The 57671-nt window shown below is 45.1% G+C and carries 46 protein-coding genes, 1 tRNA gene, 1 other RNA gene and 2 pseudogenes (2 of these 50 only partly in view); 14 read left to right on the top strand and 36 right to left on the bottom strand.

Translation table 11 applies throughout. The features are described 5' to 3' along the window. Both cas9 and HXT35_RS01945 read right to left on the bottom strand, forming a co-directional pair. Positions 1-72: the beginning of a type II CRISPR RNA-guided endonuclease Cas9 gene (cas9, locus tag HXT35_RS01940; protein ID WP_004127419.1), read on the bottom strand. 3489 nt of this gene lie to the left of the window's left edge; only the first 72 of its 3561 coding nucleotides appear in the window; it begins with the start codon at positions 70-72; its stop codon lies beyond the left edge, outside the window. 106 nt (positions 73-178) lie between these two features. Beyond that, complete coding sequence (locus HXT35_RS01945) at positions 179-1297, bottom strand: CAP domain-containing protein (RefSeq protein ID WP_004127422.1); 1119 nt, start codon at positions 1295-1297, stop codon at positions 179-181. Positions 1298-1611: 314 nt separating this feature from the next. On the opposite strand from HXT35_RS01945, the gene HXT35_RS01950 reads away from it, so the two are divergent. Then, positions 1612-2097, top strand: a complete 486-nt coding sequence (locus HXT35_RS01950) for a single-stranded DNA-binding protein (RefSeq protein ID WP_004127425.1) — start codon at positions 1612-1614, stop codon at positions 2095-2097. A gap of 116 nt (positions 2098-2213) precedes the next feature. On the opposite strand, the gene HXT35_RS01955 is transcribed toward HXT35_RS01950, so the two are convergent. The 12 genes from HXT35_RS01955 to HXT35_RS02010 form a co-directional block, all read right to left on the bottom strand. Further along, the gene (locus tag HXT35_RS01955) at positions 2214-4046 is read right to left on the bottom strand and encodes a proline--tRNA ligase (RefSeq protein ID WP_004127428.1); all 1833 of its coding nucleotides are present in this window, start codon (positions 4044-4046) and stop codon (positions 2214-2216) included. Positions 4047-4271: 225 nt separating this feature from the next. Then, a complete protein-coding gene (locus HXT35_RS01960) occupies positions 4272-5729 on the bottom strand; it encodes a PIF1 family DEAD/DEAH box helicase (RefSeq protein ID WP_004127431.1) in 1458 nt (485 codons plus the stop codon). Between the two features lie 57 nt (positions 5730-5786). Then, entirely contained in the window at positions 5787-6494 is a 708-nt protein-coding gene (orn, locus tag HXT35_RS01965; protein WP_004107431.1) for an oligoribonuclease, read from the bottom strand. Between the two features lie 71 nt (positions 6495-6565). Continuing rightward, the gene (locus HXT35_RS01970; RefSeq protein WP_230455180.1) at positions 6566-6817 is read right to left on the bottom strand and encodes a hypothetical protein; all 252 of its coding nucleotides are present in this window, start codon (positions 6815-6817) and stop codon (positions 6566-6568) included. A gap of 136 nt (positions 6818-6953) precedes the next feature. After that, the gene (locus HXT35_RS01975) at positions 6954-7193 is read right to left on the bottom strand and encodes a hypothetical protein (protein ID WP_004127439.1); all 240 of its coding nucleotides are present in this window, start codon (positions 7191-7193) and stop codon (positions 6954-6956) included. A 217-nt stretch (positions 7194-7410) separates the two neighbouring features. Continuing rightward, positions 7411-8955, bottom strand: a complete 1545-nt coding sequence (guaB, locus tag HXT35_RS01980) for an IMP dehydrogenase (RefSeq protein WP_004127441.1) — start codon at positions 8953-8955, stop codon at positions 7411-7413. Between the two features lie 51 nt (positions 8956-9006). Further along, positions 9007-10110 carry an MraY family glycosyltransferase gene (locus tag HXT35_RS01985; protein ID WP_004127445.1) on the bottom strand — a complete coding sequence of 368 codons (1104 nt, stop codon included), beginning with the start codon at positions 10108-10110 and terminating at the stop codon, positions 9007-9009. A gap of 132 nt (positions 10111-10242) precedes the next feature. Further along, positions 10243-10956, bottom strand: a complete 714-nt coding sequence (locus HXT35_RS01990) for an L-threonylcarbamoyladenylate synthase (protein ID WP_421788282.1) — start codon at positions 10954-10956, stop codon at positions 10243-10245. Next, positions 10949-11869, bottom strand: coding sequence for a peptide chain release factor N(5)-glutamine methyltransferase (gene prmC, locus HXT35_RS01995; protein ID WP_421788284.1), 921 nt, complete (start codon positions 11867-11869; stop codon positions 10949-10951). Before prmC ends, HXT35_RS01990 begins: the two co-directional genes overlap by 8 nt. A 78-nt stretch (positions 11870-11947) precedes the next feature. After that, positions 11948-13045 (bottom strand): peptide chain release factor 1, encoded by a 1098-nt coding sequence (gene prfA, locus HXT35_RS02000; protein WP_421777475.1) that lies wholly within the window; start codon positions 13043-13045, stop codon positions 11948-11950. A gap of 93 nt (positions 13046-13138) precedes the next feature. Next, positions 13139-13351 (bottom strand): 50S ribosomal protein L31, encoded by a 213-nt coding sequence (gene rpmE / locus HXT35_RS02005; RefSeq protein ID WP_421777476.1) that lies wholly within the window; start codon positions 13349-13351, stop codon positions 13139-13141. 103 nt (positions 13352-13454) lie between these two features. Further along, entirely contained in the window at positions 13455-22859 is a 9405-nt protein-coding gene (locus HXT35_RS02010; protein ID WP_421788286.1) for an InlB B-repeat-containing protein, read from the bottom strand. Between the two features lie 408 nt (positions 22860-23267). Here HXT35_RS02010 and ssrA point away from each other — a divergent pair. Then, positions 23268-23664, top strand: a transfer-messenger RNA (tmRNA) gene (gene ssrA, locus HXT35_RS02015). A 219-nt stretch (positions 23665-23883) separates the two neighbouring features. On the opposite strand, the gene HXT35_RS02020 is transcribed toward ssrA, so the two are convergent. From HXT35_RS02020 to HXT35_RS02075, 12 genes and pseudogenes are all read right to left on the bottom strand, one after another. Continuing rightward, on the bottom strand, positions 23884-24606 hold the full coding sequence (locus HXT35_RS02020; RefSeq protein ID WP_421788288.1) for an HNH endonuclease family protein: 723 nt from the start codon (positions 24604-24606) through the stop codon (positions 23884-23886). 1 nt (position 24607) lies between these two features. Beyond that, positions 24608-27163: an ABC transporter gene (locus HXT35_RS02025; protein WP_421788372.1), complete on the bottom strand. Its 2556-nt coding sequence runs from the start codon at positions 27161-27163 to the stop codon at positions 24608-24610. A 225-nt stretch (positions 27164-27388) separates the two neighbouring features. After that, the gene (locus HXT35_RS02030) at positions 27389-28093 is read right to left on the bottom strand and encodes a ribonuclease HII (protein WP_004127468.1); all 705 of its coding nucleotides are present in this window, start codon (positions 28091-28093) and stop codon (positions 27389-27391) included. A 107-nt stretch (positions 28094-28200) separates the two neighbouring features. Next, positions 28201-29019 (bottom strand): signal peptidase I, encoded by an 819-nt coding sequence (gene lepB, locus HXT35_RS02035; RefSeq protein ID WP_421788290.1) that lies wholly within the window; start codon positions 29017-29019, stop codon positions 28201-28203. A gap of 27 nt (positions 29020-29046) precedes the next feature. Continuing rightward, a complete protein-coding gene (gene rplS, locus HXT35_RS02040; RefSeq protein ID WP_004127473.1) occupies positions 29047-29415 on the bottom strand; it encodes a 50S ribosomal protein L19 in 369 nt (122 codons plus the stop codon). 247 nt (positions 29416-29662) lie between these two features. Next, positions 29663-30289, bottom strand: a pseudogene (locus HXT35_RS02045) (AAA-associated domain-containing protein); the annotation flags it as partial. Positions 30290-30351: 62 nt separating this feature from the next. After that, positions 30352-31177: pseudogene (locus tag HXT35_RS02050) on the bottom strand (ABC transporter ATP-binding protein); the annotation flags it as partial. A 78-nt stretch (positions 31178-31255) separates the two neighbouring features. After that, positions 31256-33004, bottom strand: coding sequence for an ABC transporter permease (locus HXT35_RS02055; protein ID WP_004135507.1), 1749 nt, complete (start codon positions 33002-33004; stop codon positions 31256-31258). Between the two features lie 188 nt (positions 33005-33192). Beyond that, positions 33193-33339 (bottom strand): hypothetical protein, encoded by a 147-nt coding sequence (locus HXT35_RS02060; protein ID WP_176605909.1) that lies wholly within the window; start codon positions 33337-33339, stop codon positions 33193-33195. Positions 33340-33432: 93 nt separating this feature from the next. Further along, positions 33433-34119: a non-canonical purine NTP pyrophosphatase gene (locus HXT35_RS02065; protein ID WP_421788292.1), complete on the bottom strand. Its 687-nt coding sequence runs from the start codon at positions 34117-34119 to the stop codon at positions 33433-33435. A 24-nt stretch (positions 34120-34143) separates the two neighbouring features. After that, positions 34144-34905 (bottom strand): ribonuclease PH, encoded by a 762-nt coding sequence (gene rph / locus HXT35_RS02070; RefSeq protein ID WP_004127484.1) that lies wholly within the window; start codon positions 34903-34905, stop codon positions 34144-34146. Positions 34906-34941: 36 nt separating this feature from the next. Continuing rightward, a complete protein-coding gene (locus HXT35_RS02075; RefSeq protein ID WP_004127486.1) occupies positions 34942-37002 on the bottom strand; it encodes an ABC-F family ATP-binding cassette domain-containing protein in 2061 nt (686 codons plus the stop codon). 86 nt (positions 37003-37088) lie between these two features. Between HXT35_RS02075 and rnc the strand changes: the two genes are divergently transcribed. After that, on the top strand, positions 37089-37883 hold the full coding sequence (rnc, locus tag HXT35_RS02080; protein WP_421788295.1) for a ribonuclease III: 795 nt from the start codon (positions 37089-37091) through the stop codon (positions 37881-37883). A gap of 405 nt (positions 37884-38288) precedes the next feature. On the opposite strand, the gene rpmF is transcribed toward rnc, so the two are convergent. From rpmF to coaD, 4 genes are all read right to left on the bottom strand, one after another. After that, entirely contained in the window at positions 38289-38483 is a 195-nt protein-coding gene (rpmF, locus tag HXT35_RS02085) for a 50S ribosomal protein L32 (RefSeq protein WP_004127492.1), read from the bottom strand. A 122-nt stretch (positions 38484-38605) separates the two neighbouring features. Then, positions 38606-39235, bottom strand: a complete 630-nt coding sequence (locus tag HXT35_RS02090; protein WP_308581841.1) for a YceD family protein — start codon at positions 39233-39235, stop codon at positions 38606-38608. Beyond that, a complete protein-coding gene (locus tag HXT35_RS02095) occupies positions 39236-40270 on the bottom strand; it encodes a hypothetical protein (RefSeq protein ID WP_421788297.1) in 1035 nt (344 codons plus the stop codon). It lies immediately after the preceding gene. 15 nt (positions 40271-40285) lie between these two features. Then, positions 40286-40864, bottom strand: coding sequence for a pantetheine-phosphate adenylyltransferase (coaD, locus tag HXT35_RS02100; protein WP_032843440.1), 579 nt, complete (start codon positions 40862-40864; stop codon positions 40286-40288). 193 nt (positions 40865-41057) lie between these two features. Between coaD and HXT35_RS02105 the strand changes: the two genes are divergently transcribed. After that, positions 41058-41387, top strand: coding sequence for a DUF3039 domain-containing protein (locus tag HXT35_RS02105; RefSeq protein WP_004127503.1), 330 nt, complete (start codon positions 41058-41060; stop codon positions 41385-41387). Positions 41388-41466: 79 nt separating this feature from the next. Here HXT35_RS02105 and HXT35_RS02110 read toward each other — a convergent pair whose 3' ends face one another. After that, the gene (locus tag HXT35_RS02110) at positions 41467-42804 is read right to left on the bottom strand and encodes a nicotinate phosphoribosyltransferase (protein ID WP_004127506.1); all 1338 of its coding nucleotides are present in this window, start codon (positions 42802-42804) and stop codon (positions 41467-41469) included. 172 nt (positions 42805-42976) lie between these two features. On the opposite strand from HXT35_RS02110, the gene cysS reads away from it, so the two are divergent. From cysS to trmD, 7 genes are all read left to right on the top strand, one after another. Beyond that, positions 42977-44602 carry a cysteine--tRNA ligase gene (gene cysS / locus HXT35_RS02115; protein WP_421788300.1) on the top strand — a complete coding sequence of 542 codons (1626 nt, stop codon included), beginning with the start codon at positions 42977-42979 and terminating at the stop codon, positions 44600-44602. Positions 44603-44705: 103 nt separating this feature from the next. Further along, positions 44706-46385 carry a signal recognition particle protein gene (ffh, locus tag HXT35_RS02120; RefSeq protein WP_004127512.1) on the top strand — a complete coding sequence of 560 codons (1680 nt, stop codon included), beginning with the start codon at positions 44706-44708 and terminating at the stop codon, positions 46383-46385. After that, the gene (locus HXT35_RS02125; protein WP_421788303.1) at positions 46382-47542 is read left to right on the top strand and encodes an endonuclease/exonuclease/phosphatase family protein; all 1161 of its coding nucleotides are present in this window, start codon (positions 46382-46384) and stop codon (positions 47540-47542) included. The genes ffh and HXT35_RS02125 overlap by 4 nt, the downstream gene beginning before the upstream one ends. A gap of 147 nt (positions 47543-47689) precedes the next feature. Next, positions 47690-48172 carry a 30S ribosomal protein S16 gene (rpsP, locus tag HXT35_RS02130; protein WP_004127517.1) on the top strand — a complete coding sequence of 161 codons (483 nt, stop codon included), beginning with the start codon at positions 47690-47692 and terminating at the stop codon, positions 48170-48172. A 2-nt stretch (positions 48173-48174) separates the two neighbouring features. Then, positions 48175-48408 (top strand): RNA-binding protein, encoded by a 234-nt coding sequence (locus HXT35_RS02135; RefSeq protein WP_004105376.1) that lies wholly within the window; start codon positions 48175-48177, stop codon positions 48406-48408. A 1-nt stretch (position 48409) separates the two neighbouring features. After that, positions 48410-49009: a ribosome maturation factor RimM gene (gene rimM, locus HXT35_RS02140; RefSeq protein ID WP_032843442.1), complete on the top strand. Its 600-nt coding sequence runs from the start codon at positions 48410-48412 to the stop codon at positions 49007-49009. Between the two features lie 119 nt (positions 49010-49128). Beyond that, positions 49129-50034, top strand: a complete 906-nt coding sequence (gene trmD / locus HXT35_RS02145) for a tRNA (guanosine(37)-N1)-methyltransferase TrmD (protein ID WP_421788374.1) — start codon at positions 49129-49131, stop codon at positions 50032-50034. A gap of 2 nt (positions 50035-50036) precedes the next feature. Here the strand turns inward: trmD and rsmD are convergent, their stop codons facing one another. The 5 genes from rsmD to serS form a co-directional block, all read right to left on the bottom strand. Continuing rightward, positions 50037-50621 carry a 16S rRNA (guanine(966)-N(2))-methyltransferase RsmD gene (rsmD, locus tag HXT35_RS02150; protein ID WP_032843445.1) on the bottom strand — a complete coding sequence of 195 codons (585 nt, stop codon included), beginning with the start codon at positions 50619-50621 and terminating at the stop codon, positions 50037-50039. Positions 50622-50808: 187 nt separating this feature from the next. Beyond that, positions 50809-52233, bottom strand: coding sequence for an MFS transporter (locus HXT35_RS02155; protein ID WP_004127531.1), 1425 nt, complete (start codon positions 52231-52233; stop codon positions 50809-50811). A gap of 64 nt (positions 52234-52297) precedes the next feature. Continuing rightward, the gene (locus HXT35_RS02160) at positions 52298-53236 is read right to left on the bottom strand and encodes a nucleoside hydrolase (protein WP_421788306.1); all 939 of its coding nucleotides are present in this window, start codon (positions 53234-53236) and stop codon (positions 52298-52300) included. Positions 53237-53592: 356 nt separating this feature from the next. Then, a tRNA-Ser gene (locus HXT35_RS02165) sits at positions 53593-53677 on the bottom strand. Positions 53678-53759: 82 nt separating this feature from the next. Further along, on the bottom strand, positions 53760-55046 hold the full coding sequence (serS, locus tag HXT35_RS02170; RefSeq protein ID WP_004127549.1) for a serine--tRNA ligase: 1287 nt from the start codon (positions 55044-55046) through the stop codon (positions 53760-53762). Positions 55047-55173: 127 nt separating this feature from the next. On the opposite strand from serS, the gene trxA reads away from it, so the two are divergent. From trxA to HXT35_RS02185, 3 genes are all read left to right on the top strand, one after another. Further along, positions 55174-55518, top strand: a complete 345-nt coding sequence (gene trxA, locus HXT35_RS02175) for a thioredoxin (protein WP_004127552.1) — start codon at positions 55174-55176, stop codon at positions 55516-55518. Between the two features lie 146 nt (positions 55519-55664). Then, the gene (locus HXT35_RS02180) at positions 55665-56654 is read left to right on the top strand and encodes a G5 domain-containing protein (protein WP_004127555.1); all 990 of its coding nucleotides are present in this window, start codon (positions 55665-55667) and stop codon (positions 56652-56654) included. A gap of 182 nt (positions 56655-56836) precedes the next feature. Then, positions 56837-57671, top strand: the 5' portion of a protein-coding gene (locus HXT35_RS02185; protein WP_004127557.1) for an MDR family MFS transporter. It continues 770 nt past the right edge of the window; 835 of the gene's 1605 nt are visible here — the first part of the coding sequence; it begins with the start codon at positions 56837-56839; the stop codon falls past the right edge of the window.

Genomic DNA, 57671 nt, shown 5'->3' on the forward strand with positions numbered 1-57671 from the left:
ACGAATCGCAGCAAGACCTACTGAATTTAAACCGACGTCAATGCCGATAGCATAAGAAATATTACCTTCCATATACAGAATCATAAGCAATTATTTGTATAAATAAAATAACTATCTATAAATTTTCATGTAATAAATATCTATAACATAGAATGAGCTTAATCACGAGAATGCCAAACTAACGGCGTTGCTCTAAATGTAGACTTGTTTTGCTACGCGCAATATGCGTCACGTGCAAACTATTTTTAGAAATCAGCCTTCGTTTTAAGAAAATCCAAGCCACCACTGCAATTGCGCACAAAACCAGCACGCTTAAAATCACAGAAATAATCACAATAAATTTATTCGTTGAAACATTTTTCTTCATAGCTTCCGCTAACTTTTTATGATGCTTATGCTTCACATGCTTCTTTTTAGCTAAAGCTTTTTTCTTCTTAGCTTCCTCATCTTTACGCTTCTGCTCTTCCTTCTTCTTTCTCTCCTCTTCAGCACGCTTCTTTTGCTCTTCGGGAGATTCTGAACCAATCTTACCATCCGGATAATCAATATCACCGTTATATTCCGACAGTGTCAATGCTCCAACAACACCATAAGGGCCACCCGAAGCCTCTCCGTAGCCGAAAGAAATATTGCTAGGATTCAAAATCTGATACAAATGACCATTATCTTCGTTAAAACTTCCACCAGTTGCGCGCAAAGCCGACTCTTCATCTTGAATCCACAATTGCATAGAGCCAGCAAGATCCACACCCCAACTTAAATTTTCACCCCACGCTTTTCGACCAGTGTAATCAGGCTCACTCACACCATCTGGGCCAAAATGGCCAAACTGCCCATGCTGAGCAGTTTCTTGCGCGCGACGGAACGCATCCTCTTCATTTGCAGAATCGTACTGAATATTATTAACATACGCTTCTTTGGTAAGACCGTAACGGCTAACGTAATCTTGCAAAGGAACGCCATTAAAATACGTGCTTCGGTCATCATAAAGCCTAGATCTTGCATTTCGAATAGAAGAAAGAACGTAATGCGCTACATTACTTGACTGAATAAAAGATGCAGCAGAAGCAGAATTAGTTGTTTGAATTATTGGATTCTGATGATATTCGTGATGATATTCGTGATTATATTCGTTACGATATGCCTGATGATACGCATTAGAATTTTCTAAAGTAAAGTCAGCAAAATTTTGCGATATTGCGCACACAGTTAGGCATACAGCCGAAACAACAAGGATACTAACCCAACTGCGCATATTAGATTTATGCTTCGCATATTGCTGATTACTTTCCACCATAAATATCTCTTCACTGCATTCAATACTTTCAATACGTTTGCTCAATACTACCCTGAAATAAGGAATTATTACGCATGTGCAGATAATTGCGGAGCATTTACTACGTATTTTGCTGCAGTCAAGAGATTAATTACATTGTGGATAAAAGCTAGGTTTTAACCACAATAGAAGAATTTGCTGGCAAAGTTGTTGCGCAAAGTTCATAGTGTTATTACTGCGGCATTTCCTCGTGGCTGCGAAGCTCAGAGGCAATGATGGCTCTGTATTTCGGGGCTGAAATGGCTGCAGTCCAATTTGTGAAAGGACTATGAAATATGGCACAACAACAGTCGACCGTGACTATTAGTGGATACGTAGGAGCTGAGCCTGTAAGCTTTGGGCGCAGCGAAAATTCTCCTGCTTGTTCACTACGAATTGCGAGCACGCAATCATATTACCGTAACGACGAGCAACAATGGCATGAGCGTCCAACTACTTGGATGACTGTGAAAGCGTATAGAACCTTGGCTTCAAACGTACTAAAAAGCGTGCATAAAGGTGATGCAATCGTTGTATACGGCAACTTGAGTACAGAAAGCTGGACGAAAGATGGAAACGATTATAATCGCGTAATTTTGGAAGCTTCTACTATTGGGCACGATTTGAATCGCGGAACTACTCAATTTACAAAAAGAAACGCTGAAACTGCTAAAAATGGGCAGACGAAAGACAGCAATCAGTCACAAAACGAAAAAATAGAACGTACTGACTCTCACTCAGACAGCACGGACGACGAATATGGAGGTGATGCTGATATCTAAAGAAAGTAAATAATACCTCGCGCACCACGATAAACAATAATGCCGCCAAGAATAGTAGTAGTAGTAGTAGTAGTAGTAGTAGTAGTATTCCTGGCGGCAAATTGTAAAACAGGCCGTTACTTAAGCAAAGCGTTTACGCGCTCTACAATGCGGCTTGCAGCCTCGTCAACTGGGACCGCTTCAACATTCGATCCGTTGCGATCGCGGATTTCAATCGTGCCGTTGTTCACGGTATCGCGACCGGCAACAGCAATCAGCGGTACGCCAACAAGCTCCGCATCCTTAAACTTTACGCCTGGAGAAACCTTTGGACGGTCGTCGAAGATTACTTCAATTCCCTGCTTACTAAGCTCTTCAACAACCTTCTCAGCAGCATCGAAAGCAACCTGATCTTTGCCTGTTGCAACAACGTGAACTTGAGCTGGAGCAATTGCCATAGGCCATGCTAAACCAGCGTCATCGTGATGCGTTTCTGCCAAGCATGCAATCACGCGGCTAACGCCAATACCGTAGCAGCCCATCCAAACTGGTACAGCTTTACCGTTTTCGTTAAGAACGCTTAAGCCCAAAGCCTTAGAATACTTTAAGCCAAGCTGGAACACCTGGCCGATTTCCACACCGCGTTCGAAGCTCAATGGACCGGAACCATCTGGGCTCATATCGCCGTCGCGAACTTGTGCCGCTTCAACAACGCCGTCCGCTTCAAAATCGCGGCCGTAAACAGCGTTATAAACGTGCTTTCCTTCTTCGTCAGCTCCAGTAATCCAAGCGCTTCCCTTTGCAACGTGAGCATCCATCAAGTAGCGAACAGGATTTGCAATTCCACTACCCTCTTTTAGAGCTTGAGGACCTAATACGCTAAAGCCAATGTAGCCCTTAACAAACTCAGGATGAGACTTTAAATCATCCTCGGTTGCTTCTTCAATTTCTGCAGGAGCAAACTGGGCTTCGAGACGCTTCATATCTACCTGGCGGTCCCCTGGAATACCAATAGCCACGATTTCACGCCATGGCTCATCATGCTCGCCACCCTCAGCATCAGCCGGATGCTTAACGGCAATAATCAAGTTCTTCAAAGTGTCACTTGCCTGCCATTCGCGGCCGTCTTTACGCGGATGCAAATCGTTAGAAACTTTAACCAAAGCTTCAATCGTCTTAGCATCTGGAGTATCAAGAGTCTCCATAGCAGGAGTTGCAGAGTAGTCAACATCTGGCATTTCTGGAGTGGTAAGAGCCTCAACATTCCAAGCTTTTCCGGAAGGCGCGAGCGCAAAAGTATCTTCGCCAATTGGCATTGGAGCCAAGAATTCTTCGGAATCAGAACCACCCATTGGACCGGAAACAGCGTGAACAATCACATATTTAATGCCCAAACGGTCGAAAATGCGAGCGTAAGCAGCGCGCTCTTCAACGTAAGCAGACTTCAAACCATCTTCGTCAATCGAGAACGAGTAAGCGTCTTGCATAATAAACTCGCGGCCGCGAATAAGGCCAGCGCGCGGACGGAACTCGTCACGATACTTAGTTTGAATCTGATACAAAGTAACAGGCAAATCCTTGTAAGAAGAATACATATCCTTAACAAGAAGCGTAAAGACTTCTTCGTGCGTTGGAGCAAGAAGATAGTCAGCCTCATGGCGATCCTTAAGGCGGAAGATGTTGTCGCCGTACTCTTCCCAACGGTTTGTAGCCTCGTAAGGCTCACGTGGAAGAAGCGCTGGGAAATGAACTTCCTGCGCACCAATACCGTTGATTTCGTCGCGAATAATTGCCTGAACTTTGTTCAAAACCTTAAGCCCGAGCGGCAGCCAAGTCCACACGCCTGGAGCGGATTTACGAATATAGCCTGCGCGCTGCATAAGTTTTGCGGAAGTCACGTCCGCGTCTGCAGGATCCTCGCGCAGCGTACGAAGGAACAGCTGAGACATACGAAGTACATTGGAATTCATGCGTTCCAATCTATTTGCGCATGAGGACATAAACACTTGTTTACATGCATCAACAAACAAGCCAAAGCAGCGACAAAAACCCAGTTAAAACTCCGGCAAATGTTTCCCAAATACGCAAATTCAGCTACAAAAGCCAGGTAAATTTCCGGCAAATGTTCCAAAAAACAGCCACTGCAGCAACAAACGCCGGAGAATTCCCCGGCAAATGTTCCACAAAAAATCGCACTAAAACTCGTCGCCGAAAGAAAACTCGTCCGTAACATCATTGCCGGAATTTTCAAAAAGACTAAACTCCTGCTGATCCGCGAAATCACCGTATGCGTTTTTAGCAACAAACACAGAAGCACCATCGCTAGCAAGCAGCTCACTCGCACGCTTTGAAGCATCGCGCAAAGATCCGTCCAACAGCACAGCATCCGACGAAACACTAAACGCGCGATCATTAATGCCCTCTAAGTAAAGACCTTGCAGATTTTCCACGCGAGAAAGCGCAACATAACCCATTCCGGGAGCGAAAGTTCTACGCAAATCCATAACGGCACTATCAAGCGTCATACCTTGCGACTTATGAATCGTAATTCCCCACGCGCAACGAAGAGGCACTTGATTTACGCTAGCAAGTACAGTTTCGCCGTCCGTCATCTCCCACGCAGCAGGCTTAAGAGTTACAATATTGCCGTTTTCAAACTCAACAATCGGCCATCCACCCTTAGATTCAGGCGCAAAACGCAACACGCGCCCAACCGAGCCGTTTACGTACTGCTTATCTTGGTCGTTACGCAACGCCATCACAGCAGCTCCAGCCTTCAAAACTAAACGCTCCGGAGCAAGCATGTTCTTCTTTAAGCGCTCTACAAGATTTTTAGGTCCAGCTTGCGTTGCTACGAATTCGTGAGGCTCAGCATTAATTTCCGCAAGCTGCATATTATTTAAACCATCTGCTTGCGCGTTCGTTGGGAAAAGATGTACTGCAACTTCGTCATCTTGAGGATATTCGCCAAGACGGCTGGCCAACACTTGCTTATCGTCGTCACTTACTAGACCGCTACGAATATCTGTTAAAACATCAAGTAACTTACCGTCGTCTTGACGATGTTGCTCAGTTAAATAGCACACAACAGGTTTCAAAGCATCCCAGGCGAAAGATTCCGTAATATAGCCTTCCGGATTTTTTCCAGCTGCAGCATACTTTTCGCGCGACGAAATAAACTCCGGGCTCGGCTCGAACACGTCACGATTTCGCATAGAAGTGCTAACAGGAGGCAGCTGGAAGAAGTCGCCCGAAATAACTACTTGAAGCCCGCCGAAAGGAGCGGGATTTTTGCGCACTTTACGGCATACTTCGTCAACCATATCGAAAAGCCACGCGTGTATCATTGAAACTTCGTCCAGCACGAGCACATCCGTGGCTTTTATGCGCTTTCCTCGCCTAGCTCTAATGGTTTTAAGAAGCGTATCCGTAAGTGCGTTTGCAACTCCAACTCCACTCCAAGAGTGAATGGTTTGACCGTTTAAATGAGTTGCTGCGATTCCGGTAGAAGCCGTTACAGCCACGCTTAAACCGTTCTTTCGCATTTCGCGAATAGCTTCGTTTAATACGTAGGTTTTACCTGCACCCGGAGCGCCGGTAATGAACGCGCTTGCACCAGCGTTGATTATGGTTAGAGCTTCGGATTGCTTCATTGGCAGTACCTTTTATTGCGTTTAGTAGTCGCGCTTTATTTAATAGTAGCGTTGTATTTAGTAGTCGCGCTTTTCTGCAGAATTTACGTCTTCTAATGCTTCTCCGCGACGCTCGTAGTCACGAAGCAAGCTCGTGCTTTCAATATGCTGCGCGCCAGCTTTTGCTTGAGACTCACTTGGGCCTGGAGCTGGCACAAACATCATGTCACGGTAGTAACGAAGCTCATCAATCGACTCAATAATATCCGCGAGCGCACGGTGACCGCCATGTTTTGCCGGCTTATTGCGGTAAACGTCCGGATAAAGTCTGCGCGAAATTTCCTTCAACGTGCTTACATCTATTACGCGGTAATGCAAATTTGCCATTAAATCTGGCATGTAACGGTCGAGGAACTTTTTGTCAGAACCAACTGAGTTTCCAGCAAGATGAGCTTTTCCGCGAGCCGGCAGGAAGCGCTTTACGTACTCAACTACCTGCTTTTGCGCTTCTTCCAAAGGCAAACCGTTCTTATTCCACTCGTCAACAAGTCCAGAAGAAGTGTGCATATTGCGCACGAAATCGTTCATATGAGCCACAGCAGCATCGCTCGGCTTAATCACTAAATCAATTCCGTCGTCTAAAACTTTCAAATTAAAATCAGTTGGAACTACAGATACTTCGCATAATTCGTCGTGGAAAATATCAAGACCCGTCATCTCGCAATCAATCCAAATTAAACGCGATTCTTCCGGCGTAAACGTAAGATCTTCCTTAGCTTCAGCCATTTTCGTTCCTTTCCTAATATTTTTTAGAACTCATCAGCCTACATCTTCCCACCGACTATTAACCGCTAAAATCACATCTCTGGCATATCAGAAAGCGAAATTCTAGAATATGCCCCATTTTTCTTATCTTCAGGGTGAGGTTCCAAACCGATAATAGTTATTGACATATGATCTGGACCATAAACCCAATACATTCGCATTGCACTACTTGTTTTATTCTCCAAGTATGATTGCCAGACTCTAACGCCATATCTATTTGTCAATTCTTCAATATCATGAGTATGCAATCCTGGATGCCTTGGATTTTCAGATAAGAGTTTCATAGATTTTCCCCATTTCTTATAAAGAGAAAGATCTTTTTTACTTATACTGCCTTCTAGAAACTCTTTCCGCAATCTCTCCCACATATTAGACATCTCTGGAATACCCATTCTAATATTGAAGTTCATTTACTTACTCCTAGAAGTCAGAAAGATCAACTGGTTCAGAAACTTTGCCAATATTAAAATTGCGAATTGCTTCATCCATACTTTTAAGAGTTCTAGAAGATATACTCTTTGGAATAGTAAGCTCGCGAGGCTCTAATAAAATACAACCATTATCGCATTCTTTAACATTGTAATAAGGGTATTTAGCACCACGCAAAGTTACACGCTTTTTACTATCAAGACGCACGTCATAATCTTTCACTACTTCCACAAAATCACCTCATTTTTGGTGGGATATCCCACTAACTATATAATAATTTTATCCGTCTTGTCAAAACAAAAACGACGAAAAGTTAGAAAGTAGCAAATAAGACTTAGCTAACTTTTCGCCGTTTAATGCAAAATTATATGCGACTTATACACGACTTATACACGATTTATACGCGACTTAGTCGCATACATAGCGCGCAACTCGCACAACTTGCGATTTAGTTGTGGAAACCGCTGTAGTTTGGAGCTTCTGCAGTCATCACAATATCGTGAGGATGCGATTCGCGAAGACCTGCATCCGTAATGCGAATAAAGCGGCCGCGTTCTTGCATTTCCTTAATATTGTGCGCACCAACGTAGAACATGGACTGGTGCAAGCCACCAAGCAACTGGTAAAGCACAGCGTTGAGCGGACCGCGATATGGAACTTCGCCCTCAACGCCTTCTGGAACCACCTTGTCGGAGCTTGTAACGTCTGCCTGGAAGTAACGATCCTTCGAATAAGACTTCTTACCACGAGGAGCCATTGCACCAAGCGAGCCCATGCCGCGATAAAGCTTGTACTGCTTGCCGTGAAGAAGAACCTTTTCACCAGGAGCTTCCTCGCAACCAGCCAAAGTGCCACCGAGCATAACAGTGTCAGCGCCAGCAACCAAAGCCTTAGCAATATCGCCAGAATAGTGAATACCACCATCTGCAATGCATGGAACGCCAGCAGCCTTGCAAGCCTGAGCCGCGTCGTAAACTGCGGTAAGCTGAGGCACTCCAACGCCTGCAACAACGCGTGTAGTGCAAATAGAGCCTGGACCAACGCCAACCTTTACAGCGTCAACGCCGGCATCAATCATAGCTTGCGCACCCTGGCGAGTTGCAATATTTCCGCCAATAATCTGCACGCCGTCGAAAGCTTTATCTGCCTTAATTCTGCGAATCATGTCGAGAGCCAAGCGAGCCTCGCCGTTTGCGGTATCAACCACAAGCACGTCAACTCCAGCTTCCATAAGAGCGCACGCACGCTGCCAAGCATCCCCAAGGAAGCCAATTCCAGCAGCCACGCGCAAGCGACCCTGGTCATCCTTAGTAGCATCCGGATACTGCTCAGTCTTCACAAAGTCCTTAACAGTAATCAAGCCTGTAAGCTTACCTTCGGCATCAACCAAAGGCAGCTTTTCAACTTTGTTTTCCGCAAGCAAGCAGTGAGCATCATCCTTAGAAATATCAGAAGGACCAGTGACGAGATTTTCACGCGTCATCACGTCCTTAACTTTCAAGCGATCGTAGTCTTCGGAAGCAATGAAGCGCATATCGCGGTTGGTAATAATACCAACTAAATGATTTTCGCTATCTACTACCGGCAAGCCCGAAATATGGAAACGCCCGCACAATTTATCTAAATCTGCGAGCGTTGCATCTGGGTGAACTGTAAGAGGGTCGGTAATCATACCCGACTCGCTGCGCTTAACAATATCAACTTGCGCAGCCTGATCATCAATAGAAAGATTGCGGTGAAGTACGCCAATGCCACCATTACGCGCCATAGCAATAGCCATATCGGACTCGGTAACAGTATCCATAGCTGCCGAAATAGTCGGTACTTTCATGGTAATTTCGCGAGTCAGATGAGTGGAAGTGTCCACTTCGGACGGAATAACATCAGTTTCGTTTGGAAGCAAAAGGACATCGTCATAAGCGAGACCAAGCTTCGCAAAAACTGGAGGAACAGGGGCATACACGGATTCCGCGTTAATATCAGTTGTAGCCATAGAGTTACTATACGTTTTTGCTATGACGTTTGCGAAACTCCGCACAAAACTCTACGAATTGCGAAGTTCAGGCAGGCGACGACGCAAGTACGGAAGCATTGTTAGCAACGAAAGCAGCGCAGCAGCAATAATCATGCCAATCAAAACGTACACAGCTTTAAAGAACAGAATCATAATAGAGCCGAACGCAATCAGCGCCGCCCATCCCCACAAAATCAGCACAGCACCCTGCACAGAATGTCCAATGCGCAACATGCGGTGATGCAAGTGCATGCGATCCGGATGCATTGGCGACTGGCCTTTAGCAACACGCCGAGTAATTGCAAGGCACATGTCTAGAACCGGCATGAACAGCACAAGAATCGGCAGCAAAATCGGCATAAATACAGGCAAATAAATACTCGTGTGCACGGCGGAAGGATCCAAATGGCCGGTCATAATAATTGACGCGCACGTAATTAAGTAGCCGATTAGCATAGAGCCCGAGTCACCCATAAAAAGTTTCGCAGGATGCCAGTTGTGCAAAATGAAGCCGACACACATTCCCACCATTGCAACGTCAATAAGAGTTGCCATTGATGCGTAGGATGGCGACGTGCGCGCAAGCATGTAAGAGTAGGTTGCGAAGGCGATTCCGCCGATTGCGACGATTCCGGAAGCCAAGCCGTCTAGTCCGTCTACGAAATTTACTGCGTTAATTGAGGCTACGATAAGTATGGCAGTTATTGCGATTGATACGCTTGGCGATGCTGTTACGAGAGAGCCGAGCGGCAAAGTTACGATTTGCAACCCTCCCCACGCAACGAACACGGCTATAAGCAGCTGGCCGGCGAGCTTTAGCATCCAGTCTAAATCCCAAATGTCGTCGCATACCCCAAGCAGGCATATCATAACAGCGCCGGCGAGCACCACCCACGGCTGATGCGTGCCAGCAAAAAGACCGGAAATAAACGGCATTGAGCTTGCGAAAGCCATGGCGACTGCGAATCCAAAAAGCATACCCACCCCGCCCATTCGAGGAGTCGGAATAGTGTGAACGTCGCGCGCGCGAACTTTGCCGACGGCTCCCACTTGAATCGCAAGATGTCGCACAAGCGGCGTAATCAGCCACGTTGCTCCACCTGCAATTGCTGCAATAAATAGGTATACCCTCATCGGCTATGTCTTTCTGCTATTTTGATATTCGCGCGCATCTTTTTCGCGCATGCTTTCGCGCTTTCTTATTTGATTGTATCGATTTGATGGTACCGCAAAATTAGTAAATACTTTCGCTACTTCGCTACTTCGCTACTTTCGCAAAGCCTCGCGAATTTCGCGCTCCGAAATCACGCCTTCGCGCAAAATCACAATGCCGTCTTCGTCTTTTGAATCCGCACCAACTACTGTGCTTGCTACGTGCGAGCGAGTCGGACCTGCGTTCAAATACAGCGGAATTTCGTTACCGAAAGCCGCAAACGCTTCTTCCACGCTGTCTGCACTTTCGTTACCACTGCGATTCGCGCTAGAAGCGGCCAAAGGACCTGTAACTCGCAAAATTTGCATTAATTCCGGGCAATCCGGCACGCGCACGCCTTGAGTTGCTTGAGTTGCTTGAGTTGCTTGAGTTTGCGCATAATTTTGCGCATCGTTTTGTGCATTGTTTTGCGCATCAGTTTCATTAGTTTTGCACAGCGTTGCAAGATTTGAAGCAACCGAGCCTTTCTTTGCGCGCGCAATTGGAGAATATCCGCCTGGAAGGAACTTTTTACCTAAAATATCCAGCGGTGACGGCAAATAAAGCCCAAGTTTTTCTAAATCTTCCACTCCGCTCATTAAAATTTGCAGTGCCTTCGTGCGCGGCCTGCGCTTAAGCTCATAAATTTTTGCAACCGCGGCTTCATTGAACGGATCGCAAGCAACTCCATACACGGTATCCGTTGGCACTACGATTACGCCGCCTTCGTTAATGATTTGCGCTGCCATTTGCAGTGATTCTTCGCTTATATTGCAAATTTTACTCATTTTTAGCCTCTTTTTTGCATACAACAAATCTTGCTCTGTTCGTTAAATCGTTTTTGACTTCTGTGCTGCCAAATCCTATGTTTTTTGCATAATCTGCAAGCGCCTCACCTTGCGAAATATCGTGCTCCATCACCATCACTCCCCCGAAGCGAAGTAGCTCAAAAGCCGCGCGCATAATCTGTTCCGGAATAGCTAAGCCGTCTGCAGAACCGCCATATAGCGCAAGCGGCGGATCATACTCGCGCACTTCAACCTGCTTCGGCACTTGATTTTCCGGCACATAGGGCGGATTTGTGATTACTAAATCTACTTTGCCGCAAATTTGTGCAAGTTCCGGCGTTAAATTCGAAATATGCGCTTTGGTTGCGTCTGCAAGAACAGCATGATAGCGACTGGAAATCTGCAGATTTTCATAAATTTTTGCAGTTTCTTCAAAATTTTTTCGCAAATATTGGAAAGCTTCAGGAGATTTTTCTACAGCCCATACTTGCGCGTCTGCAACTTCCGTCACAGCAGACAATCCGATTGCTCCCGAACCTGCACACAAGTCTAAAACAATAGGATTTTTTAGATTATTTGCGCGAATCCAATCTATTCCTTCTTGAACCACAACTTCTGTTTCGGGCCGCGGCACAAAAACGCCTTTGCCAACTTGCAAATCCAAGTAGCGGAAAGGCGCGCGGCCAACAATATGCTGCAACGGCTCGTGAGAGGCACGCCTAGATATAAAACCGCTATATTTACTAGCATAATCTGGCGAAAAATCGGTTAAATCGCCGAGTATTAGAGCCTTGTTTAGCTCAGCTAAGCTTACGCCGCAAGCTTTAGACAGCAGCAAACGCGCGTCGTATTCAGCAGACTCCACGCCTGCTTTGTGAAGACGCGCAATAGCATCTTGCAAAAGTTCGCGCATTTTAAGAACCGTTTGGAAATTTTACTTAACTTAGTTATTTACTTAACTTACTTAGCTTACTTAAGTTACTCAGCTTACTTACTTAGCTTGCGCTAAACGGTCAGCTTCATCCGCCTGAATATCACTGTCAATAACAGGCTGCAAGTCGCCGTCAAGAACCTGGTCAAGATTGTACGCCTTGTAGTTTGTGCGATGATCCACAATACGATTTTCTGGGAAATTGTACGTGCGAATTCGCTCAGAGCGGTCCAACGAACGCACCTGCGAATGACGCATATCTGCAGCCTCAGCCGCCTCCTGCTCGTGCTTCATAGCGAGCAAACGTGACTTTAACACGCGAAGTGCTGCCGCACGGTTTTGAATCTGCGACTTTTCATCCTGCATGCTCACCACAATGCCGGTTGGAATATGCGTCATACGAACAGCGGAATAAGTAGTGTTCACGGACTGTCCGCCAGGACCAGAGCTCATGAAAATGTCGATTTTAAGGTCTTTTGGATCGATTTCAATTTCGTCGTCATCTTCGTCTGCTTCTGGGAACACGATTACGCCGGCTGCAGAAGTTTGAATACGCCCCTGCGATTCTGTAACTGGGATTCGCTGCACGCGGTGCACGCCACCCTCATACTTCATGCTTGCCCACACGCCGTCTTCTGGAGCAGGCGTACCTTTTGCGCGAATCGCAAGCTGAACGTCTTTTACGCCGCCAAGTTCCGTTGAATTTTCGCTTTGGATTACGGTAGTCCAGCCGCGCTTTTCTGCGTAACGCATGTACATGCGCAATAAATCGCCAGCAAATAGTGCAGCTTCTTCGCCGCCAGTGCCAGCTTTAATTTCCATAATCATATCGCGCGCATCATCCGGATCCCTAGGAATTAGCGCTGTGCGAAGCTTTTCTTTTGCTGCTGGAAGTTGCGCCTCTAAACGCTTAGCTTCTTCTGCAAAATCTGGATCGTCGCCTGCCATTTCGTTTGCGGCTTCGAAATCGTCACAAAGCTGCTTGTAATTTAGGTAAGCGTTTACGATTGAGCCGAGTTCTGCGTGCCTGCGACCGAGTTTTCGAATAGCGTCCGGATTTGACGCAACTTCCGGACTACCCATACGACTTTCAATATCGCGATACTCTTCTAACGCGGTAACTGCTGCCGGAAATTGTTCATCTACTGACTCAGCCATCATATTCCTTAAGTTAAAAATATTTGATTTAGCACATAAAACGCCAGCCCCGATTCCGCGAGTTACACGAAAGCAGGGCTGGCGTCACAAAAGCTACTTAGTCTTCTTACCGTAGCGCTTCTCGAAGCGAGCCACGCGGCCGCCGGTATCGAGAATCTTCTGCTTGCCGGTATAGAATGGGTGGCACTTTGAGCACACGTCAACCGTCATATGATCGCCATTAGCGGTGGAACGAGTTACGAAAGTGCTTCCGCAGGAGCAGGTAACCTGCACTGCGTGATAGTCGGGATGAATACCCTGCTTCATAATGTCTCCTATGGAATTCGGGCGACCCGGGTCGCAAAGCCCCAATAGCTAAGCGTGAACCGGAACCTTCGTTATTTTAGTCACCACCCTCGACGCGCAAAAGTTAGCTTTCTTTATCTTCGCGCTTGCGACGATGCCTGCCAGCGAATCCAGCCAAACCAACAGACGCTAACACGCCGGCAAGTATTGCAGATTGCACAACACTACTACCAGTTTTAGCGAGTGTAGGCTTTGATTCTGGAGCCTCTGGCTGCGGATGGTACTCAACCTCAGGCTCTGTAACTTGAACAGAAGGCGCAATATCCGGCACAAATGGTGTCTCAGGTGCTTGTGGTACAGGCTGAGGCTGTGGCTGCGGCACAGGCGACGGAGTTGGCTTTGGCGAATCCACCACGTCAATATACACAGTAACATTAACTTTTTGACCGTATTGATCAATAGTAGTAAACCTTACTTCTACTTTCGGCTTTCCATCAACAATCTTAGGCGTGCCGGAAATAGTACAAGTATTTCCATTGCAAGAAGGAATAAGGCCGTTAGAACCGCCTGTAACATGATTAAGTTTGTTAATAACAAAATCAGTGCCATCTACCTTAACATTCGTCTTGCCACTAGAATTCTCAGTTAAATTCAGCAAAGTAAATGTTGCAGGAACACCCGAAGCCGCAGAACTTGTAAATGTCAAATTCACAGGCTTCATCTTCTCGAAGTTTGCAGTAATCGTAGTTTCATACGTTGGCTGCGGCTTCGGCATTGAAATCTCTGGATTTACGCCAGCATCGCGCAAAAGCTTCTTCAAATCTTCCAAACTAGACTTCTTGTCGCTGCGAATTTTGTTCGCAACAAATGGTTTACCTGCTTCATCAGCAAGTTCAGCTAGCAATTCTCGCTGTTCGTCAAGAACATCACTACCAATTGCGTTCTCAAGATTAGCGAATGTCAAGTCTATTCCAGCTTTTCGCATCAAATCCTTCAGCGCTTCTATTGAATAACTCTTAGACTTTAAAATTTGATCAGCAATCCATAGTTTTCCAGCTTTTTTAGCAAGTTTTACAAGCAAAGCCTTTTCACGAGCTTGCTCAATCATTTTGTCAACGGCAATACCATTTTTGGCAAGCTTATCCTTAATACTTTGTAATGAATCATTAGACTTGCGGATTTCTTCAGCTAGAACAGTCTTACCTTTACTTTCTGCAATCTTAGCTAATTCTTCACGCTTAGCATTGTAGACATTCACAGCGCGTTGATTTTGCACTTCGTTCAACAGATGTTGCAATGAAGCAAGCGTAGAGTTATGCGAGTTACGCGAGTTACGAATCAGATTTGCTATATATGGCATACCATTCATAATCGCCATTCGCGCCAAAGCTTCACGTTCTTCTTCTGTAGCTTTACGCTGATTCTCTGGAGCTGCTGGAGCTTCCAGAGTTTCAGTTGTATTAGAAGTCCAATCTTTAAACACGTAACCCTTATCTGCAAGCACGTCTGGAACTGGCATTTGCACGTTTTTAGCGCTCTTACGAACCCAGTATGTGAACACAGGAGACTTCATTTCTCCGCCACTACCAGCTACATACGTTACCTTCGTGTAGTTCTTTTCTACAAACTTAGCCGCAGCAGTGCCTTTAGCAGGCAAATCGTTATCTGCAATCACGCTAGGCAAAACGTAGACGCGCACAGGCAACTTAGTTGTAACAGTTTTTTGCTTTCCTGTCTTCTCATCAGTTTCATCAGTAGGCTTAGTGACATTCACAACAATTGTTGAAATTCCAGGCTTTGAAACATCAACCTTAGTACTTTTATCTACAGATACACTCACGTTAGGGTCAGTGTTATGTACGAGCTTATTAACGTCTGGAATCGCATCTCCAACGCCAATAACTGTTTCCGGAATCTTCACATCGTCAACGCCATTTTGCTCAGCAACGAAGATGCGCGGTCTACTGATATCCCAATTATCGTGTAAGAGTACGCTCGACTTAACGCCTTTTGCGTCATACATTTGCCAAGTTGTAAAACCGGAAAGCGTTGCAGCAATGTCGTTTGCAACCTTCTTAGCAAACTTAATATTATCTTCTTTATCTTTTCCGTGACGAATATACAGGAGTTTTGGCTTATACGAACCGTCAGCCCACGTTCTACCAAATCCTGGAAGGAATATGGTTGCAACATAACCGTCTGGAATATCGTCTTGTTTAGAAGCGTCGATTACGTTCTGTATTTGATCGTACTCTGCCTCATACGTTGTATCCGCATCATGTATTTTATTACGAATCTGCTCGTCCGTTAGAAGATCCTTCTTTGTATCTGGCACATCAACGCTAGTTACAGATTCTGGTCCATTTACCATCAAAGTAGTGACAGGAATTGCTGAATAATCATTCAAGCTACGCCTTGTACGCGTATGCCCAGTGCTATTCTCAGCAGGAGCAACAACTGTCTCAACCTTTCTCCAGCCTTTGAACACGTAATGGTATCCATCAGCGTCATAATCCCTGCCAATAACCTGCGGAGCTTTTACGCCAGAAGCCTTATTCGTATGCACATAGAACAAAGTGCGAGAACCGCTAGCCATACTTCCATAACGTTCATCCGTAATGAAGTTAACCTTCTTATAATTTCTAACTATTTCATTATGTTCATCTATCTCATCTTGAGATGGATTAGTGCCAAGAGCTTTTACATTTTCACCGTAAATCAAGTCATACATTACTTTAAGCTTGCCAACAGTCTTATAGGAAACAGACTTTTCCACGTCTTTGTACTTCACAGTAACTGTTAACGGAACAGTGTAAACGCCAGCTTTATCAACAGTTGGCTTAGTAGATGCATACTCAACTGCTACACTCTCTACATTTGGATTCTTAGTTTTATCAATCAAATCAGCATAATTAGCAATGTAATCTTCTGGCTTTGGAAGAGTACCTTCATCTTTACAAATTGCACGCAAAGTATTAGGTGTAACTTCTGGAGTAGCTAAAGGATCTTGCTCTGCCACGAACTCTTGGAATGGTTCGTTGACTTTCCAATCCGAAACATTCTCTATATGCGTTACTTCTTCTTTGCCATTAATCATGCCGCTTCGAGACCAGCTGCCGGTAGCGTTAGTTAGGTTTTCCTTAAGTCTATTCAACGCACTAGTCTGGTCATCAGCACTGTAAGGAATTTGCGAAAGATCAGTACCCTTCTTTACGTAGAACACCTTAGGGCCGTCTGTGCCGTCCTTCCACTTTCGTCCTGGAGCAGGCTTGAATATTGCAACTACAGCATCCTTAGGAACTTCACCACTGTCGGAAGAGCTGGAGAAGTAGTCGATTCGCTTGTAAATAGCATTATAAGTTGCGCCGTCTTTGCCAACTTCCACCGTAATATCTTTATAACGGCTTTCGGAATCGATATCAAACTTTTGCTCTGGATTTGGATTCTCATGAGTTGGCTTTACAACCTCAGTTGCCCAACCCTTAAACACGTAGTGATAATGCTGGTCGCTATGATCCTGGCCGAATGCTTGCGGCACGCGGATTCTAACTTTCTTACCCTTATAAACGTAAGCAGTAAGAGTAGTTGTTCCGCCAGCAGCAGGAGTATTGCCAGTCGTATCGTGACCAACAATAGTGCCTTCATCATTCTTGCCGGTAAAGGTAATCGGAGCGTACTCTTTTTCATGCGCTGTGCCGTAGTCAGTAGCCTTAAACTTCTCCCAATCGCTTGCGTACACCAAATCCGGCAGCACACGGTACAACACTTCAGTTTGAGCAGTGTGCCCATCAAGCTTCACTTGCACTTTAATCTTGTGCAAGCCTGGAGTGTTGTCGAATGTTTCGTCACCAACAAAGCTGAACGTGGCACCAGTTGGATAATCACCAGCATTCGTTATAAGCTTCTTAGCGTCATCACTACTTGTAGTACTAATCTTCTCAGTTGGCTTAAGCACTTGCGGAGCTGCAGCAACAGGAGCCTTAAGCTTGAATTTAGCAATGTAAACAACCTTTGGATTAGATTGAGATTCAGAAAGAATTGGCAGACGGTCAAAGCCATCGCTTTCCGTTTGCGAACCACTTCCATTATCTATATAAATCTTAGAAGTCCAGCCAGCAAACTCGTAGCCCTTCTTAGCTATTGGGTCTTGAGGCAGCGGCATTTGGTAAGCCTTCGTGCCTCCAATAACGTCGTAGACTAAACCGCCTTTTCCAGCAGTAATACCATCATATCCAACAATGCTACCCATATTCTGTTCGCCGTCGGCAACCTTGAACACGTAGCGCGTGTAGTTGGTTGGACGAACTTGAGTATCGTCCTTGCGCTTAAGCACACGAACGTCATCGTATTTGAAGATGATTTCAGGGATACCATAAGTCTGCTTGCCGTCGCTATCAGTAGTATAAGTAATATTCTGCTGCGTATTTTTTGGCATAAAGCCAGGAATTGGCGTGTAGAACGCCACGTCGTGCTTTTGGTTTACAGAACTTACTGTTTTATCTGGAAGTAACGTTTTGCCATTTTGATCTACATACTTAATTGTGTACTTGCGAGTATTGTACGTTTGATAAACAAACTCGCCAGTATTCTGGCTCTCGTTACTCGAGGCTTCAAAGCTTGTGAAATGCTTATCTGGGAAGTGCGTTTCGTCACTGTAGACTGCTTCCGCATTGTAACGCAAATGATCGCGCAAGCCGGAAACCGTTTGAGTAGAAACGTGGTCCACCATCGCGGCTTTGGCTGATTCATCAGCATTCTTATAGTCAGCAAACGTATACCCAGGCTTTAAGAATATGTGATTAAAAGTGCCATTGTAGCGAGTATCCTTAATCCACACGGCTTTAAGCGTTATATCTTCTACTACCTTGTTGCCAAAAGCGTACGGCAAAGTTGTGCCGTTCTTAGTAATTTCCCAACCGTAGAAGTCGTAGCCCTTGCGAGTTGGAACCTTTATATCCTCCTTTTCGTCAATAACATGGTAGTGATTGAACTCCAACTTTTTAACTACGTCAGAATTTACTACTTCTTTGCCGTTTTTGTCAGTTTCAGGCATATCATAGTCAAGCGTTACAGTGTGCTTAATACCTTCTGGCTTACCCCACGCAGCATAAAGCTTAATGCCGTTGACTGGCACTGTAATATCTTTGTCTTCGCCATTTATAAACCGAGTGCCGGCTTGATCAACAGCCCAGCCTTTAAACACGTAGTCTTTTGGCAAATTTTTAGGGCGCTCGATGGAGTAAGTCTTGACATTAAGCGTGAAAGTGTACTTGCCATCGAACTGCTTAGACTTGTTATCGGCATCGTCTTTAGTTACAGAAGCATCGTAAGACTTAACGGCGCCATCGTTGTAGTACAAGGCTGCGTCGTCGCCGGTCAATTTAGCGTTGCCGCGCTTAGTCAAGCTATACTCAAATGGCAGTTCTTCTGTAGCAGCGCCACTGTCGTCCTTTATAGCATTGCCGTCCGCATTATAAAACTGTACATCGTACGACTGGCGGTTGTACTCGAGAGTTGCTATTTTATCAGAACCAAATTCTCTATAACCACTCTCATTACCAAAATTAAGCTTTTTTTCAAAGCCAGCAACGTATTTACGGAACTCAAGATGATACTTCTTTTTAAACTCGTAATATTTCTTATATGCTGGATCAGTTTTAAGTTTTTCAGCAATCTTCGCATTTAACTTTTTAAGAGCAACTCCTCCATCTTCGTCATCTTCGCCTTCATGATAATCAGGAAGTTTGCAATCATCATCATTTCCTTCTTCTGGAGCATCGTCTGGAGCGTCTTCACCTGTTACTTCTTCATAAAGCTCATGTACTTTGTCATAGAAGCCATCAAAATCGAGATCTTCATCAGCCTTAACACCATCTTTACGACTAATGTTTTTACTTGTAATATTAGTTATTTTTGACTCAAATCCTGCAATAGAAGGCGGAGTAAAGGTATAATCACTACTAAGCGTGTCATCCTTACTATAGGAGTCAGTAGAAAGCTCATACTTAATATTTTTGCCAGTATCGCCATTTTTTTTAGATGCAATACTCTGTTTTTTGACGATTACCTGTACAACACCAACATCACTTTTATCATAGGAATCAAGAATAAGTAGGCGCTGATTATCTTTTACAGTATACTTTTGCGCACTAGCATCTGAAGGTTTGTCACTAATCTGCGGAGCCTTGCCATCTTTATACATCCAATGGAATTTTGGATCAACAAATTCTTCTTTCGTTAAACGAAATGGAGGAGTATCACGATATGTACCATAAGTATCTCCATTAACATTTCCACCAATCAAAAAACCTAATGAAGAAGTGTTACCATTATCCATAAAGTCTACTTCATCTGAATTAGGCCAAACATCAGTAAGACTCTGCCCGTAACGAACCTTTACACGGTAACCATCATGATCAACTTTGCTAGTTACTTTATTAAAACTATTACCATACGTGTAAGTAGATTCGTTGTCTAACTTGCTCGAACAATCACCGCCGCCAGCGTAGCAGTAGCTAATCGTCTCACCTTTGCTGTTCTTTTTATGTATAACGGCATTATTGCCGCGCATACCATTATTACTGTTCTTAGGAGCAGCAAAAATAAGCTCGTACTCTTTGCGGTCGTAAACTAAGTTAAGAGTGTTGTTTAAGTCGTCCGCGCAAAGCTTCGATTTAATACGTTTGCCTAAATCTGGGCGACCTGGCACAAAATCATGTTGCTCAGTGTTAAGCTTTTTAGTAAGCTCCTTATTCACATGGAAGTAGCGCGTGAATTTATCTTTATAAACTCTTTCACCCTTAGCATTTACAGTATAATTGTTCGGATCATCAGGATTCTCAGTATTGTACCCGTCTAAGTTTGTTACATGCGTATCGTTCATCCAGTTGAACTTTGCAATTAAGCCAGTCTTATGTTCAGGATCTTTTCCCTGCAGCTCTTCTTCCGTTAAGCCAAGCTCTGGGTTCTTTACATAATCATCTTTGCTTTTGCCATTAAGCTTACTAGCATCATCAACAACGCCGGCATCATTCATCTTATCAAGCGCAACGTCGCTATCAGTTTGCACATTCTTGCGCTCAACAAGACCAACAAAGTCGTAGTTTGCAAGCGAATCCGGATGCTCTTTATCAACTAAATCAGCTTTTTGCACCCACACGTTCACGCGGTAGCTGGTGGTTTTATTCTCATCCCAAACTGCGCGGAATTGCACATTGTGATCCGGCATCTTAAAATCTTTGTCAGATATAACAGTAGGATCACTATATAACCCAGAACTTGGATCATTTACTGTATTAGGATCTACTAAAGACCATCCTTTAAAAGTGTAACCTCGCCTAGTTGGCTCTGCGACACCTGGCACTTTCTGGTCATAATACACTTTCTGAGCAGTAACATCCGTGCCGCCAGCAGAATCGTAAGTAACTTCATACGCCTTACGGTAGTAGCGAAGGTTCAAAACTAGCTTATCTTTTTCATCTTCAGAATCCGAAAGCGGCGAGCTAATAAGATTATGCTCCGGTTCGTAGCCTGGAATGTACGTTGCTACAGCGCTCACATCTGAACCAACAGTACCAGTAACTTCAGTGACGTGAATACGTTCTTTTGTGCCATTTTTGTAAGTTACTTCAATAGTCTTGCCAACGCCAAGATTTGGAGCATCGTGGAACTCATCCTTCTTATTGAGGTCCTGCACCAAGTGACGCACATAGTACTTAGCTGTTTTAGGAGCGTAGTTTATGTTCAGCTCGCCGTAGTACTGAATGCCGTCTTCTGCTTGCAGCTGCGTAGACGATGAAGATTGCGGATTTTGTGGAGCTTGAGCGCCGCTAGCTCCTCCAACAGCCGGCCTTTGCTTTACAGCATACTCAGTAATCAGATCCTTGCTTAAACGCAAGTAGCGAACAGCATCCGCATCCGTGCCATCGTCAATAACATACTCGCCGTTACCGTTTTTAACGTAATACTGATAATTGCCGGAATGATATACGGATGGACGGTATCCAGCAGACTTTGGAAGCTCAATGTACTCGTACTTGTCATCTTTGCCGAGCTTATCGAAGTCTTCTCTATCAATCGTAAGCTCGTAAGGCTGCACAAGCTGCTTATTTGCAGCGCCGCCAATCGTATAGCGAATTTGCAAATTATACGTAGCTTTTGGCTTTTTGTCGGTTTGTACCTGCTCGTTGGCTTGCTCTGTGCTATTCGCCTCTGGATTATCTGTATTCGGCTTAATTACCTGGCTGTTTGAATCAGTTGCTGCAGTAGCTGAAGGCGTACCGCTTTTATCTTCGCCTGAGCCACTTGCATTTGTAGCTTGTGCAGCACCTTGTGTGCCCTGTGTAGTACCTTGTGCAGTGCCTTGCGAACTTTGTTTATTGCTTTGCGAACCTTGTGCAGAACCTTCTACACCCTGCCCTTGTGCATTTGTATTTGCACCTGCGCTCGCTGCAGTTCCAGAGTCAGTGTGAGATTCTGTACCTGTTAAAGTTACAGAAGTAGAATGTGCGTCTGTATTATTTGCAGGAGACACAGTCGGAGTTGCAGGTGCACTATTCGTATCTGTATTATTTGCAGGAGCTACAGGAGTAGCTGGCGCAGGCGTATTATTTGCAGGAGCTGCATTCGCAGCAGTTGGCCCTTCGCTTGAAGGCTGCTTATTTTCAGCTGGCTTAACGTAACCAGCATTTGCTTCCGGTTGATTTGCTTCCGGTTGCTTTGTTTCTGCTGGTTTCGCAGACTGAGACGACTGCGACTGCTGAGACGGATGAGGATTTGCTGGCTCTGTTTTTGCCGCCAGCTCCGACTTCGCAGCAGGCTTTACCTCTGCCGGCTTTACGTCTGATGGCTTTGCAACTTCCGGCTTCGCAGCTGACCTTACGTCTGCAGGCTTTGCAACTTCTGTATTCGTAGCAGCTGGCTTCGATTCTGACTTTACTGCTGGCTGCGCTTGATGCACTGGCACAGGCGCACTTGCTGTATTTTCTGAAGAAGTAACATTTGCCTTTGAGCCTGAAGTTGTATTTTTAATTTCAGACGTCTTTGTAGGCGTGGCAGACTTATCGCCATTAAAACCCTCAGAAGAAATTGCAGGCTGCACATTCTGAACGTTCTCAACGTTTTCACGCTGCTTTTGAGCTTCAATCTCACGCCGCGCAATTTCCACAAAAGCCTTAGTCTGCCTGCTTTCTCTTCTAGCTCCCACACCCCAACGAAGCATGTTAAGCTCTTGCGATCTCGAATTACCTTTGCCAGCTTTACTAACAACATTTGCATTATCAACAATATTTTGCTGGTTGATTTGCAATGCAGAAGCGGATGCGTACGGAAGCATCATGGCCAAAGTCGAAGCAACAGCAACTCCAGCAACGCCACGATTGAAACGAGCAGGCTTTACTGCCGTAGCCTTTAGCGACGCAGTCTTTTTGGAGTTCACAGCTTTTTTAGCATTAGGATTTTTATTAGCCTTTTCAGCTTTGTGAAGCGCTCTTTTAACTGATTCACCACGCAAATCCTTGCTAACAGCCATTACTTCTCCTTAATTCACCAATACAAATTTGTAAAAGATTACGCCCAAATCTCATATAAATTATAACTTATACACAATACACCTGTAGAGTATGCATTCACGAAATAAACAATTGTTTAGTATGCTTAAAAGTAATAAATAAGCAAATCCACACAATTCATTAAATCTTCAAAATGTCATATCATATCTACATGCCCTAGCATTATACCCCCCCCCCATCAAACATTTTATAATTATCCTTTTATGCAATCCGTATCATTTATATACAGCAGCTTGCGTACAGCAACTCACGCACAGCAACTCACTCACAACAACTCACTCACAACAACTTACACATAGCAGCCGCGCAGAATATGTTGTAATATAGTAGAGTCTGCTTTAACGCAGCGAATATTTGAAAATTCAAAAGGGGTCGATCGGTTTCGACGGCGATCTGTTCGCCGCGGGGAAGCGTGCCGAGAATGCGAAAGTCCACTCGTAAACGTCCTTTCGCAAAAGAATAAGTGCTAAATCTAATCGCACTGAGTTCGCTCTCGCTGCCTGAGCTTCGCGCCAGGATTAACCAGTGAGCAGCTGCTCCGTTCACCCACTCACGTCTTCGGGGTGGTGCTGAACGTCATTAGAAGACTTGCTTGAATTGCCGGGCTGCAGGGCAATTCAGGGACTTTTACTGTAGATATGCTCGCCATGAATTGTCTGCGATAACATGGGGGCAGAAAAACTGCCGCACGGCCAGCAGACTACGCACGTAGAAGACCGAGGGTACGGTCACCGGACCGGGGTTCAATTCCCCGCGACTCCACAAACGCAATAACGCCACTGCTCTACCATCGCTAACGCAACAGGTAAACAGTGGCGTTTTGTATTCGCAAGCACTAAAGCGACATAAACTACTCACCACTGCGCTGTTTTGGTCGAATATTCGCGCGTAGGCGACCAAAACTACTCACCACTGCGCTGTTTAGGTCGAAATCTTACTGGAAAACGACATAAACTACTCAACGATGCGCTGTTTAGGCCGCATTCACCTTGGTAGCCCTTGTGCACCGCAATTATGCAATACAGCCAGCATGTTCTGCTTCTCGTCACGAGTTACAGTAAGCCCATACTTATATTTGACCGCAATTTGACGAGCCACATATTCGCATCTAAATGATTTGTTAGAAGGAAGCCAGTACGCTGCTGAAGCAGATCCTTTTTCTTGATTTGCCGCGCCTTGCACAGCAAGTAAATTAAGCATATCGTTGCCAAATTTTAACCTTTTTGAAGCATTCCAATTCCAAGCACCAGATTCCCAAGCGTTTTGCAAAGCAACAACGTGATCTATTTGCACCAAGGCGCTGGTTTTACGGCCACGTACGAAATTAATATCCAACCCAGTATACGGATCATGAAGAAGCCCCGAGCGCACTTTGCACGAGCCAACGTACTTGTATTTCACGTTTCGCAAATCGCGAGCTAAAACATCTTCTCTAACATCACAACCGTTGCCATCTTCATCCGTAGTGCGATACCCAAATACTTGACGCTCGTAGCCTTTGTGATACGGTTTCGCTACACGAAGCTTTTTAAGCGCTTTAGCTGCATCTCCACTCGCCTCATACTCACCAGTAATCTTGCCTACATTGTTACTAATCTTTGGCAAGAGCAAGCCAACAGCAACGCCAATTAGTACAGCAAGTATAATCATCCAAAAAATTGCAGCTAACTGTCTTTTTGAAAATTTACGCCGATTGTGCCTATACATACTATTTACCAGATGCTCCAGCTGCTGCAGCTGCCCCACCAGCCGCTTTACCAGCTTGACCAGCTTTACCACTCGTTCTTACCATCGAAGGTATACGCTGCAAAACAACGTCAATAACTTGCTGAATCATAATCACAAGCAACACCATTGCCATAACAGCATATACTGTGCTCCATGCTGGAAGATTCGTTGGAACAGGATGAATAGTATTTGCCACAACCAGCGCCGCAGCAGCAATACTTGCCAACGCCAAAGCTAGTATAAACGAGGAGATGCCGGCTATTTTACGTGCTAAACGCATGTCTTGTTGCGAAACTTTTTTCATTGAAGCAATCATTCTATTTACACAATGCTCACCTTGACGGAAAGCAAGAATCTCATCAATACCAAGCTCAATATCGTTCACTTCGCACTCAACATCATTCTTTTCATAACGAAGCTTATTTACAACATGTTTTGAGCGAATAAGCAAATATCGAGGCAGCACAAAAACAATAATCACGCATGCTGCAATCGCAATATAAGATAAGTTTTTGTTGAAATAGTAAAGCACAACAATTAGCGGAATAACAGCGCAAACCATTCCAACATTCATACTTATATGAGCCTTATGCCAACGCTCGTTATGCATGTCTAAACCTGCAAAAGAAACCACAAGAGTAAAAGCTCTAATAGCCATACATAAAACAGCAACCATAACGCATTGTTGCATTACAAAACCAAAGATTGGTCTACCAGCAACAGCAAACATTGCAGAAACAATAGTTACAGGAATACACACTGTTGCCGCAAAATTAAGTGCTGTAATAAACGTAGAAAGAATAGCAAAAATAGCGCGCTTAAACTTGGAAATGTTACGCTTGCTAGATTCGGAAATAACAGCAGAAATAGGGGCGATATTTTTTATTCGCACACTTGCTTGCGATTTTTGAATTTCGCCCGACTTACTATCCAAAATATGCCTATAAGATTCCACAGTAACTTTAGCATCCGCAGAAGTGCAACCAGCATCGTTAGGCATTAAAACTATTACAGTTGCAGAGCGCGCAACTCTACGCAAAATCTTAATAATCTTTTCGGCTTCTGATTCACTAATATCTTGCGCACAATAGTCGAAAATATAAACAGGAGTGTGACGAAGTAAAGCGCGAGCAAGAATAATTCGACGAATAATATCTTCCGGATTGTATGCTGAATCAGGATTATTTAGCAAACGATCAATAGGAATATCTAATCCGTCATAATCTGCATAAACAACGCCATCTACTCTAGCAGCTCGCAAAGCATCCCACATAGCAGTAGTTGTTGCATTTGGAGCAGCAAGAAGTAAGTTTTCGCGCAAAGTCATAGAAAACAGATGACTTTTTTCGCTAACAACAGTAACAATATCTGCAAGAGCGCCATAAGTAGCATCATTTAGAGAAAGATACGAAGAATTTCCACCTTCCCCAAAAGTATCAAGCGAAACAAATGGAGAATCATCATCTTCCTGAACTTCGTAACGATCGCTATAAGACAGCAATACGTCGGCATTTTTGTTAAACCCAGTTCCAGAAAGTATGTACGAGTGCATAGCAGACTGATATTTGCTTGGAACTACTTGAAGCTCACCAGAGCGCGCAACTATAGATATACGCTCAAATTCATTATTATTACTACCATTGCGTTTAATATCGCAGCGCATGCGCAAAGCAATATTCGCAGAACCATCTGGCAAAGATAATGTTGAACCGTCATCACTAAAAGATATTGGAGCGTTAGAATCTGTTACAGTACGCAATAAAGACTCAACGTGCTCCATTCCAAGCACAGCATCACGAATAACATGCATATACTTGCTAACAGCTCTAAACGGCTGGACACTAAGCATTAGCAAAGGCATTGTTAGCAACGCTGCAGCAAGACCAACGCCTTTTACGCTAGATAACCAAACTGTAGCAACAATCGCTATTGAGGCAATAACATAAGAGCACAACGCACTAACGCAACGCCAATATGCAGAACGCATAAGCAAAACTAGCACAAGAGACGCAATATTAAACATTGCAGATATAGCGCAAATGCCAGCAATAGCAGGATTTACCGTGCATAGCACAGCAGAAATAACTACTGGAATAGGAATAGCAGCAACGATTTGAGGCACAAGAACGGCAATAAAACGCTGGATTGCAGAAATATCGTCATTTACTGAAAAATTTACAAAATCTCCAGTTTCTTCAATATTTGCGGATCTTAAAGATAGCATTGCGTGAAGCATTTTTGGGCGCAAACGCATTGCAACACGCGACTCAATATCTGTTTGCATAGTCGAAGACCAGTGAAAAGCCGCGTATTTTATAAGAATAATAGCAACTAAAGCAATAATATACGAAGTCAATTCAACAGAACTCATTAAAGAAGTTCCAACTGAACGAACTGGGCGAAGAACTGGGGAGAGCATTCCAACACAAACATAAGCAAATGCAATATTCATAAGATAAGAAATCGCTAGGCACGCCGACCTTAAAGCAACTAAATGCTTAATTCCTGGAACGAACGCAAAACAGCGATTTATCATCTCCTGATCCTTTTCTTCATTACGAATACTCATTGCAAATTTTTCCAAAAATAAGTTCCCCCACCGCTTTTAAGATTACGCTTCACACACACCATCAACACGCCGGCTACCGCCAAATTATGCTGATTTTAAGCCGTTCTGAAGCTTTGAAACATCCGCCAAAAAGAAGGCAATTTAACATTTGCGCAGATTTGACAAGAACAATCTACACTTATTAAAACTTGTTTATAAATTCCAAGACAGTCTGTGCAAATCGCTAGGTCCTACTTCTTTAATTGCGTTTCGATGAGCTAACGAACCATAGCCTTTATTATGCGCCCAATCGTAGGATTCATATTGCGGTTTTTTAGATAACATCACCATAAGATTATCTCTTGTAACTTTTGCCAAAACTGCAGCAGCCGCAACACTTGCACATTGACGATCCGCCTTCACAAGAGTATGCACTTTTACAGGAATCGGCACAAATGGTGCGTCAAAAGTGTTGGCAACTTTATCAATGTAGTCGCATGGACCATCCAATATTGCTGCAATACGAGGGTTTTCTTTTTTACTCATTTGCATATCTTCCTCGACTGTTGCAATTGCTTTCAAAGCCGCAACTCCAAGCGCGTAACTAATACCCCACTCATCTATTTCTTTATTAGTACAAGATCCAACAGCCCAAGAAGTACACCATTTTTGAAGAGGATTAAATAAGTCTTCTCGACGACGCTCAGTAAGTAGTTTAGAATCAGCTAAACCTTCAGGAATTGTTTGCTCTTCGATTTGATTTTTACAAATAGCGGCAGCTCCAACCATTACCGGACCTGCAAGAGATCCGCGGCCAACTTCATCTAGTCCAATAATCCAATCATATCCTTCGCAAAGCAAGCTTTTTTCATTATCGAGAGATGGCGTAAGAGGTATTTTAGAAGATTCTTTCGGCATAATTAAGACTTTACTTGCATAAGTTTAATTTACAAGTTTAATTCGCGATTTAATTCAAACTTTAATTCAAACTTTAATTCGCGCTTTAATTTCAGTTTAATTGCAGTTTAATTCGCAGATTTGCTTGGAACATCGTCAAAAGCATCATGATGCTCATCCAAAAAACCAACTCGATCCAAAGGCCACGTGCGGAACACTGCAACGCCCTCGATTTTAGAAATCGGCACCAAACCATCGTCGCCATCGTTACGATGGTAGCGGGAATCTGCAGAATTAGCGCGATTATCTCCAAGAACAAAAACATGCCCAGCTTTAACCTTTACCTTAAAAGGAAAAGCACTTGGATCTACACCAGGACGAATATAAGCAGATTCGTGAACAGGAACGCCGTTAACAGTAACAGGCTCCCCCGCTCCCTTACATTCAACAGTATCTCCAGGCAAACCAATAAGACGCTTAATCAAATCCTTGCCAACTAAACCGTTAGAAGACTCTCCACTTAACCAATGAGCAGGATCTTCAAAAACTACAATATCTCCGCGATGCAAAGGAAATACGCTAGGAGTTAGCTTTGACGTAACAACGTAATCACCAATGTGAATAGTGTCAAGCATAGAGCCGGAAGGAATAGTATACGCGCCGAGCAAAAACAGGCGAATAATTAACACTACAAAAACTGGAATACCAAACCAAACTAAAGCGTCTTTAAGAGAAAAACGATCGCCGTTTTTTTGATTACGAGCATGAGCAAAACGCTTGATATTTCGGCTCTCTTTACTATTTTTTTTGTTTTTTCTATTTTTCCAAAAACCACCAAAACCGGAAGGCTCATAACCTTCCGGCTCAGGTGGAACCGGTGAAGGATCTACGCCATGACCCGCTACCGCGACGATATGAGTATCGCTAATTTGCGTGCCATCAGACATAATTTAATCCTTCACTTTAAGGTTGATTTACTTAGCAGCGCTGTTATCACGACGCTCGGCAATACGAGCAGCCTTACCACGCAAAGCGCGCAAGTAGTAAAGCTTAGCGCGACGAACGCGACCGCTACGAACCAGCTTAATCGAATCGATAGCTGGGGAATGAAGTGGGAAACGACGCTCAACACCAGTGCCGAAGCTCACCTTACGCACAACGAAAGTTTCACGCACGCCAGCACCCTTACGAGCAATCACCACGCCGGTGAAGGTCTGAATACGAGTGTTGTTACCTTCCTGAATCTTAACGTTAACGTCAACAGTATCGCCAGGACGGAAAGCTGGGATTTCCTCAGCTGCCTTAAGATGCTTAGCATCAAATGCTTCTACAGCATTTACCATAATATTCCTCCATCGCCGCCGCATACCGACGCATAGTAAGCGTTAGCAGCAAATGCGCTACGCAATTTTCCCCAAAAAGTTCGCTTTTTAGGGGGCTTTCGATCCGCGCAATCTTAAATAAGAAGCGACTAGACCTAAAGATAAAAGAACTATGCGGCATCCTTTTATCGAAAGCATACAAGTATCAAATTTATGCACAATAATGGACATTATTAATGAGCAGTATTGCACACTATTTCAAGCTATTTCAGCGTGCAACACCGTCCAAAGGAGCAGTTTCAACAGTACGAGTCAACTCGTCATCGTCGGCATCGTAATCAAACAACTCGCCGTAACGACCCCAGCTAATCGCAATATCAAACTGTTGACGAGCAAGCGCATCCGTATGCTTACTGCGCAGCAAATCCAAAATCAACTCGCCGCGAAGCTTACCGTTGCGGTTACGACTCAAAGCCTGATCAATTGCGTGAACAAGAGGAGCATGCTCAATAGCTAGTCGCGCAAACACTTGCTTACTGTGCAAAATGTCGGCGTTATGCCATTCTTCTCCAGCAGAAGTAATAGTAATATGGCCGTTTTCTGCTGTGAGAAGATTAAGCATTGTGCCAGCATCAACAAGCGGGAACAAATCGTCGATTTCAAACGACAAGTCTGCTGCCAAATCAGCCAAATCAATTCCGTCTGGATTTTCTGAAATAACATCAAGCAAACCTGCCATACCGCCTGGGGTTGCGTTTGGAAGCAAACGAACAGACACAGGCTCTGCCTTTACTTCACCAGATTCAGCTTCATCTTCGCTCTGCTTGTCTTCGTCTTCATCGTCATGATGACGCTGAATAAGCATATCTGCAATTGCTGCAGCTTCATCATCTTCAGCATCCTCAGTATCTACAGATTGAGTTTGGTTCTGCAAATCATTAGACTGTGAACTCTCCTGCTCAGAAGCACTTTCTGGAGCAGAACCGGTCAAAATAGCGTATAGATTATCGACCATAGCCTCAAATTCAGCACTGTGCTTATCTCGAGGACGAGGCAAATCAACCTGAACATCTGCAATTAAATGACCCGGATGCGAGCCTAAAACAACCACGCGGTCAGCCATTTGCACAGCTTCTTCAATATTGTGCGTAACAATAAGCACAGACTTAATATCGCGCTCCTCGCTAGACCAAAGCTTAAGAACTTCCTGACGCAAGTTTTCTGCAGTAAGAACATCGAGTGCAGAGAACGGCTCATCCATAAAAAGAGCATCCGGTCGCAAAACCAACGCACGCGCAATACCTACGCGCTGACGCATGCCGCCGGAAAGCTCCTTTGGGTAAGCGGTTTCAAAGCCGTCCAAACCGATTGCGTCAATTGCAGCGAGCGCAAGCTCAGTGCGCTTTTCTTTGCTAACACCTCTAGCTCGCAAACCAAGTTCCACATTGTCTTGCACGGTAAGCCACGGCATAAGAGCGAAGGTTTGAAATACGATTGCAACCCCCGGGTTTGGGCCAGTAAGCTCTCGGCCACGATACGTTACTGTTCCTTCCGTAGGCTGCACAAGGCCTGCCATTGTGCGAAGGAAGGTTGATTTTCCAGCACCAGAACGTCCCAAAATTGCTACGATTTCACCTTCGCGAAGAGTGAAAGAAATATCGTGCAAAACATGCTGAGTTGTGCCGCTGTCGGAAGTGAAGCTTTGACTGATGTGCTTTGCGTCGATAATATCGCTTGTAATTGAGGATTGCGCTGTTTTTGCATTGCTTTTCAAAGTATTCATAATTTTGCCAATCTGTTTTATAAAATTTGTTATTTTAGCTGATTCAATTAGTTGATTTAATTAGTTTGCTTAATTCAGCTAGTTCAATACGTAGCGTTTTTCGGAAATACGTTGCAGAGGCGACCAGAATAGTCGATTACTTAAAACAACAATTAAGCTCATAACAGTTACGCCAACTAAAGTGCGGGCAGTATCTCCCATAGTAGTTGCGTTGGTAATATAAGCACCCAAGCCTGCAGTAGACATACGATGCTTACCGTATTCAACAATTTCCGAAACAATCGAAGCGTTCCAAGCGCCGCCTGCAGCTGTAATACCACCGGTGCACCAAGAACCAAAAATAGACGGCAAAATAAGCGTCTTCCAACGCAAAACGCGAGCCAGCCTAAAGCTGCGCGTCATTTCACGCAAATCATCTGGAATAGCACTAGCGCCAGCAATAACATTGAAAAGAATGTACCATTGCGTGCCAAGAGCCATCAAAATAATACTTCCCCAACCCAAGTCAATATGCCAAGCCATAAACAAAGCCATTGCAAATGGGAATATAAAGTTCGCTGGGAAGCTTGCAAGAATTTGCACAATAGGCTGCATAATTCTAGAAATCTTTGGATTCATGCCAATTAAAACACCAACTGGAACCCAAATAAGCGAGCTAACAAAAATCAAAACAGCAACTCGCACAAAAGTAATTCCACCAAGCATGCCTGCTGTAATAAACTCTTGCAATCCTGCAGTTGTATGCACAAAGTAAAGCATGTGCACCACACCTGCTGCAACAATAAGGAACATTAAAACGTTAAACGCCCAGTCACCAAACTTGCGCTGCGAAGCTCTATGAGGCCACTTAGCTCCTGTGCGACCAAGCGGACGAGTAATCTTTTCTAACCACTCTCTAATTGGCAAGAAAAGCTTGCTAATAACCTCATCGGCGTGAGAATGACGAATAAGCGTCAAAATAGCGCTGTGACGCTCATTGTCCGAAGCGCTCTGCGTAATGCGGAAACGCTCAGCCCATGCAGTAAGCGGCTTCCACAAGAAGAAGTCAAGCGCCAAAACAACCACAACCATAGAAGCAATAGCCCACCAAATATTCCCGAGCTTATTATCTGCAGCAGATTGCGCAACAAAGCTACCGATACCAGGAAGAGCGTAAGTGTGGTTATTTACGGAAATCATTTCCGAAGCGGTAAGGAAGAACCATCCGCCACCAACAGACATCATGCAATTCCAAAGCAGCGGAATCATTGCGTTTGGCATATCTAACACCCAGAAGCGCTGCCAATGCGTAAGTTGCAGGCTACGAACCGCCTCGTCCAACTCCTTCGGCTCGCTGAGCAACGAACGGTGGAAGGAAAAAGTCATATTCCATGCTTGGCTTGTAAAAATAGCGAAAATCGAAGCCGCCTCAACACCGAGCATCGATCCAGGGAAAATCACCAACCAAATTGTAACCGTCGCCGAAAGGAAGCCCAAAATTGGCACGGACTGCAAAATATCCAAAAGCGGAATAAGCACCTTGCCAAGCCTTCGACTTCGAGCTGCAAGAGAGCCATAAACAATAGTAAAAATAAGCGATGCCACTAGCGCAAGAAGCATACGAAATACTGAGCGCAAAGTGTAGTACGGAAGATTAATTAAGTCGGTAGACACTTTAGAAGGAATACCGCTTGGACCAATCGGCTGATTTATGCGCTGAATAAGGAAAGCGGTTACGCCAAAAACAGCAATAATACCTACGCACACAATAATATCGGACCAGAAGCGAGTGTTCTCGTCAACCTGTGCGCCTGCGCCTTCCTTGCGCGAAGTTGTGAATACGGTCATAACAAAGTCCTCTAATAGGAACTAAAGGTTTATTTGCCTTTACTTATATTTTATTGAATCTTTTTCAGATTTATTTTTAGATTGATTTATGTAGCCGTATCACCATTGATTGCTTTTTAGGCTCAAGAATTGCAGCTTACTTTTTATTTTCGCAAGTCTAAAGTTAAGTTTTGCAGATTTCGTAAGTTTTATTTTTGCAATCTTTGCAACCTAAATGCGGTGATTGCCGGCTTCATATATTCAGGAGGAACATCTGAACTACTACTGCCAATAGTGTCAGAACCCTCACTCGTAGTGCGAGTACTAGAATTATGACTGTTACTGTCATGTTTCACGGCAAATCACCTCCTTAATGCCGTGCCAATTATAAATAACGATTAAACCTGTGTCAAGGCACGCTGCACACAGAGGAATTTATGCAAAGCTATTTATTCTGTAATAAACAAAGCTTGCAATTCAGGCAACAAAGCACGCAAAGCGTGGCCGCGGTGAGAAATACTATTCTTCTCTTCCTGAGTAAGCTCAGCGCTAGTTAAACCTTCCATTTGAACGCCGTTACGAATAGGCTGCTCGTCTGGAACAAAAAGCGGATCGTAGCCAAAACCGTTAGTTCCGCGCTCTTCTCGAAGAAGATGACCAATCATCTCCCCCATTCTAACCGTTTCAAAACCGTGAGTGTGCAGCATAACACTGCCTTCAGGAACTTCACTACAATCATCTGGAATAGCAAGAGCAGCCGCACAACGAAAACGCGCTGTTAAGAACCGATCCGGAATATCCGAAAGTTGCTGAAGAAGAAGAGCATTATTCGCTTTATCGTCACCATGAACTCCGCTCCAACGAGCAGATAAAATTCCAGGAGCGGCACCCAAAATATCGACAATAATCCCAGAATCATCCGCAATAGCAGGTAAGCCAGTTCTTGAAGCAACATCTCGAGCTTTAAGCAACGCATTCTGCTCAAAAGTAACTCCGGTTTCCACAGGATCTGGCAAACCAAGAGAACCCGCAGTAATAAGTTCAAACCTGTCTGCTAACTGATTTAACTGTTCAGCTAAAATACGCTTAATTTCAACGAGTTTTCCCTCATTATGTGTTGCCACAACAAGTTTCACGCCCGCTCTCCTTCAATCTGTTTACTATTTTGCTAAAGCAGCTTTTTGCGCTTTCTGCAGCTCACGATTACCTTTTGTTGCTAAATCAAGTAAAGTATTTAATTCGTCGCGATTAAACGGACGATGCTCAGCAGTTCCCTGAATTTCAATAAACGTGCCGGAACCAGTCATAGCAACGTTCATATCTGTCATAGCCTGACTGTCTTCAACATAAGGCAAATCAAGCATAGGAGTTCCGTTAATAACGCCTACGGAAACCGCCGAAACAGCATCTTTAAGAACGCTTGCAGCGGAACGAATATGACCATTCTTTTCCGCCCAATTAAGAGCATCTACCAATGCTACATAAGCTCCAGTTACGGAAGCCGTGCGAGTTCCACCATCTGCCTGCAAAACATCGCAATCGATTTGAATCTGGCACTCACCCATGGCTTTCATATCGACAACTCCACGCAAGCAGCGACCAATAAGACGGCTGATTTCATGCGTGCGACCGCCAATTTTTCCGCGCACAGATTCTCGATCGGTACGCTCAGCAGTAGCTCGAGGAAGCATAGAATATTCGGCAGTTACCCACCCTAATCCGGAATCTCTGCGCCAACGAGGAACACCAACAGTAAAAGTTGCAGTGCACATAACGCGCGTATTCCCGCACTCAATAAGCACAGAGCCTTCAGGAACGTCAGTAAATTTACGTGTAATTCGCACAGGGCGAAGCTCGTCAACGTCACGACCGTCTACGCGAATTGGTTTTACAGATTCCAGCATATCCTTGATTTGAGCCATAACTCACAAATTTAGCACGTGGCTGTTATCTTCTAATCACTGCAGCTGCTCAGAAAGTTCCATCCACTCTTCTTCAAGATCACTAGTTTCTTGCGCATTCTGCTGCAATTCTTCGTTAAGAGCTTGAAGACCTACGAAGTCACTCGGATCGTGAGAAGCCATTTGAGACTCAATATTTGATTTTTGATCTTCAAGTTTTGCAAGTTTTCGCTCAATTGCTGCCACGCGTCTTGTGGCATCGTGATAGGCTTTGCCGGTAAGTTTGGGCTCAATTACTGTACTTTCTGAACTTTCTTTAGTTGTAGAATTTGCAGCACTCGAAGCATTCGCAGTACTTGAAGCGCCAACAGTACCAGTAGTACCACTACTATTTTCGTGATCGCGTTGCAATTTTTCTACAATTTGCAAATACTCATCTACGCCACCCGGAAGATGACGAATTTTGCCATCAATCAGCGCAAACTGCTGATCAGTTACGCGCTCAAGCAAGTAGCGATCGTGCGAAACAACAATAAGCGTGCCAGGCCAAGTATCAAGCAAATCTTCCATAACAGCCAGCATGTCGGTATCTAAATCATTACCAGGCTCGTCCATAATCAGCACATTTGGCTCATCTAGCAAAATCAGCAGTAGCTGCATACGCCTTTTTTGACCGCCCGAAAGATCCGCAATCGGAGTCATAAGCTGCTCAGGCTTAAAACCAAGACGCTCCATAAGCTGACCGGGAGTAACTTCTTTCCCGTCAATAATGTAGCTTGGTTTATAGCGGCTTAAAACTTCCTTAACCTTATATTTTCCAAGCTTTTCAAGCTCTTCAAGGCGCTGCGAAAGCACAGCAAATTTTACAGTTTTGCCAATGTTTACGCGCCCCATAGTAGGTTTTAGCGAGCCGTCAATAATGCTTAATAGCGTTGATTTTCCGGCACCGTTTGCGCCAACAATTCCAAAACGATCTCCAGGGCCGATTAGCCATGTTGCATCGTCGAGAATCATGCGGCCGGTAATAGTTTTTCGTTCTGCTGCAGCAGTTTCCGGATTTTCTTCAGAAAGATTTTCTTGATTTTCGTCGACTGCAATCGTAACGCTTCCTACGTGAGTTGGTTGCGCAAAAGCAGATTCTACAATGTCAACTTTATTTGATTTTTCTGAAGTAGCAGCACTTTCTGCAATATCTGGATCAATATTTTTTAGCTGATTAGCATCGTCAAAAATTTGCGTAACATCAATCAAATCAACAACTTGCTTGCCAAGACGCGAAGTTGCCATTTTCTTCAATTCCAAAGTATCTCGCATTGGAGGCACGTCTGCAATAAGCTCGCGAGCCTGCTTTACGTGGAACTTCTGCTTAGTAGAACGCGCACGAGCACCGCGTGAAAGCCATGCCAACTCTTTTCTGGCCAAATTTCTGCGACGCTCCTCGCGCACATCAGCCTGACGCTCCCTTTCAACTCGCTGAAGCATGTACGCGCTGTAGCCGCCTTCAAACGGATCTATTACGCCGTCGTGAACTTCCCACATCGAAGTGCAAACCTCATCTAAGAACCAGCGATCGTGAGTCACAATCAAAAGCGCACCCTGGCCGTCTTGCCAACGGTGGAGCAGGTGCTCAGCAAGCCAGTGAATTGTCACAACATCCAAATGGTTCGTAGGCTCATCCAAAGCCAAAATATCCCAGTCATGAAGAAGCAATCTTGCCAAATCAGCTCGCCTGCGCTGACCGCCAGAAAGCGTACCAACTTTTGCTTCCAAATTGATTCCGCCAAGAAGAGCTTCTACGATTTCGCGCGAGCGCGGGTCTGCAGCCCACTCGTAATCTTCGCGATTTTCCAAAGCAGCCTTACGCACAGTTGCGTTGTCATCTAAAGGATCGCGCTGGTCGAGCATGCCAAAAGTAAGCCCTCCGCGCTTAGTTACGCGCCCGGAATCAGGCTGCATTTTACCGGCAAGCATTCGAAGCAAGGTTGACTTTCCGTCGCCATTTCGACCAACAATACCAATCCTGTCACCTTCAAAAACACCTTGAGTTACATCAGTAAAAATCGTTTTTGTAGCAAACTCTAGCGAAACTCGTTCTAATCCCAAATCATACGTAGGCATAATGCATAAATATAGCTGCAGACTTCTACGAACAGATTTAATCTAAAAGCGTGCGTGTTGGCAATGTGGACTATAATAGTGCTGTTATGAATACTCAAAATAATCAAGAAAATAAGCACAATACGAAGAGTGCACATAAAGCAAGTGGAGTTTTAAGATTAGACGACGGCGAGGCCCGCGCTGGGGATCCAACTCAGGAGCTTTTAGACGCTTTAGGCACAACTATTTCGCCGGATCTTTTGGTAGAAGCGCTTACGCATCGCTCGTTTTCGCACGAGCATCCAGGTACGCGAAATTATGAGCGACTTGAGTTTTTGGGAGATGCTGTTTTAGAGCTCGTATCTACAGAAACGCTATTTTCTGCGCATCCAGACATGACTGAAGGTCAACTTGCGAAGATGCGAGCGAAAGCTGTGTCTGAATGGGCGCTTTCTGCTGTTGCGCGCGAAAAGCTGCATGTTGGACCATATATTCTGCTCGGCCGCGGCGAAATGGAGCAGGGCGGAAATAATAAAGATTCGATTCTTTGCGATATTGTTGAGGCGCTTATTGGCGCAACTTTTGTTGAGCACGGTATTGATGAGGCGCGCGCTGTGGTACATCGTTTGATTGATGACACTTTGGCGGAAGTTTTGACCGAAGGTCCAGCACTTGATTGGAAGACTTCACTTACGGTTAAGGCGCACGATATGGGATTGGAAGATCCGGAGTATCGTATGGCTGTTTCTGGACCTGAATATGCTCCAGTTTTTGAGGCGCGAGCAGTTCTTGCACACAAGGACGGCGACGAAGTTCTTGGCGTTGGAAGCGGATCTAGCAAACGTAAAGCGCAACTTGCGGCTGCAGAAGTCGCTTGGCACGCGCTCGACGCGCGTAAGTAACTACGAACTTTACCTGATCTGCGAACTTTGTCATCGATACTTCGAATACGATAAGCGACTATCAATCAAAGAACACTAGCATTATTGCTCTGCTATCGCTACACCGAAATGACTACCACACAACAAAAAAACACTAATCATTTTCTGAGTAGTGAGGTTGGGTGTTGCTTGGTCGAGCAATATAAAAGCGGAGCGATAGCAATATCTTTTTGATAAATAACTATTTTTGAAAGAAAGTAACTAAAAAACTAAACTTAACTATGCAACCGCTAAGTCCAAATAAGGTATAAGAGCGTAGCGCTGCGAGACAAGCAACACCCAACCTCACAGCCATATAAACTAAAACAATACGAAAGAAAAAAGAAAACCCTGCCACCCGTCGATGGCAGGGTTTTTCAATACAACCTAGTTGTTGTGCGCCGAGCGAATAGCTTCGCGGTACACACGACCGCGGAAGGTTCCGCAGGATGGGCAAGCCATGTGTGGGAATGCCTCAGAACCGCAGTTCGGGCAAGTCACAGTCTGCACGGCAGACGCCTTCCAATTAGCGCGACGCGAATGCGTATTAGCACGCGAGGTCTTGTATTTAGGCAGTGCCATAGTTTTTCCTCTATTTCGTTCAAACGATTGAGCTTAAGCGTTCTGTATATTACAGCACGCACCGTACAATTGCGTAATTTGCTCGCAATCTAGCGCGACATAAACTGCTCACGCGAGTAAAATTAATGCCGTTTTTCAGCATTCTCAAGTTGCGCTTTTAATCCTTCCAAAGCCGCGAATCGAATATCAGTAACATCGTGATGATGCTCTGGATGCTCGTTAAGATTTTCGCCACACTGAGAGCAAAGTCCGCGGCAATCTGGCTCACACAACGGCTGCAAAGGAAGCTCGCTTACCATCGTGTCGCGAATAAGCGCCTCAATATCAGCAAAATCGCCGCCGCCAACCAGCGGATACACGTTTCCTGACTCGTCATTATCTTCCCAAATTTGAGATTCGTCTTCGTCAACATCTTTGCGATTCTTGCGATTATCCGCATGTTGCGAGCGCTCATCTACATAAGGGAAGAAAACGCACACATCTACTTTCCAATCACGACGAAGCGGCATCAAGCAGCGCGTACACTCTGCGTGCACTGGAGCTGTAATACTTCCCTGGAACATTAGGCCGTCAACAACAGCATCAAAGTCACCATCAACATGCACATCGCTGCCTGGCTTTACACCAATAACGTAATCTCCAATGCCTTCCGGAGCTGGAAATACGCGGTGTAACGCCATGCTGCTACCAGCGCGCGCAGCCATTTGCGCTACTGGAATAGCCCATGGTGATTGGGAAGGATGCGAAGTCATTTAATCATTCCTTTCGTCTTCGTCGTTATTATCGTATAAAGATTCTTTAATCTCGTCTTGTGCTCGCTTTGCAGTCCTGCGTCGCTCTTCTAACACTCTGCGGCCAGCTTGCACGTCTTGTTCCAACTTATCGAGCTGCGTCTTTAAGCCTTCCATAACATTAGCGCAATACTGATCTGCTCCCTGGGTAAGCTTGTCTGACTTAGCTTGAGCAGTATCGAGAATATCGCGAGCTTTCTGCTTTGCCAAAGCTGTAACGTTTTCTTGACCTGCCAAGAATTGCGCACGCTCCTGAGCTTCTTCAATAATTTCTGCAGACTGCGACTGAGCAGAAGAAACAATGGAATTTGCTTGAGCTTGAGCCGTGCGCAAGCGTCGTTCCGCTTCACGCATTAATGCAGACGCGCGTTCCAACTGAACTGGAAGCATATCTTTCAAACGAGCTAACTGATCAACAAATTCGTCGCGATCAATTTTTACCATTCCAGCAGCAAATAACACATTTTTTGCTTCCGAAAGAGTTGTTTCCATGGAGTCAATAATGTCGTAAACAGTAGTAAATTCTGCACGACTCTTTGAACGTACTTCGTCACTTACTTTAGTTGTTTGCGTAACTAAAGGAGCTTCATCTTCTTCAAAATCTATTGCACCACCGTCTTCACGCTCTCGCAAATCCGGTAGAGGAAAAGCAGAAAATGCCGATGCTGCAGAAGCTTTTTTGTCACTTTTATCTTCACTTGCCTTATCTGCTGCAACGTCACGAACATCATTCGCATCAGAAACATTTCCAACTGCTGCAACAGATGAAGTTTCTGTGTTATCAGCATCTAAATCAACCAGTAAATCACCTTTAGGAAGATTCTGCTCTTCAGCAGCTGTTGTATTTATAACCTCATCTTGTGCATCTTCTTCGTCGGCAAGAATAGGATGAAGCGGCAGTTTTGCGTTATCTTCAGCGCGATTTTCCTCTGCTTGCTCGCTCACAATGCTGGATAATCCAGAGGTTTCAGTGTTAAGTTCATCTTTATTTGTCATTTCTACTCTCCTGTCTCAATTGTTCAGCGTGACTGAATTATTGCTTTGATCTGACGATTGTTCAGCAAAAAGCTTTTGTAATAAGGGTATTACGTTATCTGGAACCATGCCAGTAACATTTCCTCCGTGACGCGCAACGTCTTTAACTACGGAGCTTGAAACATGCTCAAGTATTGGATCTGCCGGCAAGAAAAGCGTTTCAATTCCAGCTAATTTGCGATTCACTAAAGCCATTCCAAGTTCAGCTTCATAGTCGCCGTTTTGACGCAAGCCTTTGACGATTGCCGTTGCACCTACTTTTTTGCAATAGTCGGTGATTAAGCCTGTTGTTGAGGAAACAACTATTTTTCCTGCGTTATTGCAGGAACAAGTATCAGCGCTAGTATCAGCGCAATTACTATGCGTATTACGCAAATTTTTCACAGCTTCGCGAATAATCTGCACACGCTCAGACTCTGAAAACAACGGTGTTTTTGCGGCGTTCACCGCAACAAGCACGTGTACTTCATCAAATAGATGCGTACAGCGTTGTATTACGTCTAAATGGCCGGCAGTGACTGGATCATACGAGCCGGGGCACACAGCTATAGTCATGCTTTTAGATTATCACCCACATAGCTCATAGTGAAACGCATACAACAATACAGTGCGGAAGTTTTCGTGCGTTTGTTGCAATAATGCTTTATGCTAGTTAATACTGACGTTTGATTGAGTCTGATTGAATTTAGTTTGATTAGGTTTGATTTTATTAGATTTAGTCAGACATGATTATAGAAAGGGATGCGCAATGCTTTCAACGTTATTAGCAGATAACACACTTAATGCAATTATGGAAGCCGATTCGCAGTCCTCTAATCCAGATTCCGGTTCAGGTACATCTACTTCCGTACTTGAGCGTCCGGAAGTAGATGAAGATGCTCGTTTAGACGACGGCGGAAATGCAGACCGATTTGCACACTACGTTTCTAAAGATCGCGTTGAAGAGTCGCGCTTAACAGGGCGACCGGTAGTTGCGTTATGCGGAAAAGTGTGGATTCCTCGCCACGAAGCAAACGACTATCCGGTATGCCCTGAGTGCAAGCGCATTTATGACGAAATGGGCAGGCTCAACTTCTAGCAATCAGCGCTACTAGTAAACGCTACTAGCAAACTACTAGCAAACTCTGCTGCTAAGCTGCTTTTCGCAAATGCGCAATTTATAAAACGCGTACTTCAGTAGGTATTGCAGGATCTCCACGCATCAAACTTTGCGCAGCCAACGGCAATCGGCTCAAAGCAGAAGCACAATAATCCTGGGCACGCATAATCGCATCGTGACCCATAAACTGTTCGTCAGCTTCACCATCAACCATGTAATCAACCAGTAGATTCTCCCACGAATCCTCAGGCTTAAACTGAGCGAGTGCAACTTCCGAACCGGAAATCACGCGTTCGCAATCTGCCACGCCGCAAGAATCACTGCTGTAATCGTATGAACGATACGCCAACTTACGTCCAGGCACAGTCGCTTTATTCTTAGACCTCTTAGCAACAGGCTGCATTACACCGTCCGCTCCTTCGCGCTCAGTAAGCTTATAAACCATTGCGCAAGTAGGAGCGCCAGAGCCGGTTACAAGCATTGTGCCAATTCCGTAAGAATCCACAGGAGCGGTTTGTAAGGAAGCCAAAGCATACTCGTCCAAATCATTCGTCACTGTAATCTTTGTGTTCTTCGCACCCAACTCGTCAAGCTGATTTCTAACGCGACGAGCCAAAGCGCACAAATCTCCAGAATCAATACGAATTCCACCGAGTTCGGGTCCCGCAACTTCCACGGCTGTTTTTACAGCTTCCTCAATATTGTAGGTGTCAACAAGAAGCGTAGTGCCCTTGCCAAGAGCTGCAATTTGAGAAGTAAAAGCGTCACGCTCAGTGTCATGAACAAGAGTGAAGCAGTGAGCCGCGGTACCAATTGCCTTCAATCCGTAAAGTTTTGCCGCAAGCAGGTTTGCAGTTCCCTTAAAACCGCCAATTACCGCGGCGCGAGACGCAGCAACTGCAGAATATTCGTTCGTACGACGGCCGCCCATATCCATGCAAGGACGTCCTGCGGAAGCAGAAACCATGCGAGCTGCGGCAGACGCAACCGCGCAATCGTAATTAAGAACGGAAAGCAGCAAAGTTTCAAGCAAAGTACACTCACCAAAAGTGCCTTCTACCTGCAAAATTGGCGAATTCGGGAAGAACATCTCCCCCTCACGATAACCGGAAATTTTACCGCTAAACCGGAAATTTTCCAGCCATTTAATAGTTTCGGCGCTAACAATTTTACGATCACTTAAGAAACGCAAATCATCTTCCGAAAGATGGAATTTTTGCAGCTCTTCCAAAATGCGACCCGTTCCGGCAACAACGCCATAGCGACGACCCTGAGGCAAATGGCGAGTAAAAATTTCAAAAACGCACTTACGATTTGCAGTGCCGTCCTTAAGAGCAGCGTCAAGCATAGTGTATTCATACATGTCCGTCATAAGAGCAGATGAAATCTCAGCCATGATATTCCTTTCAGTAACGAACAAAATAAAAACAGCTAGGTAATAGATTGGTTCAATAAAGCTAAATCTAAAACCAAATCGCAATAATTGTATCGCTAACTAAAGAGCCGGGGCACGAAATGCAACTTCTAAAAGTCAACATGAGTATAAAGAAGCATTTATAATATCAATTATGCTTAATAAGACTTTGAATGAAGAGACTACAAAACTTAGTAAAGCCGCTAAAAACTTGCGCTTATACAACACTGCTTCACACAAAACAAGCGTGTTTAATCCTGTAAAACCTGGGCAAGTTGGCATGTATGTTTGCGGCGCTACAGTGCAAAGCTCGCCGCATATTGGTCACATTCGCGCGGCAATCGCTTTTGACATAGTCCGACGATGGATGTTGCGCTTAGGATACAAAGTTACGTTTGTTAGAAACGTCACAGATATTGACGATAAAATCATGAAAAAAGCCAGCGAAGCCGGACAAACTTGGTGGGAGCGCGCATACATTTACGAGCGCGAATTTACTGAATCGTATAACACTTTAGGAGTTTTGCCACCAACAGTTGAGCCGCGCGCTACCGGCCATATTACGGATATGGTTGAGCTGATTGAGCGCTTAATTGAACGCGGTCACGCTTACGTTATTAAAGACGATTCGGGAAATCCTACCGGCAATGTTTATTTTGACGTGCCAAGCTGGGAGCATTACGGCGAGCTTACGCACCAAAATCAAAATCACAATGAAATCGATGGTGATGAAGCTGCCGTAATAGCAGACAAAAAAGGCCCAAGTGTTGACTCAACAGGAAACGATATTTACAATCCAACAGACCCCGCAGATGCTTCTCCAGACAAGCACGACCCTAGGGATTTTGCACTTTGGAAAGCTCCTTGCGATCTCGACCAGCCGGATGCGCGCTGGAAAACACCTTTTGGCGAAGGACGCCCAGGTTGGCATATTGAATGCTCGGCTATGAGCCACCGCTATCTTGGTGACGATTTTGATATTCACGGCGGCGGATTGGATTTGCGATTCCCTCATCACGAAAACGAGATGGCACAAACAACTGCCGCAGGCTGGAAAAGCGCGAATGTGTGGATGCATTCCGCGTGGGTTACAGCCAAAGGTGAAAAAATGTCTAAATCTTTAGGAAATGGCCTCTCCGTACCAGTTGTTTTGGCGAATAATTCAGCTTGGGTTGTGCGTTACGCACTTGGAGCCGTGCAATACCGCGCAATGTTGGAATGGTCTGACCAGGCTTTGGTAGAAGCAAAATCTGCTTACGATCGCATTACAAACTTCCTTGAGCGAGCCGGCAGATTGCTTGAAACAACTCCAACGCGAGAAGAAGTGCAATCTGTAGATGCAGACTCACTTCCGGAAGATTTTACGCGCGCAATGAACGACGACATTAACGTCTCTGGCGCAAACGCAGCAATATTTACAGCAATCCGTCAGGGTAATGCAATTCTTGACGACTGTGCACAAGCACAAAACAGTAGCACACAAAAATTGCTATATACAGCCGTTTTACAAGTGCGCGCTATGCTAGACGCGCTTGGATTGGATCCTTATGCAGACCCTTGGGCTTCTAACGCAAATAAATCTTCTGCAACCGGAGCAAACGGAGAAAGCAGTAAGGAATGCGCAGCTTTGGACGCTTTAATCGCTTTGCAGCTTCAGGCTAGAGCAGATGCTAGAAAGGCAAAAGATTTTTCTACAGCAGACGCAATTAGAGATGCGCTAAATAATGCCGGAATCGTAATTGAAGACGGCGCTAAAGGATCTTCGTGGCATTTGCAGTAAAACAGCAACCAAACAACCACGAAACTACACAGATATACAAATACACAGCTACACGACCACACAGCTACACAACGTTAGTAACAGCGGGTAGAATAGGAAAATTATGGCAGCATTTAGTTCGTTAACAGACCGCCTTTCTAGTGCTTTCAAGCATTTGCGCAGTAAAGGCAAGCTTTCAGAATCGGATATTGACGGCACAATCCGCGAGATTCGCCGTGCGCTTCTTGACGCCGACGTTGCTCTCGAAGTTGTACGCTCCTTTACAGCGCAGATTCGCGAGCGCGCTCTTGGCGAAGAAGTGTCTAAAGCGCTTAACCCTGCTCAGCAAGTTGTGAAAATTGTTAACGACGAGTTGACTAAAGTGCTTGGCTCTGGAGTTGATAGGCCACTTAATTTTGCGAAATACCCGCCTACTGTGATTATGCTTGCAGGTTTGCAAGGCGCTGGTAAGACTACTCTTGCCGGAAAACTTGGCTACTGGCTTAAAGATTCCGGCCACACTCCTTTGCTTGTGGCTGCGGATTTGCAACGTCCTAACGCTGTTACGCAGCTGCAGGTTGTTGGCGAACGCGCGGGAGTTCCTGTTTTTGCGCCTGAAAAGGGCGTACAAAATGGCGGAAATGCAATTTCTTTGCCATGGTTTACTAAAGGCGATCCTGTTAAAGTTGCTCGCGATTCTATTGATTATGCGCGCGAAAAAATGTACGACACTGTGATTATTGATACTGCAGGTCGTTTGGGTGTTGACGAAGAACTTATGAAGCAGGCGCGCAATATTCGCGATGCTGTAAATCCTCAGGAAGTTCTGTTTGTTATTGACGCGATGATTGGTCAGGACGCTGTTCGCACAGCTCAGGCTTTTAACGACGGCGTTAACTTTACTGGCGTTGTGCTTTCTAAGCTCGACGGCGATGCTCGAGGCGGTGCTGCACTTTCAGTAGCAAGCGTTACTGGAAAACCAATTTTGTTCGCTTCTACAGGCGAAGGTTTGAAGGATTTTGAGATTTTCCATCCGGACCGAATGGCTTCCAGAATCCTAGATATGGGCGATATTTTAACGCTTATTGAGCATGCTCAGAAGCAGTTCGACGAGGAAGAATCGCGCAAGGCTGCCGAAAAGATTGCTGAAGGAAGCTTTGGTTTAGACGACTTTTTGGAGCAGCTTCAGCAGGTTCGTAAGCTTGGTTCAATGAAGAAGCTTTTGGGAATGATGCCAGGAATGGCCGCTCACCGCCATGAGCTTGAGCAGTTTGACGATAAAGAAATCGACCGCACTGAGGCAATTATTCGCTCTATGACTCCGGCTGAGCGAAGGGACACGAAGATTATTGACGGATCTCGCCGCGCACGTATTGCTGCCGGTGCAGGCGTGAGTGTTTCTAAGGTTAACGCGCTTTTGCAACGCTTTGAACAGGCCGCCAAGATGATGAAGCGTATGAGTGGCGGCGCTGGAATGCCTGGAATGGGCGGCATTCCTGGATTTGGCGGACCTGGCGGAAAGTCGAAGCGCAAGGATAAAAAGTCGAAGAAGAAGGGCGGAAAGTCTGGAAATCCAATGCGCCGCGAAGCCGAGGAGCGCGCGCTACGTGAGCGACTTTCTGGAGAATCTTCCGGAAGCGAAAGTAACGACGTTGCTGGCTCCGCTTTTGCAAAACCACAGCAGCCAAATCTGCAGAATCTTCCTGAAGGCTTACAAGAGCTTATGAATTCTGAAAATTCAAATCAAGATAATCAACTTCCACCTAACTTTGGCGGCGGGTTAGCAGGCTTATTCGGAAAATGAGTTTCGTATTAGCGGTTCTGTGGGTTATATTTTCGGCGCTTCTTTTGTGGCAGCTACTTCGATGGCTGCCTGCTGGCGCGGATAAATATAACCCACTTCCGTATATTATTGCGCTTCTGCCGATTGCAACTTATGTTGTTGGAGCGCTGTTTTTTGTTAGCTTAGGCGCGAGTTTGTGGAATTATTTTTATGCGCCTAAATTAGCGCAATCGTATAATTTCGCTCAAGCTTATGCATATTTATGCATTGCTTATGCGGCACTATTTTTGATTTCGCTTAAGTCGTACGCGCCGTACTGGTTTGGAAGATTGCGTAGGCTAAGAAAAGATCAGCTACAAACGCCAGAGAATTTACCGGCAAATGTTCCACAAACCAGCCAAAACAGCTACAAACGCCGGAAAAATCAGCCTCAAGAAATCCGCGTAATGACGCTTAATTGCAGATACGGAAAAGCGAGTGCTGCTCAAATAATTGAAACCGCAAAAAAATACAACGTAAATACGTTACTTTTACAAGAATTAAGCGAATCCTTAGTAAAAAATCTTGAAGAACTAGGTATTTACGAAATTTTTCCGACTTCTTGCGTAGGTTCCAAAAGCGAGCACAATAACGGCGGATTCAACGCGATTTTTACACAATATTCCGCAATTTCTACTTGCAACAATGCTGTCAAAATTGAGGCAGCAAGCGTACCGAGCGTTACTACTCGATTAGATTTTGCTGCGTCTACAAACGTTTTCGTAAAGTTCGCTTCAGCGCATCCAAAGTCGCCTATGCGCGGGTGCAAAGCTTGGAGCGAAGGAATTCGCGCGCTTGCGAGTCTTATAGAAAATGCAGAAACTTACGAAACTGCCGAAAATCCTAAATCTTCCGAATTATCGACTCTTACAATTCTTACAGGAGATTTGAATTCCACAATCGACCACCCGAGCTTTAGAACGCTTATAAAAGCCGGATTCTCAGATTCTGCAATTTCGCTTGGAAAACGACTTAGAACCTGGCCTACCTGGCTTAAATGGCCGAATCTTACTCTTGATCACGTTCTATTTTGCTCAAAAAACTTACGCGCCAAAGCTGTGCAGCAAAAAAACGCCGTAATAGACGGCACTGATCACCTTGCATACATCGCATCAATCGCCCTATATACGCTGGAATAAAAACGTCCAAGCGCGCAGGCATAATGGATAAGTTATTCGCGTGAATCGGCGCCCTCTTCCCGACCACGTGAGGAACATGTGGAAGCTCGCAAGGAGTGCCCCACACCCGAACGAAATTCCACGACTCTAGTTATAAGGAGAGCCATTTTGGCAACCAAGATTCGTCTTAAGCGACTCGGCAAGAAGTTCTATGCCTTCTACCGCGTAGTCATTTCTGATTCGCGCAACAAGCGCAACGGCAAGTCCATTGAAGAGATCGGCGTTTACGATCCGAACAAGCAGCCATCTATGATTCAGATTGATTCTGAGCGCGCACAGTACTGGCTTGGCGTTGGCGCACAGCCAACCGAACCAGTGTTGAAGCTTTTGAAGATTACCGGCGACTGGCAGAAGTTCAAGGGTCTTGACGGTGCTGAAGGTACTTTGAAGACTTCCGAAGCTGGCCCAGATGCACAGGCTCGCGTTGAGGCTGTTGAAGCTGAAGCTCAGAAGTTGAAGGCTGCTAAGTCTGAAGCCGCTGCTAAGGCTCAGGCTGCAGCAGAAGCTGCTGCAAACGAAGCTGAAGAAGCTCCAGCTGAAGCACCAGCAGAGGCCGCTGAAGCTGCCGAAGCCGAGGAAAAGGCTGAGTAATCATGCTGGCTCAAGCTGTGGAACATCTCATTAAAAACATCGTGGATTTTCCAGATGATGTGTCGGTGCGTTCTCACGAAAACGCTCGCGGCGAACTGCTGCGCGTACGCGTGAATCCTGAAGACATTGGCCGTGTAATCGGCCGAAACGGTCGTACTGCTAATGCTATTCGCATTGTTGTGCAAGCCTTAAGCAATCACAATGTGCGCGTAGACATTATGGACGTACGTAAGTGAGATGAACGTGGCCTTAGACCAACAATCTTTTGACAACCCTCAGCAAAGTCGTAATGACCTGCTGAGGGTTTGTCGTATCGGAAAAGCCCAAGGTTTAAAAGGCGAAGTGACTGTACAAGTCTTTACCGACGAACCTTACGAGCGTTTCGAACCTGGAAACGTGTTATGCACTGCCGACGGCACGCGCGAGTTTGTTATTGAGAACGCAAGGACGTTCAAAAATCGTTGGATTTTACTATTCGAAGAATCACAAAATCGCAACGACGCTGAAGCTCTTAATGGCATTGAATTGTATGTGCCTGCGGAAGATGCGCAAGAGCTTGCCGCCGAAAATGCTTGGTATATTAAGGATTTAGTTGGGTTACAAGCGCGACTTTGCGAGGAAAATCAGCTTGGTTTGCCATCTAGAACTATTGGAAAAGTTGTGGATGTGCTCGACGGCGCACAATCTCTGTTAAAAATCCGCTTAAATAATCCGATTGACGACGATAATAAGACTGCGCTTGTGCCATTTGTTGAAGCGCTTGTGCCGGAGGTTAATGTTAATGAAGGGTATTTAACTATTGATCCTCCAGGCGGCTTAATTCCAGGACTTTCGTAACTTTCGTAGTTTCGTAGTTTCGTAGCTTCCGTAGCTTCCGTAGCTTTCGTAGCTTTCGTAGTTTTGTAGTTTGTATAATTCTCCTAGTTTTTGTAGTTTTCATAGTAGAGTAAATTATGATGGACATCGATATTGTTTCCGTATTCCCAGAGTATTTTCAAATGCTCGATTTGAGTTTGCTCGGCAAGGCTCAAAATAACGGCTTGCTTAAGATTCACGCACACAATTTGCGAAAGTGGACTCACGATGTACATCAGTCAGTTGACGATACTCCTGTTGGCGGCGGCGCTGGTATGGTTATGAAGCCTGAAGTTTGGGCTGAATGCTTAGACGAGCTACTTAACTTGCCAAAATCTGAAGTAAAAAATACTTGCGATACTTGCGATACTTGCGATACTGTCGATACTGTCGATACTGTCGATACTGGCAAAGAGGCACAAATCGCTCCGAATAAAATAGACACAATTAAACCAATTCTTATTTTCCCAAACCCTTCTGCCCCACTATTTACGCAAAAAGATGCAACGGAACTAAGTCACGCAAATCATTTGGTATTTGGATGCGGCAGATACGAAGGCTACGACGCTAGAATTCCAGAATATTACCGCGCGCAAGGCGTTGACGTGCGCGAATATTCGATTGGCGATTACGTGCTTAACGGCGGCGAAGTGGCAGTAAGCGTTATGCTTGAGACGATTACGCGCCTAATTCCAGGGTTTATGGGAAATCCTGAGTCGATTGTTGAAGAGTCATATACTGGTGCGGACGCGCTTTTGGAACACCATCAATACACGCGTCCAACTACTTGGCGCGGTATAAGCGTTCCGGAAGTACTAACTTCCGGAAACCATGCGAAGGTAGACAGATTCCGCCGCGATGAGGCACTTTCTAGAACTAGCGAGATTCGACCGGATTTAATTAAGCAACTTGACTGCCACAAACTAGATAAAGCGGATCGAAAAACACTCATGGCTCTCGGATGGGAAGTTTCAGGTGAACATCCACGCAAAAACGATGGAAAATAAGATTAGTCGCGAGAAGGCTGAATAAACAAAACAGAAGTTTCGCCGTAATTGCGCGTATCAAACAGCTCCCAACCTTCAGGAATCGCCGGCAAAACGCTACGCGCGCTACGCTCAAGCACAATCAACGTATCCGCCGCAACGCTAGCAACACCGCTCGCAATCATCGAAGCCAATAAACTTTCACAATCCGCAGTTTCGTAAGCATATGGCGGATCAATAAACACCAACTCAAACGCTTCCCCACTATAATCCGCAACGAACTGCTCCGCGCGCTTGCGAACCACACGCATCGAAAGCGCACTATCCCAAGACTTTGAACTCTGCAGTACTTTCAACGTACGAAGTATAAGAGCCGCTGCTTGCGAATTTGCTTCAACAGACACAAGCTCATGCGCGCCACGAGATAGCGCCTCAACTCCTAACGCACCTGTGCCGGCGAATAAATCAAGAACGCGAGCATCTTCCATAACATTCCACGAATCGAGGCGCGAAAAAATTGCCTCCTTCGTACGATCCGTGGTCGGCCTCGTACATGATTGTGCCGAAGTGAGCGGCAGAGATTTGAAACGTCCGGCAATAATATGCATACTTACAGCTTAGCTGCAGCCTCAAACTGAAACATTTGCCGGAAAATCCCCCGGCAAATGTTCCAAAACAACGCCAATCCAGCTACAAACGCCGGAAAAATACACGGCAAATGTTACATAACCCAGCCAATCCAACAACAAACGCCGGAGAAAATTCCCCGGCGTTTGCAGTCAAAAACAACCCTACTTACTTATTTACTTCTTCAGGATTAGGAATCAAGAAGGAGCAAACAAACGCAAGTGCAAGCAACACAATGCCCGCAACCATCGAAGCCATGTATCCGCCTGTTGCACCATTAGTTCCTGCAACATTCGTCATCACAGCGTAGAGAATTGCAAAGCTCAAGCCAGCACCCAAGTTAAACGCTCCAGCATTCATGCCTGGCAAATAACCCGGATTATCTTTTGGAGAAAGCACAATACCAAGTCCGTTAAGCATAATGTTGGCAATGCCGGCGTAGCTTACGCCCATAGCGAGCGAAAGCTCCACAAGCGCCCACACAGAAGGCACTCCAGCAACGTAAATGCCAAAAAGCACGCCAACCATGCTCAGCAAAATACCAATGCGAAGCACCAAACGGTAACCAAACTTTGCGGCTAAAATACCGGCAATAGGTCCGAACAGGAATCCAATAATTGCGTAAGGCGTAAGCGTTGCAAAGCTCACAACATCAGCTCCCAAATGTGCACCAGCCTTCGCATCCTGCGCAAGCTGTGGCACAACGCCGTTCATCAAAGCGAACACGCCAGTCATAGTCAAAAGTGTGCAAGAAAGAAGACCCCACGTACGACGCTGCTTCATGTAGTGGGTAGAAACAAGCGGAGCTGCACTATTGCCCTCAATCTTCCAGAACACGACGAAGAACACAACAGCCACAACCACAAGTCCTGCAATCATAGTCAAGTTTGCGGAAGCAAGCTTATCAATCTCATTAATTGCAAGGTAAGCAGCCAAGAACGCAATGCCAAGAGTTATAACGCCCAGCCAATCCATTCGCGGCGTTTCTTCAGCGTGAGATTCATCCGCAGCAAGAATAACCATAACAACTGCAACAACAGCAATACCGGCCATAGTCCAGAAGACGGAACGGAATCCATAATTGCCAGCAAGCCATCCGCCAAGAAGGGCATCAACGCCTGCAATACCGCCGTTTACGGAAGTTAAAATTGCCATCAATTTTGCGTAACGCTTTTCTTCCGTCACGCGAACGCGCAGCATAATCAAGCACATTGGAACCACAGGACCAGACGCACCCTGCAAAATACGGCCAATCATCAAAATATTCACGTCTGGAGCGAGCGCCGACACAACGCAACCTAAAATCGTAGAAATTAAAATGCCAATAAGCACCTTTTTACGACCAACTAAATCAGCCAATCGCGGCAAAAACAGCGAGAACAAAGCTGCTGCGGTAAAGAATACCGTTTGAGTTAAGCCGATTTGCGTATCAGTTGTGTGAAGCTCTTTCGTCATCGTTGCCAATGCAGGAGACAGCATCGAAGCGTTAAGCTGGAATGCAAAAATTGCCACAAGAAGCGCAGTCATTAGCGCTACAATTGAGCGGCCGCCTTTATCTAATATTGAAGGCGCTGGAGATGAAACCTCAGTCATAATAACCTCGTATCAAATTATTCTAAATAGTATCCGAAAAATATCCGCAATAATTCTAGTACAATTAGCCAATGCGCTTAAGCGCGTCGACAATTAAATCCCAGAATTTATCAAAATCAAGCTTCGTAGCAACCTGCGTATGGCACTGCGCAGCCGAAGGCTCCGGCCCACGCAAATCTGCAACTGTCATACCAAGCGTCAAATCACCCTTAATTTCAACGTCAAGTGGGCAGCGACGAGTTTGAACAACACTGTGATCAATCAAATACGCAATCGTGCAAGGATCGTGCACAGGCGGATCAATAAAGTCCTGATTATTCTGGTATGCCTTGCGGAAGAAGTCCATCAAACCGCTTGCAAAAGCCGCAAGAGGCGTTCCAACTGCGTCAATCTTTGCTTGAGCTTCCGGCGTACAAAGAGCCTGATGCGTTAAATCAAGGCCAACCATTGTAATAGGCCATGCCTCGTTAAACACAACGTGCGCCGCTTCCGGATCCGTCTTAATATTAAACTCCGCAACTGCGCTCCAATTTCCAACGTGGTATCCGCCGCCCATAAGCACGACTTCCTTAACGCGGCTCACAATTCGCGGCTCCATACGCACAGCCATAGCGATATTCGTAAGCGGGCCTGTTGGAACAAGCGTAATTGTGCCAGGCTCGTGGCTCATAATCGTGTCAATAATCCAATTTACAGCGTGACCTTCGTCCAGCGGGCGCGTTGGCTCCGGAAGAGTTACGCCATCCAAGCCTGTTTCGCCGTGGACTGCAGCTGCAACTTCCAGCGGACGAATCATAGGGCGATCGCAGCCTGCGTGCACAGGAATATTAGTAGCATGCGCCATTTCCAGCGTTGCGCGCGCATTATACGTGACTTTTTCGAGACTTTGGTTGCCGCCAACAGTTGTTACGCCAATCAAATCGATATTCGGATTGCCAAGTGCTAACAAAATAGCCATGGCATCATCATGACCAGGATCGCAATCCAGGATTATGGAAGTCATTATTACTCCTTTGTAAACTGATTCATTTTTCAAGTGCGACACTATAAGTCACATAACATTTGTTTATACGTGTAAACAAATGACCAAAAACAAGTATAGCAGGACAACGCTTTATTGCAATAAAATTTCTGCACAATATAAAAGCGACATAAACTACTCAACGCTGCGCTGTTTAAGTCGAAATCTGGCTGGAAACCGACATAAACTACTCACGCGCGTGCTGTTTATGCCGTATTTTCCTGCGTAAGCGACATAAACTACTCACGACTGAGTAGTTTCGGTCGGAATATCATAAGAAATCTGAAGCAAAAGGCATGAAAAAAGGGTTTCTAGCGATTTGCTAGAAACCCTAATTGCGGATGAGGCGAGATTCGAACTCGCGGTAGGTTTCCCTACAACGGTTTTCAAGACCGTCTCCTTAGACCGCTCGGACACCCATCCAATCTGCGAAGAAACGCAATAAACAATTAACACGCTTCAACGCACAAGGGTTAAGCATATCATTACGCGTGGAACGCGACTCTCACGCTTCCCACTTCGTAGGCTCAATGACTTCCTTACCGCCCATATAAGCCTGCATTGCCTTTGGAATATCAATCGAACCGTCTTCATGCTGATGATTTTCCAAAATAGCCACAAGCCAGCGAGTAGTAGCCAAAGTGCCGTTCAAAGTGCTTACTGGTCGAGTTCCGCCATCTTCCATGCGTTCGCGCACATTCAAGCGACGAGCCTGATACTCCGTGCAGTTAGAAGTAGAAGTAAGCTCGCGGTAGCGGCCTTGCGTTGGCACCCAAGCTTCGCAATCAAACTTGCGAGCAGCAGAAGAACCAAGATCGCCTGCAGCAGTGTCAATAATGCGGTAAGGAACTTCCACCTTCGCCAGCATTTCCTGCTCCATACCTAGCAACTTCTGATGCTCGGCGCGAGAATCTTCCTGCTTGCAGTAAACGAACATCTCAACCTTGTCGAACTGATGCACGCGAATAATTCCGGAAGTATCCTTACCAGCAGCACCAGCCTCACGGCGGTAGCAGCTAGACCAACCGCAATATCGCAAAGCACCGTTGCTTAAGTCAAGAATCTCATCCTCATGCATACCAGCCAAAGCAACTTCGGAAGTACCAACCAAATACTGATCATCCGGCTCACGCAAACGGTAAATCTCATCCGCGTGAGAATTCAAGAAGCCCGTACCACGCATAACTTCCGGACGCACAAGAGTTGGCGTAATCGCAAGCGTAAAACCGTGCTCTTCTGCTTGGTCTACAGCCATAGTAAGCATTGCGATTTGCAAGCGAGCCACAGCGCCACGCAAGAAGTAGAAGCGAGAGCCTGCAACCTTTACACCGCGACGCATATCAATTCCAGCAACGCCGGTTCCAAGAGTTAAATGATCCTTTGGCTCGAAACCTTCAGCCGCAAAATCGCGAGGAGTACCAACCTTCTTAACAACCACGTAGTCGTCTTCTCCGCCTTCTGGAGCCTCATCTTCAACGATGTTAGAAAGCTTCCACATTGCGGTTGTGTAGTCGGCAGTAGCTTTTTCGGATTCAACCTTATACTCAGCCACCTTTTGAGCCAATTCCTTAGTTTCTGCAATAAGCGCGGCCTTTTCTTCCGCAGGAGCAGAAGCAACCTTCTTACCAATCGCCTTCTGCTCAGCGCGAGCAGCTTCAAAAGCCTTAAGAGCATCACGGCGCAAATCGTCATTGCGCAACACTTCATCGACGAGTTCAACGGACTCACCACGCTTGCGCTGCGATTCCTTAACTACGTCTGCATGTTCACGAATAAATTGAATATCAAGCATGCACTCTAGCCTAGTGCCGCAAGGCGACAGATAAATATACAGGCAAGTATGCAGATAAATATACAGATAAGTATGCAATAAATACATGGGGTATACTTATATAAACAGACTAAAGATAGGAGAAAAAATGGCAGTTATTCACGCAAGCCAGGAAGATTTTATGTCTATTATTAAGTCTAACGAAATCGTTTTCGTTGACTTTTGGGCAACATGGTGCGGTCCGTGCCGTTCATTTGGTCCAATTTTTGAATCTGTAAGCAATAATCATCCAGATATTGCTTTTGTTAAAATCGACATTGACGAAAATCAGCAAATAGCAGAAGAAGCAGAAATCCATTCTATTCCAACTATTCAGGTCATAAAAAATGGTGGATTGGTTTGGAATCACCAAGGTGCTATAACTGCTAACGAATTAGAGTTGGTAGTTTCAAAAGCAAAAGAACTTGTAACGGACGACGATTCAGAAGACTGAAATTAATAAACGTTGAAATAGCGCCCTTCTCTTTACGTGCTACTAGAATATTAATAACTTTGGTTATTTGCCAACTTGGTTATTCGCAGTCAAGCTCTCGATTGTGCTATTTATTTTGATTGCGTTTACTCAACAAAGGGAGATTTATGGCCACCAGTCACCGCAAGCATACCGTTACGCTTAGTTCGCTCAGTTTACGTCAGTGGGCTAAGTTTGGTGCGATTATTGTGAGCTCCGTATCTTTGGTGGCACTCGGCTTTACTTCCCGCGGCTTTTACACTTCATCTAAAGAGCACGCAGCACCTGTCACTTCGTATTCTGCAACTGATTCCACGCAAGTTTCTCGTGGCGCTGCTCGAGATGTTTTCACTAAAAGCGCAACTTCATATATAAACGTTGTTATAAACGGACATCATCGCACGATTTTAGGCACTAATTTTACCGACGTAAAATCAGTTTTAGACGCTGGTGATATTACTCTTGAGCCGCACGATGTTGTAACGCCTTCACTTAACACAAAAGTTGACGAATCAACCGTTATTACGATTAATCGCGCCGGAGCAAAGCTCGAAACTTCCGACGATCCAATTGCTTTTAACGTTGTGAAAAAAGAAACAGCAGCTCTTCCTAAAGGTACTGAAAAAGTGCAAAGCCAGGGCGCTGACGGTGTTATGGAAACCGCAAAAATAGTTACTCGCACAAAAGGTAAAGTTGTTTCTTCCAACATTTTTGCTTCCTACGTAAAGAAAGCTCCAAAAGACAAGGTTATTCTTGTTGGAACTGGTGGAACTTCGGCAAATCTTGGATTAGCTGCTTCTATTGGAACTACAGTTCCGGCTGGCGAAATGCAACAATGGGCTCACGACTGGCTTATTTCCAACGGTTATAGTGAAGCAGACTTTACAGCTACAGTATTCATTATTTCTCATGAATCAGGCTGGAGAGTAAATGCTATGAATCCTTCTGGAGCTTACGGCTTACCTCAAGCTTTGCCGGGTGGAAAGATGGCTTCTGCGGGCGCTGACTGGGCCACGAATTATCAGACTCAGCTCCGCTGGTTCTGGAATTACTGCAACGGCCGCTACGGTTCTATTCAGGGCGCTTATCAACACTGGCTCTCCTACCGCAGCTACTGATTTAAGTAATTTTGATTTTTGAACATAAGTTGCACTAAAACAAGTCGGTTTCGCAAGTCGGTTTCGCAAGTCGGTTTTTTACTTTGACTGCGTAAGCTTACTACGTACGCTTGTTTAGCGCGTTGACTGTGCACCTTGGTTTTACACGTTTTTTAGCTTTTAGAACAGAAAAGGATTTTATTGTGGCAATAGCAAATTGGCTATCTTTTGAAAGCCGTAATCTCAGCCATGCTTTGGCAGGAGAAGAAGCATACCGCAATAATCGTCTTACTAAACCCGCACTAATTTCCCTTGCAATTCTTACGTTTATTACCTTCATAGGTAATTTTGCGCAACTGCAACTTACGGCAGCTCTTCCAACAATTGTGCAAGAATTTGGCATAAGCGTTACAACAGGCCAGTGGCTAACCTCTATTTTCCAGCTGATTATGGCAATTATGGTGCCGCTTACAGCGTTCTTAACTCGCCGATTTTCGACGCGTCAAATTGTTATTACTTCCATGCTTCTTTTTACAATCGGCTCGGTTCTTGCGTGGCTAAGTAACGATTTTATGATGGCACTTATTGGCCGCACTCTCGAAGCGATTGGCACAGGCGTAATGTGGCCTGTTTTGCAAATAACCGTCTTCTCCGTATTCCCTGTTACGCGCCGCGGTATGGCTATGGGCAGCGTTGGCATGGCAATGAGCATTGCTCCAGCAATCGGCCCTACTATTGGTGGTTTGCAAACTGATATTAACGGATGGCGATCAATCTTCTGCTCTCTTACGATTATCGGCATAATTTCCGTGATTTTATCGGTTCTTTTCCTGCATAATTTTGGAGAACACGATCCTAACGCTCACGCCGACTTCTTCTCGGTTGGCCTTTCAATTATTGGTTTTGGCGGACTTATGTTCGGCTTCACTAATATTGAAGGATGTGGAATTGCGAATCCGCTTTCTTGGGCTCCTATGGTCGTTGGCGCTTTTGGAATTGCGTGGTTTGTTATAAGACAGTTGCGAGCGCAGAAGAGTG

This window comes from Gardnerella sp. DNF01141, assembly GCF_049244255.1.
In the GTDB taxonomy this organism is placed as follows: domain Bacteria; phylum Actinomycetota; class Actinomycetes; order Actinomycetales; family Bifidobacteriaceae; genus Bifidobacterium; species Bifidobacterium vaginale_E.

Excerpts from the sequence above, each read along its gene's own strand:
- prmC (WP_421788284.1), bottom strand. The coding sequence starts at position 11,869 with ATGCGCGAACTTTTGCAAGATGCTATTGCGCGTCTTCACAAAGCAGGC.
- serS (WP_004127549.1), bottom strand. The coding sequence starts at position 55,046 with ATGCTTGATATTCAATTTATTCGTGAACATGCAGACGTAGTTAAGGAA.
- trmD (WP_421788374.1), top strand. The coding sequence starts at position 49,129 with ATGGACATCGATATTGTTTCCGTATTCCCAGAGTATTTTCAAATGCTC.
- rimM (WP_032843442.1), top strand. The coding sequence starts at position 48,410 with ATGAACGTGGCCTTAGACCAACAATCTTTTGACAACCCTCAGCAAAGT.
- HXT35_RS01955 (WP_004127428.1), bottom strand. The coding sequence starts at position 4,046 with ATGAATTCCAATGTACTTCGTATGTCTCAGCTGTTCCTTCGTACGCTG.
- HXT35_RS02055 (WP_004135507.1), bottom strand. The coding sequence starts at position 33,004 with ATGACCGTATTCACAACTTCGCGCAAGGAAGGCGCAGGCGCACAGGTT.
- HXT35_RS01970 (WP_230455180.1), bottom strand. The coding sequence starts at position 6,817 with ATGAAACTCTTATCTGAAAATCCAAGGCATCCAGGATTGCATACTCAT.
- HXT35_RS01945 (WP_004127422.1), bottom strand. The coding sequence starts at position 1,297 with ATGGTGGAAAGTAATCAGCAATATGCGAAGCATAAATCTAATATGCGC.
- HXT35_RS02025 (WP_421788372.1), bottom strand. The coding sequence starts at position 27,163 with ATGATAAATCGCTGTTTTGCGTTCGTTCCAGGAATTAAGCATTTAGTT.
- HXT35_RS02020 (WP_421788288.1), bottom strand. The coding sequence starts at position 24,606 with ATGTATAGGCACAATCGGCGTAAATTTTCAAAAAGACAGTTAGCTGCA.
- HXT35_RS02010 (WP_421788286.1), bottom strand. The coding sequence starts at position 22,859 with ATGGCTGTTAGCAAGGATTTGCGTGGTGAATCAGTTAAAAGAGCGCTT.
- HXT35_RS01960 (WP_004127431.1), bottom strand. The coding sequence starts at position 5,729 with ATGAAGCAATCCGAAGCTCTAACCATAATCAACGCTGGTGCAAGCGCG.
- HXT35_RS02180 (WP_004127555.1), top strand. The coding sequence starts at position 55,665 with ATGGCCACCAGTCACCGCAAGCATACCGTTACGCTTAGTTCGCTCAGT.
- trxA (WP_004127552.1), top strand. The coding sequence starts at position 55,174 with ATGGCAGTTATTCACGCAAGCCAGGAAGATTTTATGTCTATTATTAAG.
- guaB (WP_004127441.1), bottom strand. The coding sequence starts at position 8,955 with ATGGCTACAACTGATATTAACGCGGAATCCGTGTATGCCCCTGTTCCT.
- HXT35_RS02125 (WP_421788303.1), top strand. The coding sequence starts at position 46,382 with ATGAGTTTCGTATTAGCGGTTCTGTGGGTTATATTTTCGGCGCTTCTT.
- orn (WP_004107431.1), bottom strand. The coding sequence starts at position 6,494 with ATGGCTGAAGCTAAGGAAGATCTTACGTTTACGCCGGAAGAATCGCGT.
- prfA (WP_421777475.1), bottom strand. The coding sequence starts at position 13,045 with ATGGCTGAGTCAGTAGATGAACAATTTCCGGCAGCAGTTACCGCGTTA.
- rpmE (WP_421777476.1), bottom strand. The coding sequence starts at position 13,351 with ATGAAGCAGGGTATTCATCCCGACTATCACGCAGTGCAGGTTACCTGC.
- rpmF (WP_004127492.1), bottom strand. The coding sequence starts at position 38,483 with ATGGCACTGCCTAAATACAAGACCTCGCGTGCTAATACGCATTCGCGT.
- coaD (WP_032843440.1), bottom strand. The coding sequence starts at position 40,864 with ATGACTATAGCTGTGTGCCCCGGCTCGTATGATCCAGTCACTGCCGGC.
- HXT35_RS01985 (WP_004127445.1), bottom strand. The coding sequence starts at position 10,110 with ATGAGGGTATACCTATTTATTGCAGCAATTGCAGGTGGAGCAACGTGG.
- HXT35_RS02090 (WP_308581841.1), bottom strand. The coding sequence starts at position 39,235 with ATGACTTCGCATCCTTCCCAATCACCATGGGCTATTCCAGTAGCGCAA.
- ffh (WP_004127512.1), top strand. The coding sequence starts at position 44,706 with ATGGCAGCATTTAGTTCGTTAACAGACCGCCTTTCTAGTGCTTTCAAG.
- cysS (WP_421788300.1), top strand. The coding sequence starts at position 42,977 with ATGCTTAATAAGACTTTGAATGAAGAGACTACAAAACTTAGTAAAGCC.
- HXT35_RS02160 (WP_421788306.1), bottom strand. The coding sequence starts at position 53,236 with ATGACTTCCATAATCCTGGATTGCGATCCTGGTCATGATGATGCCATG.
- HXT35_RS02155 (WP_004127531.1), bottom strand. The coding sequence starts at position 52,233 with ATGACTGAGGTTTCATCTCCAGCGCCTTCAATATTAGATAAAGGCGGC.
- rsmD (WP_032843445.1), bottom strand. The coding sequence starts at position 50,621 with ATGCATATTATTGCCGGACGTTTCAAATCTCTGCCGCTCACTTCGGCA.
- HXT35_RS02135 (WP_004105376.1), top strand. The coding sequence starts at position 48,175 with ATGCTGGCTCAAGCTGTGGAACATCTCATTAAAAACATCGTGGATTTT.
- HXT35_RS02075 (WP_004127486.1), bottom strand. The coding sequence starts at position 37,002 with ATGCCTACGTATGATTTGGGATTAGAACGAGTTTCGCTAGAGTTTGCT.
- lepB (WP_421788290.1), bottom strand. The coding sequence starts at position 29,019 with ATGTCTGATGGCACGCAAATTAGCGATACTCATATCGTCGCGGTAGCG.
- rplS (WP_004127473.1), bottom strand. The coding sequence starts at position 29,415 with ATGGTAAATGCTGTAGAAGCATTTGATGCTAAGCATCTTAAGGCAGCT.
- HXT35_RS01990 (WP_421788282.1), bottom strand. The coding sequence starts at position 10,956 with ATGAGTAAAATTTGCAATATAAGCGAAGAATCACTGCAAATGGCAGCG.
- rph (WP_004127484.1), bottom strand. The coding sequence starts at position 34,905 with ATGGCTCAAATCAAGGATATGCTGGAATCTGTAAAACCAATTCGCGTA.
- HXT35_RS02110 (WP_004127506.1), bottom strand. The coding sequence starts at position 42,804 with ATGGCTGAGATTTCATCTGCTCTTATGACGGACATGTATGAATACACT.
- HXT35_RS01950 (WP_004127425.1), top strand. The coding sequence starts at position 1,612 with ATGGCACAACAACAGTCGACCGTGACTATTAGTGGATACGTAGGAGCT.
- rnc (WP_421788295.1), top strand. The coding sequence starts at position 37,089 with ATGAATACTCAAAATAATCAAGAAAATAAGCACAATACGAAGAGTGCA.
- HXT35_RS02030 (WP_004127468.1), bottom strand. The coding sequence starts at position 28,093 with ATGCCGAAAGAATCTTCTAAAATACCTCTTACGCCATCTCTCGATAAT.
- HXT35_RS02105 (WP_004127503.1), top strand. The coding sequence starts at position 41,058 with ATGCTTTCAACGTTATTAGCAGATAACACACTTAATGCAATTATGGAA.
- HXT35_RS02095 (WP_421788297.1), bottom strand. The coding sequence starts at position 40,270 with ATGACAAATAAAGATGAACTTAACACTGAAACCTCTGGATTATCCAGC.